The organism is Peribacillus deserti (genome assembly GCF_016909175.1).
Lineage (GTDB): Bacteria > Bacillota > Bacilli > Bacillales > DSM-1321 > Paraperibacillus > Paraperibacillus deserti.
The window spans coordinates 1-41,140 of sequence record NZ_JAFBFI010000024.1 but is presented as its reverse complement, the minus strand read 5'-3'; the positions used below and the strand labels follow the sequence as shown (position 1 = coordinate 41,140).

42 protein-coding genes and 1 riboswitch are annotated in these 41,140 nt (G+C 40.9%); of the genes, 8 read left to right on the top strand and 34 right to left on the bottom strand.

Annotated elements, in window-relative coordinates; all coding sequences use genetic code 11:
• The first annotated feature begins 419 nt into the window (after nucleotides 1-419).
• On the top strand, nucleotides 420-677 hold the full coding sequence (locus JOC77_RS18890) for a sporulation protein (protein ID WP_204546977.1): 258 nt from the start codon (nucleotides 420-422) through the stop codon (nucleotides 675-677).
• Nucleotides 678-744: 67 nt separating this feature from the next.
• On the opposite strand, the gene JOC77_RS18885 is transcribed toward JOC77_RS18890, so the two are convergent.
• Entirely contained in the window at nucleotides 745-909 is a 165-nt protein-coding gene (locus JOC77_RS18885) for a hypothetical protein (RefSeq protein ID WP_204546974.1), read from the bottom strand.
• A gap of 205 nt (nucleotides 910-1,114) precedes the next feature.
• On the opposite strand from JOC77_RS18885, the gene JOC77_RS18880 reads away from it, so the two are divergent.
• On the top strand, nucleotides 1,115-1,891 hold the full coding sequence (locus JOC77_RS18880) for a TraR/DksA C4-type zinc finger protein (RefSeq protein WP_204546971.1): 777 nt from the start codon (nucleotides 1,115-1,117) through the stop codon (nucleotides 1,889-1,891).
• A gap of 66 nt (nucleotides 1,892-1,957) precedes the next feature.
• On the opposite strand, the gene JOC77_RS18875 is transcribed toward JOC77_RS18880, so the two are convergent.
• From JOC77_RS18875 to JOC77_RS18860, 4 genes are all read right to left on the bottom strand, one after another.
• Entirely contained in the window at nucleotides 1,958-2,260 is a 303-nt protein-coding gene (locus JOC77_RS18875) for a YunC family protein (RefSeq protein ID WP_204546968.1), read from the bottom strand.
• Between the two features lie 67 nt (nucleotides 2,261-2,327).
• Nucleotides 2,328-3,701 (bottom strand): bifunctional metallophosphatase/5'-nucleotidase, encoded by a 1,374-nt coding sequence (locus tag JOC77_RS18870; protein ID WP_204546965.1) that lies wholly within the window; start codon nucleotides 3,699-3,701, stop codon nucleotides 2,328-2,330.
• Between the two features lie 90 nt (nucleotides 3,702-3,791).
• Nucleotides 3,792-4,640, bottom strand: coding sequence for a DUF72 domain-containing protein (locus tag JOC77_RS18865; RefSeq protein WP_204546950.1), 849 nt, complete (start codon nucleotides 4,638-4,640; stop codon nucleotides 3,792-3,794).
• A gap of 12 nt (nucleotides 4,641-4,652) precedes the next feature.
• Entirely contained in the window at nucleotides 4,653-4,892 is a 240-nt protein-coding gene (locus JOC77_RS18860; RefSeq protein WP_204546993.1) for a hypothetical protein, read from the bottom strand.
• Nucleotides 4,893-5,111: 219 nt separating this feature from the next.
• On the opposite strand from JOC77_RS18860, the gene JOC77_RS21420 reads away from it, so the two are divergent.
• The gene (locus JOC77_RS21420) at nucleotides 5,112-5,366 is read left to right on the top strand and encodes a hypothetical protein (protein ID WP_239558912.1); all 255 of its coding nucleotides are present in this window, start codon (nucleotides 5,112-5,114) and stop codon (nucleotides 5,364-5,366) included.
• A 44-nt stretch (nucleotides 5,367-5,410) separates the two neighbouring features.
• On the opposite strand, the gene shc is transcribed toward JOC77_RS21420, so the two are convergent.
• The 21 genes from shc to JOC77_RS18750 form a co-directional block, all read right to left on the bottom strand.
• The gene (gene shc / locus JOC77_RS18850) at nucleotides 5,411-7,288 is read right to left on the bottom strand and encodes a squalene--hopene cyclase (protein WP_204546944.1); all 1,878 of its coding nucleotides are present in this window, start codon (nucleotides 7,286-7,288) and stop codon (nucleotides 5,411-5,413) included.
• Between the two features lie 432 nt (nucleotides 7,289-7,720).
• A complete protein-coding gene (locus JOC77_RS18845; RefSeq protein ID WP_239558910.1) occupies nucleotides 7,721-9,136 on the bottom strand; it encodes an amino acid permease in 1,416 nt (471 codons plus the stop codon).
• A 382-nt stretch (nucleotides 9,137-9,518) separates the two neighbouring features.
• Complete coding sequence (gene sufB / locus JOC77_RS18840; protein WP_204546941.1) at nucleotides 9,519-10,916, bottom strand: Fe-S cluster assembly protein SufB; 1,398 nt, start codon at nucleotides 10,914-10,916, stop codon at nucleotides 9,519-9,521.
• A 53-nt stretch (nucleotides 10,917-10,969) separates the two neighbouring features.
• On the bottom strand, nucleotides 10,970-11,404 hold the full coding sequence (gene sufU / locus JOC77_RS18835) for a Fe-S cluster assembly sulfur transfer protein SufU (RefSeq protein WP_204546938.1): 435 nt from the start codon (nucleotides 11,402-11,404) through the stop codon (nucleotides 10,970-10,972).
• Nucleotides 11,394-12,623 carry a cysteine desulfurase gene (locus JOC77_RS18830; protein ID WP_204546935.1) on the bottom strand — a complete coding sequence of 410 codons (1,230 nt, stop codon included), beginning with the start codon at nucleotides 12,621-12,623 and terminating at the stop codon, nucleotides 11,394-11,396. Before JOC77_RS18830 ends, sufU begins: the two co-directional genes overlap by 11 nt.
• Nucleotides 12,623-13,933 (bottom strand): Fe-S cluster assembly protein SufD, encoded by a 1,311-nt coding sequence (gene sufD, locus JOC77_RS18825; RefSeq protein WP_204546932.1) that lies wholly within the window; start codon nucleotides 13,931-13,933, stop codon nucleotides 12,623-12,625. Before sufD ends, JOC77_RS18830 begins: the two co-directional genes overlap by 1 nt.
• A gap of 17 nt (nucleotides 13,934-13,950) precedes the next feature.
• Nucleotides 13,951-14,736 (bottom strand): Fe-S cluster assembly ATPase SufC, encoded by a 786-nt coding sequence (sufC, locus tag JOC77_RS18820; RefSeq protein WP_204546929.1) that lies wholly within the window; start codon nucleotides 14,734-14,736, stop codon nucleotides 13,951-13,953.
• Between the two features lie 698 nt (nucleotides 14,737-15,434).
• Nucleotides 15,435-15,620 (bottom strand): YuzK family famiily protein, encoded by a 186-nt coding sequence (locus JOC77_RS18815; RefSeq protein WP_204546990.1) that lies wholly within the window; start codon nucleotides 15,618-15,620, stop codon nucleotides 15,435-15,437.
• A 179-nt stretch (nucleotides 15,621-15,799) separates the two neighbouring features.
• Nucleotides 15,800-16,180 (bottom strand): carboxymuconolactone decarboxylase family protein, encoded by a 381-nt coding sequence (locus tag JOC77_RS18810; protein ID WP_204546926.1) that lies wholly within the window; start codon nucleotides 16,178-16,180, stop codon nucleotides 15,800-15,802.
• A 546-nt stretch (nucleotides 16,181-16,726) separates the two neighbouring features.
• Nucleotides 16,727-17,557, bottom strand: coding sequence for a MetQ/NlpA family ABC transporter substrate-binding protein (locus JOC77_RS18805; RefSeq protein ID WP_204546923.1), 831 nt, complete (start codon nucleotides 17,555-17,557; stop codon nucleotides 16,727-16,729).
• A gap of 13 nt (nucleotides 17,558-17,570) precedes the next feature.
• Nucleotides 17,571-18,239, bottom strand: coding sequence for a methionine ABC transporter permease (locus JOC77_RS18800; RefSeq protein WP_204546921.1), 669 nt, complete (start codon nucleotides 18,237-18,239; stop codon nucleotides 17,571-17,573).
• On the bottom strand, nucleotides 18,232-19,266 hold the full coding sequence (locus JOC77_RS18795) for a methionine ABC transporter ATP-binding protein (RefSeq protein ID WP_204546918.1): 1,035 nt from the start codon (nucleotides 19,264-19,266) through the stop codon (nucleotides 18,232-18,234). The genes JOC77_RS18800 and JOC77_RS18795 overlap by 8 nt, the downstream gene beginning before the upstream one ends.
• A gap of 104 nt (nucleotides 19,267-19,370) precedes the next feature.
• Nucleotides 19,371-19,485, bottom strand: a riboswitch (SAM riboswitch).
• Nucleotides 19,486-19,654: 169 nt separating this feature from the next.
• On the bottom strand, nucleotides 19,655-20,971 hold the full coding sequence (locus tag JOC77_RS18790; protein ID WP_204546915.1) for an O-acetylhomoserine aminocarboxypropyltransferase/cysteine synthase family protein: 1,317 nt from the start codon (nucleotides 20,969-20,971) through the stop codon (nucleotides 19,655-19,657).
• Between the two features lie 225 nt (nucleotides 20,972-21,196).
• A complete protein-coding gene (locus JOC77_RS18785) occupies nucleotides 21,197-21,343 on the bottom strand; it encodes a hypothetical protein (RefSeq protein ID WP_204546912.1) in 147 nt (48 codons plus the stop codon).
• A 150-nt stretch (nucleotides 21,344-21,493) separates the two neighbouring features.
• Nucleotides 21,494-21,802 carry a thioredoxin family protein gene (locus JOC77_RS18780; protein WP_204546909.1) on the bottom strand — a complete coding sequence of 103 codons (309 nt, stop codon included), beginning with the start codon at nucleotides 21,800-21,802 and terminating at the stop codon, nucleotides 21,494-21,496.
• A 6-nt stretch (nucleotides 21,803-21,808) separates the two neighbouring features.
• Nucleotides 21,809-22,171, bottom strand: a complete 363-nt coding sequence (locus JOC77_RS18775) for a toprim domain-containing protein (protein WP_204546907.1) — start codon at nucleotides 22,169-22,171, stop codon at nucleotides 21,809-21,811.
• Between the two features lie 271 nt (nucleotides 22,172-22,442).
• On the bottom strand, nucleotides 22,443-22,826 hold the full coding sequence (gene gcvH, locus JOC77_RS18770; RefSeq protein WP_204546904.1) for a glycine cleavage system protein GcvH: 384 nt from the start codon (nucleotides 22,824-22,826) through the stop codon (nucleotides 22,443-22,445).
• 109 nt (nucleotides 22,827-22,935) lie between these two features.
• Complete coding sequence (locus tag JOC77_RS18765) at nucleotides 22,936-23,307, bottom strand: arsenate reductase family protein (RefSeq protein ID WP_204546901.1); 372 nt, start codon at nucleotides 23,305-23,307, stop codon at nucleotides 22,936-22,938.
• Between the two features lie 152 nt (nucleotides 23,308-23,459).
• Nucleotides 23,460-25,247, bottom strand: coding sequence for an acyl-CoA dehydrogenase family protein (locus JOC77_RS18760; protein WP_204546898.1), 1,788 nt, complete (start codon nucleotides 25,245-25,247; stop codon nucleotides 23,460-23,462).
• A 42-nt stretch (nucleotides 25,248-25,289) separates the two neighbouring features.
• Nucleotides 25,290-26,468, bottom strand: coding sequence for an acetyl-CoA C-acetyltransferase (locus JOC77_RS18755; protein WP_204546895.1), 1,179 nt, complete (start codon nucleotides 26,466-26,468; stop codon nucleotides 25,290-25,292).
• Between the two features lie 55 nt (nucleotides 26,469-26,523).
• Entirely contained in the window at nucleotides 26,524-28,908 is a 2,385-nt protein-coding gene (locus tag JOC77_RS18750; RefSeq protein WP_275585093.1) for a 3-hydroxyacyl-CoA dehydrogenase/enoyl-CoA hydratase family protein, read from the bottom strand.
• 214 nt (nucleotides 28,909-29,122) lie between these two features.
• Here JOC77_RS18750 and JOC77_RS18745 point away from each other — a divergent pair, with 214 nt between their 5' ends.
• Nucleotides 29,123-29,275, top strand: coding sequence for a YuzL family protein (locus JOC77_RS18745; protein ID WP_204546889.1), 153 nt, complete (start codon nucleotides 29,123-29,125; stop codon nucleotides 29,273-29,275).
• 45 nt (nucleotides 29,276-29,320) lie between these two features.
• On the opposite strand, the gene JOC77_RS18740 is transcribed toward JOC77_RS18745, so the two are convergent.
• From JOC77_RS18740 to JOC77_RS18715, 6 genes are all read right to left on the bottom strand, one after another.
• Nucleotides 29,321-30,238 (bottom strand): proline dehydrogenase family protein, encoded by a 918-nt coding sequence (locus tag JOC77_RS18740; protein ID WP_204546886.1) that lies wholly within the window; start codon nucleotides 30,236-30,238, stop codon nucleotides 29,321-29,323.
• A gap of 157 nt (nucleotides 30,239-30,395) precedes the next feature.
• A complete protein-coding gene (locus tag JOC77_RS18735; protein WP_204546882.1) occupies nucleotides 30,396-30,662 on the bottom strand; it encodes a DUF2573 family protein in 267 nt (88 codons plus the stop codon).
• Between the two features lie 7 nt (nucleotides 30,663-30,669).
• Nucleotides 30,670-31,476: an IucA/IucC family C-terminal-domain containing protein gene (locus JOC77_RS18730; RefSeq protein ID WP_204546879.1), complete on the bottom strand. Its 807-nt coding sequence runs from the start codon at nucleotides 31,474-31,476 to the stop codon at nucleotides 30,670-30,672.
• The gene (locus JOC77_RS18725) at nucleotides 31,466-32,290 is read right to left on the bottom strand and encodes an ABC transporter ATP-binding protein (RefSeq protein WP_204546875.1); all 825 of its coding nucleotides are present in this window, start codon (nucleotides 32,288-32,290) and stop codon (nucleotides 31,466-31,468) included. Before JOC77_RS18725 ends, JOC77_RS18730 begins: the two co-directional genes overlap by 11 nt.
• 76 nt (nucleotides 32,291-32,366) lie before the next feature.
• Nucleotides 32,367-33,431 carry a FecCD family ABC transporter permease gene (locus JOC77_RS18720; protein ID WP_204546872.1) on the bottom strand — a complete coding sequence of 355 codons (1,065 nt, stop codon included), beginning with the start codon at nucleotides 33,429-33,431 and terminating at the stop codon, nucleotides 32,367-32,369.
• Nucleotides 33,428-34,432, bottom strand: a complete 1,005-nt coding sequence (locus JOC77_RS18715) for a FecCD family ABC transporter permease (protein WP_204546869.1) — start codon at nucleotides 34,430-34,432, stop codon at nucleotides 33,428-33,430. Before JOC77_RS18715 ends, JOC77_RS18720 begins: the two co-directional genes overlap by 4 nt.
• A gap of 233 nt (nucleotides 34,433-34,665) precedes the next feature.
• Here JOC77_RS18715 and JOC77_RS18710 point away from each other — a divergent pair, with 233 nt between their 5' ends.
• From JOC77_RS18710 to JOC77_RS18695, 4 genes are all read left to right on the top strand, one after another.
• Nucleotides 34,666-35,595 (top strand): ABC transporter substrate-binding protein, encoded by a 930-nt coding sequence (locus JOC77_RS18710; RefSeq protein WP_239558914.1) that lies wholly within the window; start codon nucleotides 34,666-34,668, stop codon nucleotides 35,593-35,595.
• Between the two features lie 112 nt (nucleotides 35,596-35,707).
• Nucleotides 35,708-36,271, top strand: coding sequence for a thioredoxin family protein (locus JOC77_RS18705; protein WP_204546864.1), 564 nt, complete (start codon nucleotides 35,708-35,710; stop codon nucleotides 36,269-36,271).
• Between the two features lie 511 nt (nucleotides 36,272-36,782).
• Nucleotides 36,783-36,950, top strand: a complete 168-nt coding sequence (locus JOC77_RS18700) for a BA3454 family stress response protein (RefSeq protein WP_377336643.1) — start codon at nucleotides 36,783-36,785, stop codon at nucleotides 36,948-36,950.
• A 168-nt stretch (nucleotides 36,951-37,118) separates the two neighbouring features.
• A complete protein-coding gene (locus JOC77_RS18695; protein WP_204546861.1) occupies nucleotides 37,119-38,135 on the top strand; it encodes a M15 family metallopeptidase in 1,017 nt (338 codons plus the stop codon).
• Nucleotides 38,136-38,180: 45 nt separating this feature from the next.
• Here the strand turns inward: JOC77_RS18695 and JOC77_RS18690 are convergent, their stop codons facing one another.
• Together JOC77_RS18690 and JOC77_RS18685 are read right to left on the bottom strand one after the other, a co-directional pair.
• Nucleotides 38,181-39,326 carry an AI-2E family transporter gene (locus JOC77_RS18690; RefSeq protein ID WP_239558908.1) on the bottom strand — a complete coding sequence of 382 codons (1,146 nt, stop codon included), beginning with the start codon at nucleotides 39,324-39,326 and terminating at the stop codon, nucleotides 38,181-38,183.
• Nucleotides 39,327-39,437: 111 nt separating this feature from the next.
• The gene (locus tag JOC77_RS18685; protein WP_204546858.1) at nucleotides 39,438-40,610 is read right to left on the bottom strand and encodes an FtsW/RodA/SpoVE family cell cycle protein; all 1,173 of its coding nucleotides are present in this window, start codon (nucleotides 40,608-40,610) and stop codon (nucleotides 39,438-39,440) included.
• Between the last annotated feature and the right edge of the window lie 530 nt (nucleotides 40,611-41,140).

Sequence of the window (41,140 nt, the reverse complement as noted above, 5' to 3'; positions counted from 1 at the left end):
TTAACTCGGGCGGAAGGCAGAGACCCGACAAGCATAAGACGAGCAGGCCGTGAGAAGTGCTTTTCTTCTCATGGACTGATTGGCTTATGACTCGAAGGTCTCAGCTTGCAGCTGGACAACCCGAAAAGCGGAGAACGTGCTTTTCAAACAGTTTTTAATTAAGGCACTATGATTGTCTGGACTAATTATAGACGCAATATATTGGATGATAAGCAGACATACGTCAAGCATAAAGACGAGCAGGCCGTGGGAGGTGCCCTTTCCTCTCATGGACTGATTGGCTTATGACTCGAGAAAGGCAGTTCGCACCTAGCTAAAAGTCTTAATCAAACTCCCTATTCATAGGTATGTTACCTGCCTCACTGTTGCAAAATAAAAGCAGGGCATGACACACGCATGATAAAAAGGGAGTTTTGCATATGGATCAATCATTAGGCTATCTAAGAGAAATATTAGCTGGCCACACGGAAAATGATGCAGTCGGAAAGAGATTATATGATGTAGTTTCCTGTAGAGACTTTTCTACCGACGGCGCTTTTGTCGATGAATTGACAGCGGAAGAAAACGATTATCTTAATAATATTCTGAGCGAGGCAATTGATTACTCCAAGCAAGAGGGAGACCTGGAACGCGCTAAGCATTTAAATGAGGTCTACGAATTATTGCTGACCTATTAAGCAGCGGCGCTGGAAAATCAAAAAAAACCTGTGGACTGCAAACAGCCACAGGTTTTCTATTACACATTTATACTTCCCGCCCAGTTACTCCTGGAGCATAGTCTGTTTTCTTATTATTAGAATGAGAATGGGGATCTTCCTTCCCAACATGGTCGTCTTGTCCTGTACCAATATATACGGTTTTATGTTTTTGCTGTATTTTATTAAATTGTTCAAAATCCTGGTTTACCATTGGATTTCCCCCATAATGTTTGAATTTTAACCTAATACTACTTACTAGTATCACAAATCCTCTCTGGAATATCCCCTTTTTACACCTTCTTTTTGTATTTGGTAAAAGTTAATCCTTACATAATAATGTGGCTGCAGACTGAAAATAAAAACAATATAATATGCCATCTTTTAGAACGCATTTAACGAAAGAAAGGAGTAAAAATATGCTCTCTCCTGAACAATTAACAAATTTTAAGTCTCTTTTAACTCAGAATAAAGAACAGCTCGAAACCCGATTTCAAAAAAATGATCAGCTCGGCCTGGATTGGAGATTTCCTCAGGAAAGCTTGGGTGAATTGTCTGGCTATGATAATCACCCCGGCGATCAGGGAACAGAGTTATTTGAACGAGAAAAGGATATTGCTCTTAACGAACATTATAAGCTCGAATATGCCCATATAGAAAACGCACTAAAGGCCATTGAAGATGGCACGTATGGTACATGCAAGGTATGCGGAGAAGAAATCCCTCTCGAAAGGTTAGAGGCAATACCCAATACCACTTATTGTATAAACCATGCCGATCAATACGCAGCAGTAGGCCGCCCTCTTGAAGAAGGAGTGCTGATGCCTCCTTTCGGAAAGTTTGATATGGATGGGAAAGATGAAAACGTAGCTTATGATGCTGAAGATGCATGGCAGGACACCGCTGAGCATGGCACATCCAATTCTCCATCCGATTTCTTCAGGCCGAAAAACTTATATGGAGATATGTATGAAGAAGGGGAAGAACAAGTAGGCTATGTGGAAGCTTACGAAAATTTCATAGGCAATGATATGTACGGAAATAATATTACCGTATATCCAAATGAACGCCATGAAGAGTATGAGGACCTCTTAGACGAAGAAGGGATCATGACCAGTTTTGGAGATTTGCATCCTTATGAGCTGGATCCCTATGTTGAAGAAGATGAAAAGCGGACACAACGCGATTGGCCTTAAGCTGCAATCTGCCTTTTATAATAAATATGCTGCCGGCAGGAACATCCGGCAGCTTTTATTATTGTTCTAACTCATTTTAATAAGAGCTTCTTTCACTGCCATCCCTTTTGTAATCCCCAGGCGTTCAGCTTCAAATGTCACTGATTCGAGCGAAGCTTCAAGAAGCTCTTCCAGCGTTTTTACCCCTACAGCACGTCCAGCAAGGATTTTCCTATCTTTTAACCTGTCATTTAGCAGCCCGATGTCAAGCGCCCCGCACATTACATATCCGCTGTCAGATGTAATGGCTAATAATGACGTTTTTGGCAGTTCCACAACTACACCTAAGAAGGTGATGTTGTTTATGATAATCGGCTTTAATGTAACCATATAACACCCACCTCGCCTTCTCTTCATTCATATGAAAAAAAGAAGGAATAGGTGATAGCTTACAGCTTTAAAATAATCCGTCTGCTGATGAGCCAGCCTTGCAGATCTGCAGCTCCAAAATATCACGCAGAAATTCAGGCATATAATAATGTTTATTTTCGAGCCTCTGTAAATGCGGGAAAAAGTGCCCAAATGTAAACATATCCGGTATAGCCAGCCTGTATGTCTGGTCTTTATGGAGCGGCTCTCCATTTATCTTAATATCCGTTCCGTTAAACTCTATCCGGTCATAAACCATATTTCCCATGATTCTGCCCCTAAAACCAAGACCTTTTATTTGAAGTTCTGGCCACTCTTCACTCTTTGACTGAAGCAAAATCTCCTTTAATTCATTTCCCTGCAATTCTGCCACACAAGGATTAATAGGGTGCGGGCATATTCGATGAATATCAAATTTTGTAACAGCACCCTTTGGCAGCATCTCTAATATTAATCCTGAATTTAAAAAAGAACAGTCTGCCTTGCACCATTCAGTCAGCCCTTCGCATAAAAGCCGCGGCAGATCAGAAGGCTCAAACCATTCAGAAGTTAAATCCACTGGCAGATGAGCCACAATAGTACTCAATTCGTTTTTTCCCGCTTTATACAGATCTTCTGCGAAATGTTCTTCACCCTGTGCGGGTTCTAAATTGCGCGGCTCATATACCCGGGCTTTTTTAACCATATCATGGCCAATGCCATTCAGTTCAACATGGCCGACATAATACCCATACTTTCCAGCACCGCAGACAAGAGTGTTACGAATCTCTTTTCCCTCATGCAGCACATGATGTGTATGTGAGCCAAGAATCACATCCACATCTGGATAATCTTCTGCTATTCTTTCGTCATCATATAATCCTAAATGGGATAAGAGAACTATAATATCCGCTTTGTTCTTTAAATGTTCAATCTCAGTTTCTATAGCCTGAAAAGGATCCGTGATCTTCCACTCTAACAGCTCGTAATATTTCTGATAATAAGCGGTTACTCCTATCAAGCCAACTTTCATTCCTTTTTTTGTTTCATGAATGAAAGAAGGAACGGCCCATGCAGGCCGATCTCCGTTTAAATCGTAAATATTGGCCGCTAATACTTTAAAGTCTGCATTTATATATAATTCATCCAGTTTATTATGAGGAAGTGTTATGCCTTCATTGTTGCCTATAGCGGCATATTGATAGCCGGCTTCATTAAGAAGCTTGATATTTCCTTTTCCATACGTACCTTCTGTAAAAGGATGTGAGCGGTCGATGTGATCTCCCACATCCACAACAATCATTTCATCTCCCGTTTCCTCATGCCACTTCTTTCTTTTGGCAAGGAATTTTTCTATTCTTGGCCAGGACTCAAAATGGCTGTGCAAATCGTTTGTATGATAAATGTGGATTGTGTCATTCATGGGATACCCCTTTTTACTCTCTACCCGGGCTGCTTATATACCCGGTTTATTATTTTTATTAAACGAAGGCAGGTATCTGTTATTTTTTAATCAAAAAAGATCGAGCTGCCTTGAAGTTAACCCTTTGTATTCTATGCCAAGTATGTCTATCATTTCTTTCGCATTTCCGGCAGCATCGCCTCCAGAATTATTATTAAACAAAACAAAGACATCTTTGCTTTGTTTGTGGAGGATTTTTATAGTGTCTGCCATTTCTTCTAATTCTTTGCGATTATATTTGTACAAATACCTAACTTCTCTCCATTTATCGCCAGAAGCCGGCTTTTTCCAGCCATGAACATTTCTGCCGTGCAGCCTGACAAGGGTTTTATCCTTATGAGTGGCCCGAGGAACCAGAGGAATAGAGCCTTCACCCACTTGAGGTTCATCGCAAATACTATGTATCCAGCCTTCCGACTCCATGAATTTCAATGTGCGATCATAGAATTCAGGAGAAAACCAGGATCGATTGCGAAACTCCAAAGCTCCTGGAAGCTCACCCATTTCCTCCTTACACCAGCGCAAATAGTCCACATTTTCTTTTGTGCAATCAAACCATGGAGGAAATTGAAATAATACCATGGCTAGTTTCCCCTCTGTCTCAAAAGGCATAACAGATTTTTTAAAGGCATCAAACATTTCCTTTTCAGTAGCAAAGGGAATTTCTCCCCGCTGATGCCCTGTCATCCCCTGATACGCTTTAATAATGAATTGAAAGGATTGAGGAGTGTCAGCTGTCCATTTTTGCACATTTCTTTCAGGCTGAACCGCATAAAAGGAAGCATCAACCTCGACGGCAGGAAAATGACCGCCATACTCTTTGAGTTTGTCTCTCGCAGCTATTTTATCAGGATAAATGGAGTCGTGATCACCCCAGCCAGTCACGCCGATAAAAATCATATGAGTTACCTCTCACTCTAGTTTTGCTTCATTATAGCACAGCAGGACGAGTTTACCCCATTCACGAGTATTGGCAGGCTGCACAGGCGGAATAATTTTACAGTTATATAGATGATGAACAGGGTAAGAGCCTAGAGTATGTTTATTTCCTATCTCCAATCTATAAGGAGGTATTGTATGTTCGGTTTTAACGACTTTTGGAAGTTCTTTTCTGCTTTTTTTCTTATTTTTCCCATAGTGACTATCATTCATTTATTAGGGCACCTCTTTTTCGTTACTATTTTCGGAGGCAAAGAGAAAAAAATCGTAGTAGGATGCGGTAAGATTTTACTTTCACTATGGAAACTCGAAATTCGCACCTTTTATTTTTGGAGCGGCGGCTGCGAGTTTAAAAAACTCTCTTACAATAACAGATTTTCTACCACTCTCATTTTTCTTGGAGGGTCTATTTTTAACCTAGGAAGTATCTTGTTGATTAATCTGTTAATCGCAGGTAAATATATAGAATCCAATGCATGGAGCTACCAATTTCAGTATTTCAGCTTTAATACTATGTTCTTTGCCCTTTTTCCGATGGATTTTCCGAATGGCACCCCGAGTGACGGACGCGCAGTTTGGCTGCTTTGGAAAAACAGAATAAAAAATAAGCAGAGCGATGACCTTGTTTTCAATGATATCGAAGAGAAAATAGAGGAGATGTATGATGTGGAGGATCATAAAAAGTAAAGCCAGAATTTATGAATCTTCTGGCTCTTCCTATGCACAACAAGTTAGTTTTCAACCTTATATTTTTGTTTGTAATGACTTAAAGTTAAGAGCGGAAATACATAGCGATAGCTGTGATAATGAATATAGAAAAAATTGGCCATTCCCTGTCCTGCTGGATAATGATTAGTCCATCCTTCTCTTTCTCCCTCTCTGAGCAGAAAAGAAATGGCCTTTTCAATGTGTGGACCCGGCTTGTCAAATACCGAAATCAAAGCATCGGCCGCCCATGCTGTATGTGTCAGGGTACTGCTTCCTAAAGGCACATACCTTCGCTGAATATCACTTAAGCAGGATTCCCCCCAGCCTCCATCTTCATTCTGAATCTGAATCAGCCAGTCTGCAGCCTTAATAATAGAAGGATGTCCGGGAGAGACTCCTGCGGCTGATAATCCTGTTAGGGCTGCCCATGTTCCATATATATAGCAGATTCCCCATCTTCCATACCAGGACCCAACAGACTTCTGATTGCGAAGGATCCAATCGACTCCTTTATTTACTCTGTCATCCGGAATTTTCAAATTTACATAGTTGCCTAAGAACTCAAGTGTCCTTCCTGTCAAGTCAGGAGTAGATGGATCCGTCAGGATATATTCCGCTCCCTGAATTGGCAGAAGGTGAAGAAGTTTGTTATTAACATTTTTTTCAAAAGCCGGCCAGCCGCCATCATTATTCTGCATAGATAATGCATATTGGAGCCCGCGGGTCCAGGCCTGCTGATAGTCAGGGTTCACTCCATTTAAAGCCCTTAATGAAGCAGTCGTGTCATCTACATCCGGGTTAATAGAATTCAAATCTGAGAAGCCCCACCCCCCGGGAGAGGCATCGGGATTATGAATGATCCAATCTCCATATTTATACTGCTGGCGGGACAGCAAATATTGATTCGCTCTTTGAACGGAGAGATCCTCCGAGGGAAGACCAGACTCCTGAAGAGCATAGCTGATCAAAGAGGTATTCCATACATTGGCAGTGGTATACTGAAAGTGAACATTCCCGTCGATGATACATATCATTGATTTCAGGCCTTTGACCGATTTTATTATCACAGGGTCGTTTTTTGAATGGCCGAGTGACAAAAGGGCTATAATCATATAAAAAGTAGAACTAAAGTAATTGTATAACGTGCCATCAGCTTCAAGCCGGCCAAACATATATCTTTTTACCGCTTCTATTGCAAGAGAATGCAGATAGCGCGGCAAACCGATTAATGCTTTTGCCCCTTGAGCGATATGGTCAAATAGACTTCTTGCTTCTCCTGTTCTAAACTCTTCCCAATCCTCCTCTTCATTTCTTGTGATAATTAAATCTGAAAGACTCGGTGTATCATGCGTTTTCAGCCGGAATTTTTTATTCCCCAGAAGCAAAATGGGTATGAGATTGGACCGGCCAAATACAGAAATATCATATATGCTGATAAAAAAAGAGGATGGAAGAAGGACAGCTTCTATAGGAACAGGAAATACGATCGGCCATTTATATTGTCCAGTCATAGCCAGCAGAAATTTTGTATACATTCCTGCTTTCCGAAGGCCGCCCTTTGACAATATAAATTTTCTAGCTTTCCTCATATTCCGATCCGCCTTATTCCGATGGCCCGAGTACAGCAAAGCATAATAGCACTCGATTGTTAAAGAAAGATTCCCTTCAGGTTCATCATGAAATAACTTCCATGATCCATTTTCTAGCTGCCTGCTTTCTATTCTTTTTGCAGCAGAGTGGATAAGATGAGCTTCGTTTTGCTCTAGCAGCTTCAACAGGATAATCATGTAAGCATCTGTAATCAAACCTGTCTCAAAAGGATAATTCCAGGAACCGTCTTTTGTTTGGTCTTTTTTTAGTACTCTTACCAGCCGGTCTATTTCAGACTGTACCGAATGCATGTACCGTTCACCGCCTATCCTCATCAGAACTACTTCTTCGTTCTATTCTATTAAGGGCAGCCTGGCCTTTAGGATGATTTTTTTCTGTTGTATTTATAAGGCTCTTTTCTTAAAGATTGTTGTTATTTAATAAGTTTTACAAAGTCATCTCATTGTTAAATTAGGTTGATTGGAGCGTAAGGTGCGAGACTCCTGCGGGAGCAGCGGGACAGGTGAGACCCCGCAGGCAAAGCCGAGGATGCTCACCGCCCGCCCCGCGGAAAGCGAGCATCCTGGAGAGGAAATCAACCTCCTTGTTCGATAGCAACAAAGTTTGCGAAAACAGCCATTTATAAACAAAGCTGTGTTCCGTCTCTCGGAAAAAAGGCACACAGCAACATATCTCCTAAAACTAAAAAGTCCTTCTCAGGTTGAGAAGGACCGATTGTTCCATTATATTTTAGCGTTGTTAAGTGTAGAAGCAGCATTTTGCAATTCGATTTCACTCATTCTCTTCCGTCCTGCAAAAATGTAATAAAGATAACAGGCGATCATAAATGGAATTCCGCAATATAATGATATTCTCTGTTCTGGAATAAACGCAAGGCTGATAATCACCGCAGAGTTAAAGATAATAGCAAGAATCGGAACAAGCGGATACAGTGGTGTCTTATATTTCAAATCTTTTACTTTTCCGCCATGCTTTATATAATGTTTTCTTCCCATTAAATTTGATACAGCAATTGAAAGCCAGATAAACACCGCACCAAAGCCGGCAATCGACAGCAGCCATAAATATACAGTATCTTCGGCAAATATACCGGATAATAACGATAAGCAGCCTACGCCTAAGGATACAACTAGAGCAAGCATTGGTACGCCTCTTTTATTCAGCCTGCCAAAAGCCGGGCTGATCATGCCCTGCTTTGACATAGACCACAGCATTCGGGAGGTAGCATACAACCCAGAATTCGCTACAGAAAGCACAGCTGTAATAATGACAAAATTCATGATATCTGCTGCATAAGGAATGCCAAGGCCCTCAAAGACTACAACAAACGGACTGTCCACAAGGCCTGCCTTTTCCCAGGGAAATAAAGCAGAAAGGATAAAGATAGAAAGAATGAAGAATACAAATATGCGCCATACCGTACTATTTATTGCTTTAGGAATCGTTTTCTCAGGTTCTTCACTTTCACCAGCCGCAATACCCACCAGTTCCGTTCCCTGAAATGAAAAATTAACAGCAATCATCGTAACAACTATAGCTCCAATCCCATTTGGAAAGAGTCCGCCATTGCCAGTAAAGTTAGTTAGATAAGGTGCTGGCTGTCCATCTAAATGAAGGATACCGAATATCGCCGCACCTCCGAGCAGAATAAAAGCAATAATCGTAATGACCTTAATTCCAGCAAACCAAAATTCCACTTCTGCAAAGCTTCTGGTGGATAACGCATTAATGAAAAATAAAAGCAGTGTAAAAACAACACACCAGACCCAGGTCGAAACATCAGGGAACCAGCGTTTCATTAATATACTGACTGTTATAAGCTCAAGTCCTATGGTAACCGCCCAATTCAGCCAGGACATCCAGCCTACAACATATCCCGCCGAAGGAGAAATATATTTAGTCGCGTATGTCTGGTAGGAACCTGCATCAGGAAGCCTTACTGCTAATTCTCCCAAACAGAGCATGGTGAGGTACATGACAAATCCGCCCCATATATAGGCTACCATTGCTCCCCCAGGTCCCGCTTCATGAATAGTGAAGCCGGAACTCATAAATAATCCAGTTCCAATTACTCCGCCTAAAGCAATCATTAAAATATGACGGCTTTTTAACTCCCTTTTTAAAGACTGATCCCCCATAAAAATCCCCCTTAGGTATATCTTTTTTCATGTAAGCGCTTTAATAATCTTCTTTAATAAAAGCCCATTTGACGCCCCTATACAAATGCGCTTTTTGTCAGACTGCCTTTAATAGCTCTTACATTACTATATTCTGATAATTTTTACTTTACAATATAATCAGGATTTACACAAGCATCTTCCATCCTATTGTTATATTTGCATAAATATTAACTTGTTCAAATATTTATGTAGTTATCATTAACGGAAAAAATTATTATTTCAGAGGCAATAACCTATTTTTGTAAGAATCGAGGACAAGGAACATTTAAATTATATTGATATACTGATTTTTATCATACAAAAAGATCCCTTACCTAGGTAAGAGATCTTAAGATTCTTATTATCCGATGGAACCTTCCATTTCAAACTTGATCAGGCGGTTCATCTCTACTGCATATTCCATTGGAAGTTCTTTTGTAAATGGCTCAATGAAGCCCATTACAATCATTTCTGTTGCTTCCTGCTCAGATATTCCACGGCTCATTAAGTAGAACAATTGCTCTTCTGAAACCTTGGATACCTTTGCTTCATGCTCAAGAGAAATGTTGTCGTTTAGAATTTCGTTGTATGGAATCGTATCTGATGTAGATTTATTGTCCATAATCAACGTGTCACATTCGATGTTGGAACGTGCTCCTTCTGCTTTACGGCCAAAGTGTACAATACCGCGGTACGTAACTTTCCCGCCCTGCTTAGAGATTGATTTCGAAACAATAGTCGAAGATGTATTAGGCGCTAAATGGATCATTTTAGCTCCTGCATCCTGGTGCTGGCCTTTACCTGCAATTGCAATGGAAAGGGTCATACCGCGGGCGCCTTCACCTTTTAGAATTACTGCTGGGTATTTCATCGTAAGCTTAGAACCGATGTTGCCATCTATCCATTCCATGGTAGCATTCGCTTCACAGACTGCACGCTTGGTAACAAGGTTAAACACATTGTTAGCCCAGTTTTGGATAGTAGTATAACGGCAGTATGCACCTTTTTTAATCACAATCTCAACTACTGCACTATGCAGTGAGTTTGTTGTATAAACCGGAGCTGTACAGCCTTCTACATAATGCACGCTTGCATCTTCATCCACAATAATCAATGTACGTTCGAATTGGCCCATGTTTTCTGAGTTAATTCGGAAGTATGCCTGCAGGGGAGTATCCACCTTAATTCCTTTTGGAACGTAGATGAACGATCCTCCAGACCATACTGCAGAGTTTAAAGCAGCAAATTTATTATCAGTTGGCGGGATAGTTTTTCCAAAGTGTTCACGGAAAAGGTCTTCATTTTCTCTTAACGCCGAATCTGTGTCCTTAAACACAATACCCATCGCTTCAAGATCTTCTTTCATATTATGATATACAACCTCTGATTCGTATTGAGCAGAAACACCAGCAAGATACTTTTGTTCAGCTTCAGGGATACCCAGTTTATCAAAAGTCTGCTTGATTTCTTCAGGAACTTCATCCCAGGACTTCTCAGATTTCTCAGACGGTTTAACATAATAAGTAATTTCATCAAAGTTTAAGCTTAGTAAATCGCCGCCCCACTGAGGCATTGGCATATTATAAAAATGCTGTAATGATTTCAGGCGGAAATCAAGCATCCACTGCGGTTCATTCTTCATACGGGAGATTTCTTCAACGATTTCTTTTGTTAATCCGCGTTTTGAACGGAAAATGGAAACGTCTCTGTCTGAAAAGCCGTATTTATAATCTCCGATCTCAGGCATCTTCTTAGCCATATTGCTCGTTCCTCCATTCTTGGCAGCAGCAGCCATGCACTTCTGCTATCCGGTTATTCTGTTGCATTCAATCCCTTTTCCATCGCCTTCCAGGCAAGGGTTGCACACTTAATTCGTGCCGGGAATTTGGACACTCCTTGAAGTGCTTCTATATCGCCTAAATCTATATCTTCATCATATTCATTACCCTGCATCATGTCAGAAAAGATCTTTGACAGCTTAAGAGCAGTCTCGATGTTTTTTCCTTTTATAGCCTGTGTCATCATGGATGCTGATGACATCGAAATGGAACATCCTTCTCCTTCAAACTTTGCAGCTTTTACTATTCCCGCTTCTACATTTAACGTTAGACGTATACGGTCACCGCAGGTAGGGTTATTCATATCGACAGTAAGGTTTCCATCATCAAGCACCCCTTTGTTGCGGGGGTTTTTATAATGGTCCATAATCACCTGGCGATACAATGTATCTAAGTTATTAAAAGACATTGCTGAAATACTCCTTCGTTTTGACAAGCCCTTGAACGAGCTTATCAATATCTTCTTCGGTGTTATACAGATAAAAGCTCGCACGGGCAGTTGCTGATACATTTAACCAGCGCATAAGCGGCTGCGCACAATGATGGCCTGCACGGACGGCTATTCCGTCTGCATCCAGAACCGTGGCTACATCATGCGGATGAACATCGTCCAAATTAAACGTTATCACACCAGCACGCTGCTCCGCGCTTTTTGGTCCAAATATCTTGATACCCTCGATGGTAGACATGGAATCAAGTGCATACGCAGCCAGTTTGTGCTCATGTGCTTCAATTTGATCAAGGCCTATGCTTTCTAGGAAATCAATAGCTGCACCTAACCCTATTGCACCAGCTATGATAGGCGTTCCCCCTTCGAATTTCCATGGTAATTCTTTCCATGTTGATTCGTATAAATCAACAATGTCAATCATTTCACCGCCGAATTCGATAGGTTCCATATTTTCAAGAAGATGTTTCTTGCCATATAGAACACCAATACCAGTAGGTCCGCACATTTTGTGTCCAGAGAAAGCGAAGAAATCACAATCAAGGTCCAGTACATCTACTTTTAGATGGGGAGCAGCCTGCGCTCCGTCCACCACCATCACCGCTCCATTTTCATGGGCTATTTTTGTAATTTCTTTAATAGGATTGATAACTCCCAATACGTTTGAAACATACATAATGGAAACAATTTTAGTATTGCCGGTAATCGTTTTATTAACATCTTCTATTGAGATTGTACCGTCTTCCTGCAAGGGAATATACTTCAGCGTGGCACCAGTCTGTCTCGCTACCTGCTGCCATGGAATGACGTTGCTGTGATGCTCCATGTAGGAAATCACAATCTCGTCTCCTTCTTTCAAGCTTGGTCTGCCATAGCTTGAAGCTACCAGGTTCAGCGCTGTTGTAGTTCCTCTTAGAAAAATAACTTCCTCAATGGATGAAGCATTTATAAATTTACGGGCCTTTTCACGGGCTCCTTCATATCGATCAGTTGCTTTAGTTCCTAAAGTGTGTACGCCCCTGTGTACATTAGAGTTATATTCACGATAATAGGTGTTGATCTCTTCAATAACCTGAAGAGGCTTTTGAGAAGTCGCAGCACTGTCTAAGTAAACAAGAGGGCTTCCATTTACATTCTGGTCCAGTATCGGAAATAACTTTTTGATATCATGGGCATTCATTATTTTACTTTCCTTTCGATTACCTCTACCAATCCTTTTTTAACTGCTTCGATTGGCAGCTGGTTTACTACAGGAGCCAGGAAACCATGGATAACTAACCTTTCTGCTTCATGTTTTGGAATACCTCTGCTCATTAGATAGTAAAGCTGAATAGGGTCTACACGACCTACAGATGCAGCATGTCCTGCTGTTACATCATCTTCATCGATAAGAAGAATCGGATTTGCATCTCCGCGGGCTTTTTCACTAAGCATCAATACTCTTGATTCCTGCTCGGCATTTGATTTAGAAGCTCCATGTTCAATCTTGCCGATTCCATTAAATATGGAAGAAGCACTGTCTTTCATAACTCCATGCTTTAATATATAGCCCTCAGAGTGCTTGCCCCAGTGGGTAATTTGTGTTGTGAAGTTTTGAATTTGTTCTCCGCGTCCGACTACGACCGTTTTCGCATCTCCAAACGAACCGTCCCCTACAAGGTTGGTTACATTTTCAGAAATGGTATTTCCGTCGTTCATCAAGCCAAGTGCCCATTCAATTTTAGCATCTCTTCCTGCCGTACCTCTGCGGTTCACATAGGTAGTGATGCCCTTTGATAAATTATCAACTGCACCATATGCTACACGGGCGTTCGTATTGGCAAATACCTCAGTGACAATATTAACAATACCGTTTTCTGCTTCAGCAGTAGAAATGTAGTTTTCAACATAAGTTAATTGGCTGTTATCATCAGCAACAACCAATACGTGGTTAAATAGGGATGCCTCAGGATTATCATGAAGGAATACAGCTTGAAGCGGCTCTTTAATTTCCACGTTTTTTGGAACGTAGATAAAAACTCCGCCGTTCAACAATGCTGCATGCAGAGCAGTTAAACGGTGTTCATCTGCTTTTACTCCATCCTTCATAAAGTATTTCTGTACAAGGTCCGCGTGGTCGCGAGCCGCTGTAAAAATATCTGTAAAAATAACACCCTGATTCTTTAGTTCTTCTGCCACCATAGAAAAAGCAGGTGTATTATTGCGTTGAATGTACAGGTTTTTGCTGCCTTCATTTGCATCAATCAGCGTTCTTACACTTTCAGGTAGTTCTTCAACAGAAGTGAAGATTTCACTTTCTACTACATGCTTTGTAAAGCCAGTGAAATTCCACTTATCTATTTTAGTTTTATCAGGCCGCGGCAATGGAAGAGTATCTAATGCTGCATAAGCAGAATTCCGTACATCCAATAGCCAGCCAGGTTCATTATTTTGTTTAGAGAAGGAGCTTACATACTCCTGGTCAAACGGCAATTTAGTTTCCGTGGTCATTGCAATCCTCCTAAAACTTACGCTTCTTGGCCTACAGTTTCGTCTTCAATACCCAGCTCTTGCTTAATCCAGTCATATCCCTCAGCTTCAAGCCTTTGAGCAAGCTCAGGACCGCCGGATTTAACCACACGTCCCTGCATCATAACATGGACATGATCTGGAGTGATATAGTTCAATAAACGCTGATAGTGGGTAATGATTAAGCAGCCAAACTCCTCACCGCGCATTTCATTAATCCCTTTAGAAACTACCTTAAGAGCATCAATATCAAGTCCGGAGTCAATTTCATCCAATATAGCAATCTTCGGTTGAATCATCATCAGCTGAAGAATTTCATTACGCTTCTTTTCTCCGCCGGAGAAACCCTCGTTTAGATAACGTTGAGCCATATCCTGGTCCATTTCAAGAAGATCCATTTGCTTATCCATAGTTCGGATGAATTTCATTAATGAAATTTCATCTCCTTCTTCTCTGCGTGCATTTACTGCAGAACGAAGGAAGTCAGCATTGGTTACCCCAGTGATTTCACTTGGATACTGCATAGCCAGAAACAGCCCGGCACGAGCTCTCTCATCTACTTCCATTTCTAGTACATCTTCACCATCCAGCATAATAGAGCCGCTGGTTACTTCATATTTTGGGTGGCCCATGATCGCTGAAGAAAGAGTAGACTTACCAGTTCCGTTAGGCCCCATGATAGCGTGTATTTCTCCGCCTTTGATTTCCAGGTTCACACCTTTTAAAATTTCCTTACCATCGATCGCAACATGCAGATCCTTAATTGTTAAAGTTGATCCAGCCATTATATTACCTCCGTGAATATAAGTACTTACCTGAAAAAACCCGGAATCCTCCGAGTATGTAACACTCTAAATATTTTAATTCTGAATGATCAGCCCAAAGGACTGTCTCAAGAGAACAATTAGCTTCATTCTCAATTTATTCTCATTACAATTTTATAACAAATCCAAAAACAAGGCAACCTTTTCGGAAAAGCGGAGGACGGTGCTTTTCAATTCAATCAGTGTAGGTCACCATGTGATGCAGATAAATAGTAAATCTAACCCAAATGAAAAGCAGACACCTTACAGGCATAAGAAAAGCGGAGGACGGTGCCTGCCACACTAATCTTATGATAATCTCAATGTACCTCCTACTTACTATAACGCTCACAAAAAGTAAGGTAGGCAGCCGATAAAGCAGACTTGCTGATTGGCGAGCGACAGTGAAGACAGAAGCTTAGTCGCACTCATGCGTAAGCCTTGCATAAGAAGAGCTGGCTGTGAGAAGCGGTCTTCTTCTTATTAACTGATTGGCTTATTTCTAAAACGGTGCTTTTCTATTAATTATTACCTTAACAATAGGTAAACAGACTTCAAGGAGTAGTTTTAAGTTTCAATAATACCTAATCCCATTTTAACTCAGTGATCGGCTTTTAAATATAGTAAAAACCAGCCAAACAAGTTAGGCTGGTTTTTTGCCAGCTTCTTAAAGAGGCTGGTTACGTATGCATTCTTCTATTTAGCTCTTCAGTGATCTGATGACTTTTCGAATAACTTCTTTCCCGTTTCTTTTCAACCTCAATACGCAGGTCTAAATTCCGGCTATATTCACTGTACCCTATGCCATGACTTTGCTGCATAGCCTTTTCCATGTCATGTGTTACGTGTAAATGCAAGTTATTCATGATGAGTCTCATCCCTCCTGTTTTTTTACGTCCCTATCATAACATTAGGTTTTTTTATCCGCAAAAGAGCTGTAGGGGCATATATTAGGATATTTCCTGACCTCGGCCGGCTAGATAAACTGTACCCGTTTTTCTATACAAATACTCTTGATTTTATTAAATTTCTGTTCGATTTATCCTTAAGATAGTGATTCAGTATCTGTCAGGTCTTCAATGGTATCTTGGATGAGGGTAACAGCCTGGCTCATCGCGGCCCCGCCTCCGAAGGCAGCAGTTACGCCGACAGTTTCTAATATTTCCTGCTCCGATGCTCCATGATCAAGGCAGCCTTTAACATGATAAATAATGCAGTATTCATCCTGAGAATATAAGCTGATGCCAAGCGCTATTAATTGTTTATCCTTCCCAGAAAGAGTACCTTCCTGAAAGCAAGCCTCTGTAAAAGCATTATAATGCTGGGCGAGCTGGGGCATCTTTTTCATGAATATCCCAAGGCCTTCTTTATAATCTCTTATGGCCATTTCAGAGGGATTCGTAGGCATATGTGGTATTTGATCCATTATTAGAGTCACTCCCGTAAAATTAGTCCCTCTTATTATGAACAAATGTATCAGCTCTATCCTTTGATTATATAAAAATTTTAGACTCTGCTGACTATGCCGCTCAGCATTATAGCTTATCGCTAAGCCTTTATGATTCAATGAATACTACCAAGAAATCCACTTAAATTTTTTATTTTGCCTCTTAAAATTGAGATGTCGCTCTTAAATATCTAAAACTCCTCTTAAAGTTTTGTTTTCTCACTTAAATTTCTAAAAGGCCACTTTAAGTTAAGAAAGGATACTCATTGACCTCAGGAAAATGTCTACAAAACATATATAAAATGAATAAAAAACACCTACCCAGCCTTCTAATCAGCAATAACTAGGTATAAATCAGGGTTAGACTGGATAAAAGACCACTATATATCAGCCTGGTTCGGGCGCAGTGAAATCACGCCGCTCCGCGCAAATTCAGCTCTCTTCCACAAAATCACGTAAATCTATTGCTTCCTAGTAAAGTGCAAATTAAAAAGGAGCAGGCAATATCCCGCTCCTTTTGGTGTGTTATTTAGATACAGGTACAACTGCACCTTTGTATTCTTTAGTGATGAAGTCTTGAATTTCTTTAGAGTGAAGAACTTCAATAAGAGTCTTAATTTCTTTTTTGTCTTTATCGCCTTTTTTAACTGCGATCACATTTACATATGGAGAATCTGAATTTTCAAGTGCGATTGAATCTTTGACAGGATTTAGACCTGCATCAATGGCATAGTTTGAGTTGATTAGAACTGCGTCGCCTTCGTTATTTTCATATACCTTTGGCAATAATGATGCTTCGATATCTGCTTTAAATTTAAGTGATTTTTTATTTTCAGTTATGTCTTTAACTTGTGCAGTGGTTTTGTCGATGCCTGCTTTCAGTTTAATTAAACCTTCCGCTTCAAGCATAGAAAGAATACGGCCATGGTCAGCCACAGAGCTGCTCATGATGATTTCTCCGCCTTTTGGAAGTTCATTCAGGCTTTTGTATTTTTTAGAATACACGCCGATTGGCTCAATGTGGATTCCGCCGGCATTTTCAAACTTGTAGCCATTTTCTTTAATTTGTGCAGTTAAATAAGGGATATGCTGGAAGTAGTTTGCATCCAGTTCACCTTCATTAAGAGCTTTGTTCGGCATAATGTAATCCTGATATTTAACAATCTTAAGATTAATGCCTTTATCTTCTAAAAGTGGTTGAGCCTTTTCTAAAATCTTAGCATGAGGAACGTTTGATGCACCTACTGTTAATTCTTTTGAACCGCCTTCACCTTCACCTGATTTATTTCCGCCACCGCATGCAGCTAATACTGCGGAAATAACAAGTACAAGCACTAAGCTTAGATATTTTTTCATGAATCCATTCTCCTTATCTTTTGTCTAATTTTGATGTTATAAAATCACCAATAAATTGGATGATAAAAACAATGATTAATACAATAATGGTAGCAATGAACGTTACATCATTCTGGCTTCGCTGGAACCCTTCTAAGTAAGCAAGGTTTCCTAATCCGCCCGCACCTACAACACCTGCCATCGCTGTATAGCCAACTAGGGCAATTGCTGTGACAGTAATTCCGGAAACTAACGCTGGAAGACTTTCAGGAATGAGTACTTTAAAAATGATGGTGCTCACTTTTGCTCCCATTGACTTCGCAGCTTCTATGACACCTTTATCGATTTCACGAAGTGCAATTTCGACCATTCTGGCATAGAACGGCGCTGCGCCGATTATTAGTGCCGGCAGTGCAGCATTGGCACCAATCATAGTATGAACGATTGCCATTGTGAATGGGATCAGCAATACAATCAATATGATAAACGGTATAGATCGGAAAATGTTAACAAACGCGCTGATAACGGTATTAATCACTTTGTTCTCCCAAAGATTTCCCTTCCCAGTTAAGAACAAAAGCAAACCGAGCAGGATACCTATAAAGAAGGTAGCCACTACAGAAATAGCTGTCATGTACAAGGTTTCCAATGTTGCATCATAAATGGTATCCCACATTACATTAGGTAATAAGTTCTTAAGCATTCTCTATCACCTCTACTCCTACCTGACCTGCTCTGATATAGTCCAGGGCTTTGTTCATCTCAGCTTCCGGCCCATCTAAATGAATAAACAGCGTGCCGTAAGAACCGTCTTGCGTCTGCGATATTTTCCCCTGAAGAATGTTGACATCCAGTTCAAAATTACGGATAAGCTGGGTGATCAAAGGCTGTTCTGCTGAAACTCCCACGAAGCTCAACTGAATAACTTTTCCATTTGGATAATTTTCAAGCAGATGCTCTACCGTTTCTTTTGTTTCCTCCGGTTCTGTTACCTGCTGAACAAAACGCTTTGTGATCTGCGCTTGAGGGCGTTTGAACACATCCAGAACCTTCCCCATCTCTACCACTTTCCCGCCTTCCATTACAGCTACTCTGTGGCAGATTTTACGGATCACATGCATTTCGTGGGTAATCAGGACAATCGTTAACCCCAGTCTTTTATTAATATCCTCTAAAAGGTCCAATATGGAATCAGTTGTCTGCGGATCAAGCGCTGAAGTAGCTTCGTCACATAGCAGAACTTTAGGATTATTAGCAAGAGCCCTTGCAATTCCGACTCTCTGTTTTTGTCCGCCGCTCAGCTGTGAAGGATAAGCATCCTCCCGTCCTTCGAGTCCAACCACCTTAATGAGTTCACCCACTCGCTTTTGCCGCTGGATCTTTGAAACTCCTGCAATTTCCAGCGGGAAAGAAATATTCTCCCTCACCGTTCTTGACCATAAAAGATTGAAATGCTGGAAGATCATACTGATTTCCTGGCGTGCCTTCCTCAAATCCGCACCTTTAATCTTGGAAATCTCACGGTCTGCTACTGAGATTGTTCCAGTTGAAGGAGTTTCTAAGCCATTCAGCATCCGGATTAATGTACTTTTCCCTGCTCCGCTATACCCGATAATTCCGAATATTTCTCCCTGAGCAACCTGTAATTCTATATTGTCAACAGCTTTTATCTGCGCGCTGTTTTTTAACTTAGATTTATATATCTTGCTGACATTGGATAGAGTGATCAATCGTTTCACCTCTTTTTTAAACTTAGGATTATTATTTACCTATAAAAAAACAAAAGCCTTTCTGTTGAAATAACAGAAAGGCATAATTTATTTGCTAGACCTTTCTCTCATTTCCCAAAGCGTAACCGCTTTGTGTGAATTGGCACCTTTTCAAGGCTATAATACCTTGCCGGTTGCCGGGTTTCATCGGGCACATCCCTCCACCTCTCTCAATAAGAGCATATAACATATTAAGTTTATACTATCGTATAATAGTAAATTTGAATCACATAATTGAGATTCTAACATCCTCTTAAACGATTGTCAATATAATGCGTGAACCCTTTTTAAAAAATAAAAGCCAGCTGAAGTTATAATTAACTCAGCTGGCCTTCCTATTAATGATAGATTAGATATTAACCGTTCCCCTGGAAGATATACACGTTGCAGCCTTAATAGCTGCTTCCAGGTCCTGAATCAAATCTTCGGCATTTTCAATTCCCACAGACAGCCTTACTAAATCCTCTGTTACCCCTGAGGCTTTTAGCCCCTCATAATCAAGCTGCTGATGAGTTGTACTTGCTGGATGAATGATCAAGCTTTTCGCATCTCCCACATTAGCCACATGAGACCATAATTTAACAGAATTAATTAATTCAGCCCCAGCTTTTCTGCCGCCCTTAATGCCAAACACGATTACAGCGCCTGCTCCCTTTGGCAGATATTTATCGGCAAGCGCCTTATCCGGATGACGTTGATCTCCTGGATACAGCATCCACTCTACAGCCGGGTGATTTTTAAGATAAGCAGCGACTTTTGATGTATTAGCTAAATGCTCCTTCATACGCACATGAAGGGTTTCTAAGCCTAAGGTAAATTGGAAAGCATTATAAGGGCTCATAGCCGGCCCCATATCTCTTAGCAGCTGGACACGTGCTTTTGCTATATAAGCTGCCGGGCCGAGAGCCTCACTGTAAATTAAATGATGATAACTTGGATCAGGTTCTGTAAATCCAGGGAATTTGCCTGATTTCCAGTTGAATTTTCCGCCATCTACAATAATTCCCCCTAGAGTCGTTCCATTGCCAAGAAGCCATTTTGTAGCGGAATGAACTACGATGTCAGCACCAAATTCTAGAGGCCTGCATAAGTAAGGAGTTGCAAACGTATTGTCTACGATTAAAGGGATTCCTGAAGCATGTGCTATCTGAGCTGCTCTTTCAATATCAAGGACAGCGAGACTTGGATTCCCTATCGTTTCTGCAAAGATTGCTTTGGTTTTAGGTGTAATGGCCTCCTCTAAGTTCTTAGGATCCTTTGGGTCGACAAAGTGAACCTTTATACCGTACTTCGGGAGAGTGTTGGCAAATAGATTATAAGTACCTCCATAAAGAGAGGACGCAGAAACAATTTCATCTCCAGCGCCTGCCAGATTTAAAATGGAAAGCGTAATAGCTGCCATCCCGCTCGAAACAGCAAGTGCCCCTATTCCCCCTTCTAGAAGAGCTACCCTTTCTTCAAATACGGATACCGTTGGATTATGTATGCGGCTGTATATATACCCTTCTTCTTTTAATCCAAAGAGGCTGGCGGCGTGGTCTGTATCTTTAAACAAGTAAGCATTACTTTGGTAAATAGGAACAGCCCTGGCACCTGTCTGGGTTTCTTTAGGCAGACCGCCATGGATTGTTAAAGTTTCAAATTTCAGCTTTTGTTGTTCAGCCATTGTACAATTCTCCTTCACCCATTATTTTTTTCACAACTTTATTTTTCTTTGTAAGGCTGATTTAGTAAAAATACGGCTTCCAGATATAATAAATCCCGATATGATCCCTCTACTTCCAGTTGTCGTTCTTTAACCAATTTTTGAAGTTTTTCTTTCACCTTAACAAAGTTTTGAGGCTGTCTTCCCTGCCTCTAATATAAAAGTGGACATTTTCCTCTGCAGATACTATATATTGTTTGTTTTAGATATATGAAGAAGTTTTTCCTCTCTGCCAGTCTGAAAGCAAATCGTACGGCTGTTATTCGAGAGAATGGGAAGCAAATAGGGTTTTTTCTTTAAATTATTTAAAAATTCATTGAATACAAGGTCCATTTACATTCCCCCTTCACTTACCTAAATTATTCCATGCTCTAGCAGCAGTCTCCTTCAACAAAATGTCGACAAAATATCAGACGCATAGGCTGCCGGGTTGAACGAAAACCGCAATATGTGTCGACAAAAAAACACCCGTATATACGGGTGTCAGGCAAGTTTCTTCAGTATCTCATAGATATAAGGTACTGATTTAAAAGCATAAATTTTCTTTTGTAATTCCCCGTTAGTAAATAATAAAAGACAGGGCACACTTTCTATTTGATATGTCTCAGCGATCTCAGGCATATAATTAAGATCGGCCTTACCCATCATAAATTGTGGCATCAGCTTTTCAGTTACATCCAGTATTTTTGAGGCAACATGACACGTGCCGCATAACGGAGTAAATAAATAAAAGCAAAATGGCTGGCCGCTGTCGATTGCTGCTGCCAATTGTTCCTCTCTCCACACTTCCATGAATGATTAATACATCCTTTGCTCTAAAAATTCCGCATTAACATCAATATTGGCACTTAATAATACAGTTGCGATATGGTAAGCAGGGGCATTTTCCACTTCTCGATAAGATTTATCAATGTAAAGATGCAAAGCTTCCGGGAATTCTCTTTTAAATTGCTTACGGAGTTTTTCCCCGGCTTCATCTGCATCAACCAGGATGTAAACCTCTTTGTTAAAATGCTCGTCCATAATCTCCTCCAGCCGGCTGACTGAAATTGTACCATTTGTGCATATAATTTCAATAGGCTCGTTTAAGACACTGATGACTTTTCTCTTATCTGATGTGCCTTCTACGATAATGACCTTTTCAACATGTTCAATTTCCATATTCATCACCCTAAAGCGGTTTCTCTAATTAATAGATCCTTCAACCTTCATTGCCGGGTCTAAAAACAAAAATCAACTAATTCAATCCTTTACTTCAAAGGCATGATCAATAATTGATGAATCATATGAATATAATTTGTTTTACTTTTCCCTTATTTAAAATATAAAAACTCACTTCTTCTCATAAACAGGATAATTAAGTCTGGATAAATTTCAATTATCTTCTTTTTTTGACCTAAAAAAAGAAGGCTCAGCTGAGCCTTCAGTTCTTTTAGTCTTCACTTACCATAGCTTCATATTGCTCTGAAGTCATTAATCCATCAACATCACTTACGTTAGAAGGTTCAATTACAACCATCCATGCTTTTTCATATGGAGATTCGTTTACAAATTCAGGGCTGTCACTTAGTTCCTCGTTAATCTCAACTATTTTCCCACTGATAGGAGCATAAAGTTCAGAAACTGTTTTTACTGATTCAACACTTCCGAATGGCTCGTCAGCTTTAATTTCAGCTCCAACTTCTGGGAGCTCAACAAATACAATGTCGCCAAGCTCAGATTGAGCAAAATCTGTGATTCCTATACGCACGTTGCCGCCTTCAATTTTTACCCATTCATGTTCTTCTGAATAACGTAAGTCTTTTGGTGTATTCATGGTCCATTTCCCTCCATATGTATGAGAACATGCGTCTCATTTACCGTATTAATTTCTATAATTTCAATATAACATAATAAAAATGGACATGCCTATTTACAAGATAAGATTATAACCACATTTTTTGATATTCATCCTCTTTAAAGCCGACAGTCACTTTATTACCGTCTGTTAATATCGGTCTCTTTAAAAGCATTCCATCAGAAGCTAAAAGGTCGTATAGCTCAGTTTGTGAAGCATTTTTGACTTTATCCTTTAGACCCAGCTCTTTGTACTTAAGACCACTTGTATTAAAAAACTTTTTAAGCTCGAGTCCGCTCTTTTGGTGAAGCACTTCAATCTCACTTCTAGACGGAGGATTCTCGACAATATGTTTTTCCTCATAGCTTAAAGAATGCTCATCCAGCCACTTTTTCGCTTTACGGCATGTTCCACACTTAGGATACCAATAAAACCTAAGATTATTTGAGTCTTCAGCCATATACTCACCCCCTGTTTCTATTCTAGACATGTTCTGAAGGGCTGAAACCAGTTAAAAACTAAAAGACACCGTTGTAAGTTCTCTGAAGGCAGCTCCCCGCAGAAAATAGAGAACCCTGCTAAAATCAGCAAGGTTCAAGTCTTTCTAATTATTTATACTACATAACGCTCAGCATCTACCAGCTTTTCGGCTGCTTCACGCTTCTTAGCAATCACATTAATTGGAGTATGTCTTGTAAACTTACGCAATGCTGATATGAGCATTCGTAATGTATCTCCCTGCTCAGCTGCCACAAGTGTTTCTTTTGCATGCAGTTCAATCAGATTGAATGCTTCCTGGCAGAAAATCTGAGTGTAAAGCAGCTTCTGGCTGTTTTTCTCAGCACCAGATTTCTCGATAGCCTTCTCTGTACGAAGCACAGCTGATTCCATTGAATAAGCAAGTGATACGATGTCAGCGATATTCACTAATATTTCCTGCTCTTTTTCTAAAGCTTTGCCAAATTTCTGGGCCGCTAATCCTGCAGCCAGCAAGCCTATTTTCTTAGCATTTTTTACTAAGTGTTTTTCTTGTGCCAGAGGCTCTTCACCAGGCTCTTCCGGCATAAGCATCATTAATTCTTCCTGCAGTGCCTGAGCCTTTTGGAATAGAGGAAGCTCGCCCTTCATCGCTTTACGGATGTATGTGCCTGGCACGAGAAGCCGGTTAATTTCATTCGTCCCTTCAAAAATACGGTTAATTCTTGAATCACGGTAGGCGCGCTCAATTTCGTATTCGGCCATAAAACCATAGCCTCCATGAATTTGCACGCCTTCATCTGCTACATAATCCAATACCTCGGTAGCAAATACTTTATTTAAGGAGCATTCGATCGCATATTCCGCTATAGAATCTGCAACTGCCTTCCCGTTATTAATTTCCTCATCAGTCAGTCTGCTCATGCGGTCTTCAAAAAGTCCCACTGTCCGCCAAACAGAGCTTTCAGCTGCATATATCTTGGATGCCATAGTCGCAAGCTTTTCTCTTGTCAGATTGAACGAAGAAATAGGTGTTTTAAACTGCTGGCGCTGGTTTGCGTACTGAACAGTTAATTCAAAGGCGCGTTTAGAGCCTCCTACAGCTCCAACTCCCAGCTTATAACGTCCAATATTCAAGATATTAAAGGCAATGATATGGCCCTTTCCAGCTTCGCCCAAAAGGTTTTCTTTAGGAACCATAGCATCTTGGAGGATTAATGTGCGTGTTGAAGAGCTTTTGATTCCCATTTTCTTTTCTTCTGCTCCGGTTGAGACACCAGGGTATTCGCGTTCAACTATGAAAGCTGAAAAGTGTTCGCCGTCAATCTTCGCATATACAACGAAAACATCGGCAAAGCCAGCATTTGTAATCCATTGCTTTTCACCGTTTAACACATAATGAGTGCCTTCTGCATTTAGCTTAGCCGTAGTCTTTGCACCTAAAGCGTCTGACCCAGAACCTGGCTCTGTAAGCGCGTATGCTGCAAGCTTTTCGCCCGTCGCTAGTGCAGGAAGATATTTCTGTTTTTGATTCTCATTTCCGAAGAGAACAATAGGAAGAGATCCTATCCCAACGTGAGCTCCATGGGAGATAGAAAATCCGCCGGCTCTGGACATTTTTTCGGCAATTAAAGCGGAGCTTACCTTATCAAGGCCAAGACCGCCGTATTCCTCCGGCACATCTGCACCTAGAAGGCCTAATTCTCCAGCTTCCTTTAGAAGTCTGACGGAGTGTTCGAATTCATGGTTTTCAAGATTTTCAACGACAGGCATTACCTCATTAGCTACGAATTCATCCGTAGTTTTTGCAATCATAACCTGTTCATCTGTAAAATCCTCTGGTGTAAATACTCTGTCATAAGAAACATCTTCAATCAGGAAGCTTCCGCCTTTAATTACGTCTTGAGTTTGATTAACTGTCATACTGTTATCCCCTCTCATTATATTAAGTCTCTGATTACCTTATTAAGCCAGCAGTTCAAATACGCCGGCAGCACCCATTCCGCCGCCGATACACATCGTGACGACTCCAAACTGCTGATTTCTTCTCTTCATCTCGTGTATTAAAGAAAGTGTAAGCTTTGCACCCGTACATCCAAGCGGATGGCCTAAAGCAATTGCCCCGCCGTTCACATTCACAATTTCTTCGTCCAATCCTAACTCACGGATTATCTGAATAGATTGTGAGGCAAATGCTTCATTCAGCTCAAACAAACCAATATCAGAAAGTTCGAGCCCGGCGATTTTTAGAGCTTTAGGGATTGCTGCAATTGGGCCAATCCCCATTACTTCTGGAGGTACTCCTGCAACAGCAAAAGATCTGAACTTAGCCATAGGCTGCAGGCCAAGTGAGCCCGCTTTTTCCCGGTCCATAACCATGACAGCAGCTGCGCCGTCACTTGTTTGAGATGCATTTCCAGCGGTAACGGAGCCTCTTACATTGAAAGCGGGTCTTAGCTTACCTAATACTTCCAATGAAGTATCTGCACGGACACCTTCATCCTGTGAAAATACCACTTGCTTTTCTTTAAGCTTATGATCTGCCCCGACACTCCGGAGAGTCACATCTACTGAAACAATTTCATCAGCAAATTTTCCTTCTTGAATGGCTTTTGCTGCCCGCTGGTGGCTTCTTACCGCAAAGGCATCCTGGTCTTCCCGGCTGATTCCGTATTTTTTTGCAACCTCCTCTGCAGTATGCCCCATGCCCATATAGTACTCTGGCGCTGTTTCTGCAAGTTTGGCGTTCGGTCTTGTAACATGGCCCATCATTGGAACAAGGCTCATGGATTCAGCCCCGCCGGCAATGATTGTATCTGAATGACCCAGCATAATACGCTCCGCCCCATAGGCAATCGTTTGAAGGCCGCTTGAGCAATAGCGGTTTACAGTGATGGCCGGTACCGTATGAGGAAGTCCTGCTAACGCTCCGATATTTCTTGCCATGTTCAAACCTTGTTCAGCTTCAGGCATTGCGCAGCCAATGATCAAGTCATCAATACTGCCCTCATAATTTCCTGCTCGTTTTAGGGTTTCTTTTACAACGAGAGCCCCTAGATCGTCAGGACGTACATTGGCCAGTGTCCCCTTTTTTGCTTTTCCAACTGGTGTTCTTGCACCGGCGACGATAACTGCTTCTCTCATGTCAATCCTCCTTAATTCTTATATCTATCATTCTATGAATCGGCTCAGGCCCGGTTTAGTTGCGAAGCGGTTTACCTTTAACAAGCATATGCTGCATTCTGGCTTGAGACTTTCCTTCAGCAACAAGGCTTAAGAATGCTTCTCTTTCTAAATCCAGCAAATATTGCTCATCTACTTCTGTTCCATAAGGAACCTTGCCGCCGGCAATGACATATGCCAGTTTTTTCGCTATTGTAAGATCATGTTCAGATATATATCCTGACAGCTGCATCGCATTTGCACCAAGAAGCAGTGCGGCATAGCCAGTTTCCCCGACTACAGGAACCTTTTTGCGGATTGGCGCTTTGTAGCCGCTTTCAGACAAGGAAAGAACAGCCTGTTTTGCATCATATAAGAGATGATCCGGATTTACACTGACTCCATCGCCGTTCCCTAAGAAGTTATTGTCCCTTGCCTCTTCTCCTGAAGTAGAGACTTTTGCCATAGCAATAGATTCGAATACTTTATTAGCTACTTTCTGAAGATCAAATTCCACTCCGTGAGGCATACTATTAAGATGCTTTATATAAAGCTCTTTATTTCCGCCGCCGCCTGGAATAAGACCAACGCCGACTTCGACTAATCCCATATACGTTTCCGCCGAAGCCTGGATACGGGCTGCTGGAAGGCATACTTCAGCTCCGCCTCCAAGGGTCATGCCAAAGGGAGCTGCCACAACTGGTTTACTGCTGTACTTGATTTTCATCATGGCCTGCTGGAAATGCCGGACAACCATATCTAGTTCATATATATTGTCATCCTGGGCTTCCATAAGAATCATGGCCAGATTTGCTCCAACGCAGAAGTTTTTCCCCTGATTTCCAATGACAAGGCCTTTATATTTTTTTTCTACTTCATCGACCGCAAAATTAATCATTTGTGTAATATCAAGGCCGATTGCATTGTTTGGTGAGTGAAATTCTAGAAGCGCAACGCCGTCCCCAAGGTCTATTAAGCTTGCGCCGCTGTTCTTCTTAATAACACCGTGTTTTTTCTTATATTGTTTTAGATTAATGTTCTTTGGATTTAGCTGCAGCTGTTTATAATCTCCTCTTGTATAGAAAAATGTGCTGCCATCCTCTTCTTTATAAAAGTGAGGAAAACTGCTCTCAGCAAGCTCCTTCACCCATGCAGGAACGATAAGCCCTTCTCTTTCCATTTTGGCAATGGACTTTTCAAGGCCTATCGCATCCCATAATTCAAAAGGACCCATTTCCCAGCCAAAGCCCCATTTCATTGCCTGGTCAATGGCCGCCGTATCATCTGCAATCGTCCCAAGCAGGCTGGCCGAATAAACAAGAACCGGACTCATAATATTCCATAAAAGCTGTCCTGCCCGGTCATCAGCATATACAAGCGCTTTCAATTTATTCGGCAGCCCTTTTTCCTGTTTGCTTAGTTCAGTGGCAGCCGTCTTCAATTTTTTCCTTGGCACATACTCCAGTGTTTCGGGATCAAGCTCCAGGATCTCTTTACCTTGCTTTAAGAAAAACCCCTGGCCCGATTTACTTCCCAGCCAGCCATTTTCAAGCATCCTATTAATGAAAGGAGGAGTATCAAAAACCTCTTTTTCCTCGCCTTCTACCTGGTCGAATACATTTTTTGCCACATGTGCAAAAGTGTCTAAACCAACTACATCCAATGTCCTGAAAGTTGCGCTTTTTGGACGGCCGATCATCGGCCCGGTAATGGAGTCCACTTCACCTACACTATATCCGCCTTTCAGCATTTCCCTTACAGTAACTAGAAGACCGTACGTGCCAATTCTATTGGCAATAAAATTTGGTGTATCTTTAGCTTCTACAACACCCTTTCCCAGTACATCCTCACCAAACTGCTTCATAAACTCGAGGACCTCAGGATCTGTTGCACTGGTCGGGATTACTTCTAATAGCTTTAAATAGCGGGGAGGGTTGAAAAAGTGAGTTCCTAGGAAATTCCTTTTAAAATCTTCACTTCGTCCATCGGTCATGGCTTCTACCGAGATTCCCGATGTATTGGAGCTTACTATGCTTCCCTGCTTTCGGAATTGGTCAACCTGCGAGAACACTTTTTTCTTGATATCAAGGTTTTCCACTACTACTTCAATAATCCAGTCTACCTCTCCAAGACGAACCATATCATCTTCGAAATTTCCTGCCTCAATCAGGCTTATATTCTTTTTAGAGCTAAGCGGAGCTGGCTTTTGCTTCAATAACTTCTGAAGTGCGCTGCTGCTTATCCTATTTTTCACTGCTTTATCTTCCAGGGTAAGGCCTTTTTTTGATTCCAGCTCGAGCAGCTCTCTAGGTGCAATATCAAGCAGCAGTGTTGGTATTCCTATATTTGCAAGATGAGCCGCTATTCCTGATCCCATAACACCAGACCCTAGAACTGCAGCTTTGCGTATTTGACGAACCAAAATAATATCCCCCTTTATGCGAAAATGTAATGAAAATTGATTGAATGAATACTCATTCATTTTACTTACAAAAAAATATGAAAAATCGGAATCTTTCGTTGATATATTAAATATAAAATATTTCTGAAAATTTATCAACAAAGAAATCAGATGAATTTATTTTTCCTTAATTTCTCGCATGTAGATTGGGAAGTTTAAATACAGGGGTGATAAAATGGCGAAACTAAAGAAAAATCCTTCCAAAGCTGGAGTCAGTGCTGCCAGCGTTAAAGGAAATGCCGGACCTACAGTGGAGCTTGCCAGCCGCAACCATAAAACAAAAAATAGGTTTTATGTATCGGCCCCAGCGAAGGCTTCGGTAAGCTAGTCATTAATCCCAAAATAAAAAGGAAATGGTTCTCTCATTTCCTTTTTATTTTTTTAGCATTCCTTTTAATACAAACGCCACATTTGCAGGTCTCTCAGCAAGCCGGCGCATAAAATATCCGTACCAGTCATTTCCATATGGTACATAAACTCTCATCTTGTAGCCTTCTTTAGCTAACTCAACTTGTCTTTCATTTCGAATACCGTAAAGCATTTGAAATTCAAATTGGTCTTTTGGTATATTATGTTCCACAGCCAACTTTTTTGTATATTCTACAATTGAATCATCGTGACTGGCAATTGCGGTGTAATTACCATTCAGCAGATGCATCTTAATAATTTTTTGAAAATTTTCATCTACATCTTTTTTCTCTGGAAAGGCAACTTCCGGTGACTCCTTATACGCACCTTTAACCAGGCGCAGGTTAGGATGGAAGTCATTCAGAGCCTCTATATCGGAGACGGTCCTAAACAGATAAGCCTGAATAACCGTACCAATATTAGCATATTCCAGCTTTAACTGTTTAAAAATCTGTATAGTCTTTTCGCAGCGTGAATAATCTTCCATATCAATGGTCACGAAGACATTATTGTCTACAGCCGCTTCCATAATTCGGCGCATGTTGCTCATTACGACTTCATCAGAAATATCCAGCCCCATAGAAGTAAGCTTTAAAGATAACTGCGAATCTAATCCTTCACGCCCTATTGCTTTAATAGCGGCGATCGACCCGTCAGCAATTTGACCTGCTTCCTGTTCGTTATCAACAAATTCGCCTAAATAATCAATCGTAACGCATAAACCCTGCTTATTGAGCTGTTTAATTACATCTACAGCCTCTCCGATTGTTTCTCCCGCTACGAAACGTCTGGCACCAAAGCGAAGGCCATATTTTTTCGCCATTTTTGTCAGCGCTTTATTTTTAGATAAAAAGAGGAAAAAGTCTCTCATCGCCTGTTCCAAAGTGTTCCCCCCAATATACAGCTCTCTATTTAATTACAAATTTCGACATTAATATTTTATCATTATTCAATAATCTTGGATATATAGAAAATAAGGCAGCTATGAACCTCGAGCTCCCCTCGCACAAAGCAGTAAAAGAAACCTGAAGCTTCAGCTTTCAGGTTTCTGGCCGATTAGAATTTTTTTGTTTACGGTAATTTTCATTCAGGCTTTTAATCTCTGAAATGATCGATATCATATGTTCTTTGCCTTCTGGATATAGCTCATTCCAATGCTTTGTCAGTGCAGGCATAGATTTGGAGATATGTGTGTACAAGGCCCACTGTTTAACCTTTTTTTGAAGTTTTGGGTCTTCTTCTCCAAGAAGCAGCTCTGAATACTTTGATAAAAGGGCTTCAAACTGCTTCTCAAAATCGGTATTCAAATGCAAATCATCCTTTAATAGTTGTTTTTGATAAAAGATCCTGGCTTTCCTTCGGGAGAGTACAAACATGAGGACATGTTTTGCACCGTTTACCCGCAGAACCTGTAAGCATGTATGAAAAGCAGCAAGTGGTTCTATAGCGTATGTCAGAATTGCCTTTTTCATGAATGATTTTTGGACTTATATACCTGCTTATCGGATTCATATCATAGGGTCCAAAAATTTCCCCTCTTGCTTTTTCTGTCACATACTCAAAGTCGCCGTTCAATCTTTGCAGGGCTTTGGGACAGGACTCCTCACCCATGAGAGTTTCATACATCCAAACAATATATACCGAAATATTTTCCCACATAATATATTTTGACAGCTTAGTCTCTTCATTGAGAGAATCCATAATGGGATATATTAATTCTGCAAAAACCGCGGTGCAAACTTCTTCCCGCTCGGTATCCCGATTACTTTCTGCAAGCTTGAAGGCAGGATCTTTCAGCCGGAATTCGGGCAGCCACATGGCATTAGAATTCCCGGTTTCTAAATATATATTTTCAAAGGATATTTGCAGTCTTTTATTCCATCGGGAAAAAGCATACAAAGCGATAACAGGCACAAAAGCGAGTCTTTTTGTAAGAATGGAAGCAGCAACCATTTTGTTAGGTGACTGCAGAAGCTCTGCTGCTTCCGCAATAATCTTCTTCCTTTTTTCCTTTATAAGCAAGTCATCTATGGAAAAGCTAAGGTTCGATGTATACGTATTTTCTGTAAGCCTAAAGTTCGCTAACTCATCAAATTCAGCTTTTGTCAGCCTATTGTACAAGCCTCTCCCCTGCCCTTTTTAAAATTCTTCGCCCCTTCCCATGCGGGATGCATAGCGGAGTACCAAAAAGCGGGTCTCTCGTTACTTCGCAATCCATTTGAAAGACATCCTTAACAAGCTGTACATTCACAACATGCTCCGGGGAACCTTGTGCATATATTTTTTTGTTTTTCAGCGCCACGATATGGTGGGCATATCTGCATGCTAAATTTAAATCATGCAGAACCATCACAATGGTTCTGTTTTCTCTCTCATTTAGTTCAAAAAGCAAGTCCAAAATCTCTATTTGATGTGTCATATCTAGGTATGTTGTTGGTTCGTCAAGGAGTATGGTATCTGTGTCCTGCGCAAGGACCATGGCAATCCACGCTCTCTGTCGCTGACCGCCAGATAACGAATCTACAGGACGTTCTTTCAGGTCATAAAGTCCAGTAGCCCTCAGCGCATTAGTAACTGTTTCTTCATCCGCCTTCGTCCACTGACGGTACCAGGTCTGGTATGGGTATCTCCCCTGCTTGACAAGCTGAAGAACAGTCAGCCCTTCAGGGGCCAAAGGGGCCTGAGGAAGAATAGCCATTTTTTTGGCTACCTCTTTAGTTGAAAGCTTCGCTATAGATTCTCCATCCAGGAGAACAGCTCCGGATTTTGGCTTCAGCAATCTGGCAATTGAACGAAGCAGTGTAGATTTTCCGCATCCATTGCTTCCGATAAAAACGGAAATTTCTCCTTTCGGAAGCGTTAAGTTTAATTCATCTATTATTTTGCTGTCCCCATATGACAGGGTCAGCGCTTCAGTCTGAATTACTTCTGTCATTCGTTCATTCTCCTTTGCCAGGCCGCTTTCAGTTTGTTAACGGCGTATTTGAATTTCCGTCCAGCTTAGAGGCCATTCATTGGGAATTCCTCGTTTTATAAAGCAGATAAATAAAATAGGGAGCGCCAATACTTGCCGTAAACACACCCGCTGGTATTTCAAGAGGCGCAAAAAGTGTTCTTCCAATCAAATCTGCAGCTAATACTAGAATGGCCCCAGTGACCGCTGCTACAGGAAGCAATGCCCCGTAAGCCCCTCCAACGAGTCTCCTTGCAATATGCGGAGCCATTAACCCAACAAAGCCAATTCCTCCAGCAAACGCAACTGCAGTGCCAGTTAGTGCTGTACTAACCAGCAGCATGATCATCCTCTGCACTTGTATCCGGCTCCCAGCGCTTGCCGCAGCGTCTTCTCCCAGCTCCTGTACATTTATATTTCGAGCCTGAGTAATCGCTGCAAGAACCAACACAACAACAACCGGAACTAATATTTGTACATCCATCCATTTAGAGCCGTTAACTGAGCCTGTAATCCAAATATTTGCCTGTGAAGCTCTGTAAATAGGGCCAAGGATCATCATTAAGGTAGTTCCAGCCTGAAGCAAGGTTGATATTCCAATTCCTATTAACACCAAACGGACCGGGGACATCCCATTATTCCAGGAAAGCAGATATACGATGAAAGCAGTTGCGGAAGCACCCAAAAAGGCTGCAGCAGGGAGCCAGCCGATGCTGACTGTCAAACTATTGTCGGAATCGCTGAATACAGCAAGAAAACTGACGACCGCAAGTGATGCACCATTCGTTAATCCGATGATATCTGGAGAGGCCAAAGGATTCCTGATCATTCCCTGAAGTATTCCCCCAGCCACTGCAAGTGCGATTCCAACAAATAAAGCTGTAAGTATTCTAGGCAGCCTTAATGAGAATATAACCGTCTCCTCAAAGCTGCTCCCTGCTCCAGTTAGTGCCTTTAGCACATTCCAGGGTGAAATATACATTTGTCCTACTCCGGTGCTAAACAAAAAGAGCAGAACAGCTGTTAGTCCTAAAGTTATCAAGGTCAGCAGTGCTTTTCTATCTATTAAAAAGGAAACCGTTCCTTTTAATACTCGAACGCTTGAATATTTCTTTTCTCTCATTTAGAATTGAACCCCTTTCTTGCAATGAAGATAAAAAACGGGGTTCCGATAAGCGCCGTCATCACCCCTACAGGCACTTCCTGCGGCATGATGATATACCTGGCAGCTATATCAGCGAGCAGCAAAAGAATCGCACCCATCACCGCACTGTAAGGAATAACCCAGCGATGATCGATCCCTGCAATTGCCCTCGTTATGTGAGGAATAATAATGCCTACAAATGCTATTGGGCCAGATACGGCCACCGCACCTCCTGCTAGGAGAATGACTGAAAGAGCTGCTATTCCTTTTACAAGGCCTACCTGTACTCCAAGACCTCTTGCCACATCATCTCCCATAGAAAGAAGATTCAATTTTCCCGCTAGTACGAATGAGAGTATCCAGCCTGCTGCCAAATAAGGAAATACGGACTTCAGCATTTCAAGCTTTCTTCCCTGTACCGATCCGGCCAGCCAAAATAAGACTTGGTCTAATGCAGCCTCATTAAGCACAAGCAATCCTTGAGTAAGAGAAGAAAATAAAGCAGCCACTGCCGCACCGGCTAAGGTAAGCTTCATCGGTGTTAATCCTTCTCTCCCCAGCGAGCCGATTGCATATACACCGAAAGAGGCTGCAGCAGCACCCGTAAACGCCAGCCAGGAATATGCTGTAAGAGAATTCACTGAGAAAAGAGTGACCGCCAGAACAACCGCAAACCCTGCACCGGCATTAATTCCAAAAACACTGGGAGAAGCAAGCGGGTTTTTCGTTAAAGTCTGCATAATCACGCCTGCAACGGCAAGAGAAGCCCCTACTGAAGCAGCAATCAATGCCCGCGGCAGCCTTACTGTCTGTAGAATAATATGTTCATTTGAACCGTTATAAGCTAAGAAGGAATCGACAGCCATTTTCCAGGATGTATTGGTGTATCCGAAAACGATACTGGCACATATAAGGAATAAGAGAATGAGCGTAAAAAATAGCAGTCCCGCTGCTCTCTGTGCTGATTTTTTCAATAGCATGACAACGATTCCCCTCGAATTAACTAATTTAAATACGTAAAAAATTATATTTTTTCTATCTGCTTTAAGGATATTGAAATCAAAGTATGATGTCAATGAGTATGAAAATCATTTTCATTTAGAGATTGACAATCTATGAAAGGGTAATCTAAAATGAATGTATGATTGATAATCATTATCATTTAAGGGGGATTAAGGTGAAACATACATATTATCGTAAATCAATCGCATTGATGCTTAGTACTCTGCTTTTGATTGTATTGGCTGCATGCGGTAACAAACAGGAAACAAATGGGGAAAGCGAAAAAGAAAGCGGTAAGCAGATTACGATTGAGCATGCGATGGGAAAAACAAAGGTGCCAGAGAAAGCAAAAAAGGTTGTTATTCTTACTAATGAAGGAACAGAAGCTTTACTTGCTTTAGGAATTAAGCCAGCAGGAGCCGTAAAATCATTTACCGGAGATCCCTGGTATGATCATATAAAGGATAAAATGGATGGCGTCAAAGTAGTAGGACTTGAAGGTGAAGTTAATATGGAAGCCATCGCTGCCATTAAGCCGGACCTGATTATTGGCAACAAAATGCGCCAGGAAAAGCAATATGATCAGTTAAGTGAAATTGCCCCTACTGTTTTTGCAGAAACGTTAAGAGGCGATTGGCAGGAAAACTTTAAATTATACGCCAAGGCTGTAAACAAAGAGGAAAAGGGCAAGCAGGTTCTTGATGATTATAATAAGCATGTGCAGGAAGTGAAAGATGCTGTCGGTGATAACATCCAGAAAAAAATATCCATGGTCCGCTTTATGCCTGGAGATGTTCGAATTTATCACAAAGATACATTTTCTGGGGTTATCTTGGATCAAGTTGGCTTTGCTAGAGCTCCAGGTCAGGATGTAAATGACTTTGCTGAAAGAAATCTCACAAAAGAGCGCATGTCTGCTATGGATGGTGATGTGATCTTCTACTTCACATATGATGAAGGAGATGGGGAAGGAAACAAGCTTGAGGAAGAATGGATTAACGATCCACTATTCAAAAACCTGAGTGCTGCGAAAAACGGCAATGTCCATAAAGTAAATGATGCTATTTGGAACACTGCCGGCGGAATTTTGGCCGCTAATCTAATGCTTGATGAATTGAAGGAATATTTTACTAAGAAATAATCCCTTTTATAGGAGAAGACAGGTCTCAATCCTGTCTTCTTTTTTTTGCCTTCCAAAATATTAGGAAAACCTCTATTGGATTGGTAAAATATTGGGTAAGGAGGGATTTAGGATGAAAAATTTATCAAGCTGGTTCGATCAAGCTATGTCTCGTGAAGAATACATTAGCAGCATGAAGGTTCACAGAGAAAATCTGCAAAAGGTTTTTGAAAATTTTTCGCTGACTGAAGAGGATATTTCTTATTTAGAAACCTTTAAGGATGATGGGCTGAAAGCTGTTATATTGACAGCCGACTGGTGCGGGGACGCTATGGTTAACCTGCCCATTTTTATGCAGATTGCAGATGCAGCAGGAATCCAAGACAGATATTTGATAAGAGACGAAAATTTAGAATTAATGGATCAGTATCTGACAAATGGAAAATCGCGTTCCATTCCCATTATGGTTTTATTAAACTCTCAAGGTCAAGAAGCCGCAAAATGGGGTCCAAGAGCTCCGGAAGCCGAATTGCAGGTATCAGAACTTAAAAAAGATATTCCCTCAAAAGAGGATCCGGGCTATGAAGCAGCATTCAAGCAGTTTGCTGCCAATTTAAGCCAGCAATTTACAGAAGATAAGGGACTTTGGACTTCCATTAAGAACGATATAATCAAAACTCTCAAAGGTACAAAATAATCTTCAAGGAGCCTTCGTTCAAACTTCAGGGCTCCTGCTGTTTCTTTACCCCTATAAAACTTCTTCTTATGTAATTATTTATATTTTCTTAGCAGTCAGGCCCCCATTGCTCTGTACGATAAGAGAACGAATTTCAATCCAATGGATGGATTCCCGACATAAACAGTACTAAACCCGTAATATTAAATTATTTTCATATTTTCCTCCCGAAATACAAGCTCAAGTCCCCCTGCTTTCTTCTCCCTCAAGTAAATAGAAACCCTATGCCTGCCTATTATGTCTTTACTGAAAGCTTATCTGTTTGGCACTAGTTTAGAAAGCTTTATTCCTCCAATTCCATCCCAGCAATTGCGCTTCCCAATTTCTTCTATATTATTGAGGGATTATTCTTTTATATAAACTAAATGTTTTACAAAAAGTTTAAGACTCTTTCATTCTTGGTATATATTATCTACCGAGGTTCGAAAGCAGCTAGTGTTCACACAAGTATTAAATTCAAGTGAAACAATTGATGAAAGGAATTGAAATCATGGTAGAAGTTACAGTAACTGTTGAATATAAAGGCAGAAATTATCAAACGAATGTATTAGTTAATCGCAGCGCAATGGAAGAGGAAATCTTTACTGCTGCACTTAATCAGGTTAAAGAACAATGGACGCCCGAAATGAATTATCGATAAAAAGAAGCCTTGTCCTAAGTTGGGACAGGGCTTTTGTGTTTTATAGGCGGCGTCATGGATTTCAAATAACAACAATATTTTCCATTTTATCCTGTAGAAAATTGTTATAAAATAGGTTCTACGGAAGAAAATCCCTATTTCAAAAATATTTCAAAAAGGAAGTAGAGCATGCAGAAATCCTTTCCATTAGCAGCAATATTGTTAACCACTTCAATTCTTACCGGCTGCGGGACTCAAGAGCACCAAACAAACCAGGCAAATCTAAGTAAAGCGGAATCCACTGCCAACCAAAAGGAAACTATAGATTCAGTTGATTTAAAGGAAAGCAAAAAATCTGATGCAGAAACGAAAGTAAAGCCGGATGACACTGATGCAGATAAATCCGCAGAACAAGTACCTGCAAGAACTGCTGAAAGTAAGCCCGCAGTCATCAGCAACACTATAAGCAAAAAGGTGGAAGAACCAACGGAAGCTAAACCGCATGCGGCAAACGAAAAGCCGAAAACGGAAAGTCCAGAGGTAAAAAAGCCAGTGAACGTTCCTGTACAAAAAAAGCCGTCTGCGCCAAAAAGTGATAGAGAAAAGGCAATTCCTGTTGTCGCACAGCCGAGTGCCATTACGGTAATGGTCAATAAAGAGAATAAGCTGCCTGACGGCTATGTGCCTCGGGATTTAGTGTATACCAGCATTCCTTTTATTTTTCAAGAAAAGCTGGAAAAAACAAAAATGCGTAAAGAAGCATCGGATGCAATAAGCAGGCTGTTTGCAAGTGCAAAAGCAGAGGGCGTCGAGCTTTTAGGTGTATCTGCTTACCGGTCATTTGTGACACAAACTGCTCTTTATAACTCTTATGTGCAAAAAGACGGGTATGAAAAGGCCCGCACTTATAGCGCCGTCCCGGGAACCAGTGAACATCAAACCGGACTCTCCATAGATGTAACTGGTGGAAACGGGGCCTGCCCTGCTGAATCCTGCTTTGGAAACACAAAAGAAGCGAAATGGTTGGAAGCCCATGCATCCGAATACGGATTTATTATCCGATATCCAAATGGAAAAAGTTCAATTACCGGCTACAAGTACGAACCATGGCACCTTCGCTATATTGGGACCTCTGCAGCAAAAGACATTATGAGCCAAAAGATTACACTTGAAGAGTATATGAATGCTGTACCTGTCAACAATTAATAAAAAGGGCTGTCCGAGGATTTACTCTTCGGACAGCCCCTTTTTTTATAGGTCAATAACTGATTCTTTATCTTTGTGAAGCCTGTACAATCTATAGGTATGGCTCACAATCACCTTCAGTACAGCATAAAACGGCACCGCCAGGATCATTCCAAGCAGACCCGCCATGCTTCCAGCTACAAGCAAAAGTAAAATAATAGTCAGCGGATGCAGATCAAGCTTTCTGCCCATAATGTAAGGCGACGTAAGATTCCCATCTATCTGCTGGACCACAACTGCCACAATAATAACTTTTACTACCATAAATGGAGAAGCAATGAACCCTATGATCAGAGCAGGTATAATGGCAATAAACGGCCCGATGAATGGAATTACATTTGTCAGCATAGCAATGGACGCCAGGATTAACGGATAATCAATACCAATGATTAAATATCCGATGTACATCATCACACCAACTATAACACTAACAATTGCCTGTCCTTGAATATAGGAGCTTAAAGCGGAATCCATATCCTTTAGTATCTTCTTGCCCTCTTTCGCCTGAAGGCGCGGAAGGAAACGCAGAACTCCATTTGGCGCACTCTGCCCATCTTTTAATAAATAAAATACAATAAAAGGAACAGTCACAACAATGGTTGCAACATTTGTTATGATGCCAAGAATGTTTGTAATTTTATTGCCAAGATTTGAAACATTCGTGTTTAAATAGGCATTCCATTTGGATGTGACGGTATCAATGGTTACAAAGTCATTTTCCTGAAATCTGGAAAACCATTTAGTGTCACGGAGTCCGACGACTTTTTGCCTGAGTGTATCAAGCAATCCAGGGAAATTGTCTATAAAGCTTTTAAATTGTTTCTGAAGCTCAGGCCCGACCCATAGAAGCAATATGGTCCCAAGACCAATAAAAAGTAAATATATGACTAAAATAGACAGCGCTTTCGGCACCTTTCTCCTCTGCAAAAAAAGGACAATCGGTCTTAATAGGTAATAAATGACTCCTGAAATAAGGAAAGGGAAAAATAACGTCTGAAACAGGACTTTAACAGGCCTGAATATGAAATCGACTTTGGTGCCTAAATAAATGATGATTAAAAAGATAATAATCCCATAACCTATTCGGAAATATTTTGTGTTCGGCAAACTCTCACCTCTCGTTTTGTTCTCGATATTATGATTATACTTCATAATTTCTCCTAACACATTTATTACCTTAAAAGACGGCTCTGTAAACTGGAGAGGTTATTCCAGTTTAGAGAAAAAATGCCCTGTCATGGAATAAATGACAGGGCATTACTTTTAAGATTCTGTTGAAAACATGTACTTTTTATAATGGTACCGGATACTGAAAATAATCCCGACAGCAAGAAAGTTACCCATAAGAGAGCTTCCTCCGTAACTGATAAAAGGCAAAGGAATTCCTGTAATAGGAAGAACGCCAATGGTCATGCCTATATTCTGGAAAACATGAAACGTAATCATGCTGATAATTCCTACACAAATATAAGTATAATAATTATTTTTCGAATCCATTCCGATTTTAGTTATGTGATAAATCAATAAAAAGAGTAAGCTGATGACTATACTGGAGCCTACAAATCCAAATTCTTCTCCAATAACACTAAAGATAAAATCCGAGTGGCTTTCAGGCAGGTACACTTCCCGATGCCCAAAGCCCTTCCCTCCTGTTTCACCGGAACCGATAGCAAGCAGCGAGCGCGTTAATTGAAAACCCGCTGAACTCTGGTAATTATACGGATCAATCCAGGAATAAATCCGGCCAAACTGATATTGCTTAACTCCAAGATATTTTTCCAAAACCTCAGGATGCCAGATCACGAAATAGAAAATAACCGTAATCAGGGTGATTCCCCCTGAAAAAATAGGAAGTAAGATCTTCCACGATACGCCCGAAATAAAAATCATTCCCAGCAAAATCGCAATAAATACAAGAGAAGTTCCTAAATCAGGCTGCTGCATCACAAGCATAAGCGGCACAAGAGTAACAAGGCATAATTTCGTAAGAAGCCAAATATCAGTTTTAATCGTCTTAATTCTATTTTTAGCATGATGATTAGATATAACAGTAGCCAGCGCCAAAACAATAAAAACCTTAACAACTTCTGAAGGCTGCAGTGATCCAAGTCCCGGCAGGACGAACCAGCTTTTCGCCCCATTCCTTACCGGCGCAATACTAGGAGGAGCCACAATAATTAGAATCAGTAAGAATATTCCAAACCCATAGGTGTACCAAGACAATTTTTTCAACTGATCCGAATCCAGGGTTATCACCCCAAATACAATCCCGCATCCTACGATGTACCAAAATATCTGCTTGATTACAAAGTTTTCAGCGTATTGCCCGGTTGTCTGTGCACTATAAATCGCAATACAGCTCGCTGTAAACAAAAGAAAAATAATAAAAGCTAATCCATAATCTATACGTGAAGAAATATTTTTTTGAGACTGCATCCGGACTCTCCTTTATCTAAAACCCAAGGCATTCCTGCCCCCTATTTCCATAACCCCAAAAACAACTGTCAGAACATATCCCTTTCATTCCTTAACTTACGTAAAACAACACTTTCTCATTATACTTTAACAAAAGAAAATCACAATATCCAAACATGTGCTGGAGATAATTGTTATCAGAAAAGCAGAAAGCGGTGCCTTTCCTAAAGCGATATGTTCTGAACATAATATAAAACCTTACCCCTCACTCATTTAAAAAGCTGAATATAAGGAAAGGCAGCTGCCCGACAAGCATAAGACGAGCAGGCTGTGAGAAGCGCCTTTCTTCTCATAGACTGATTGGCTTATGTCTCGAGGGCGGCAGCTTGGAGCTGGACAACACGAAAAGCGCAGAACGGTGCCTTTCAAAATGTTTATATATTTTGAAATATTTTCAGGTTTCAAAGACTACTTATTTATACACTAAAATGATAAGAAAGGCAGACACCTGACAGGCATAAGAAAAGCGGCAGCGAAAGGCCGCCCTTGCC

Excerpts from the sequence above, each read along its gene's own strand:
- JOC77_RS18890 (WP_204546977.1), top strand. The coding sequence starts at position 420 with ATGGATCAATCATTAGGCTATCTAAGAGAAATATTAGCTGGCCACACG.
- JOC77_RS18885 (WP_204546974.1), bottom strand. The coding sequence starts at position 909 with ATGGTAAACCAGGATTTTGAACAATTTAATAAAATACAGCAAAAACAT.
- JOC77_RS18880 (WP_204546971.1), top strand. The coding sequence starts at position 1,115 with ATGCTCTCTCCTGAACAATTAACAAATTTTAAGTCTCTTTTAACTCAG.
- JOC77_RS18875 (WP_204546968.1), bottom strand. The coding sequence starts at position 2,260 with ATGGTTACATTAAAGCCGATTATCATAAACAACATCACCTTCTTAGGT.
- JOC77_RS18870 (WP_204546965.1), bottom strand. The coding sequence starts at position 3,701 with ATGAATGACACAATCCACATTTATCATACAAACGATTTGCACAGCCAT.
- JOC77_RS18865 (WP_204546950.1), bottom strand. The coding sequence starts at position 4,640 with ATGATTTTTATCGGCGTGACTGGCTGGGGTGATCACGACTCCATTTAT.
- JOC77_RS18860 (WP_204546993.1), bottom strand. The coding sequence starts at position 4,892 with ATGAATGATAGTCACTATGGGAAAAATAAGAAAAAAAGCAGAAAAGAA.
- shc (WP_204546944.1), bottom strand. The coding sequence starts at position 7,288 with ATGCATTCGGTACAGTCTGAAATAGACCGGCTGGTAAGAGTACTAAAA.
- JOC77_RS18845 (WP_239558910.1), bottom strand. The coding sequence starts at position 9,136 with ATGGGGGATCAGTCTTTAAAAAGGGAGTTAAAAAGCCGTCATATTTTA.
- sufB (WP_204546941.1), bottom strand. The coding sequence starts at position 10,916 with ATGGCTAAGAAGATGCCTGAGATCGGAGATTATAAATACGGCTTTTCA.
- sufU (WP_204546938.1), bottom strand. The coding sequence starts at position 11,404 with ATGTCTTTTAATAACTTAGATACATTGTATCGCCAGGTGATTATGGAC.
- JOC77_RS18830 (WP_204546935.1), bottom strand. The coding sequence starts at position 12,623 with ATGAATGCCCATGATATCAAAAAGTTATTTCCGATACTGGACCAGAAT.
- sufD (WP_204546932.1), bottom strand. The coding sequence starts at position 13,933 with ATGACCACGGAAACTAAATTGCCGTTTGACCAGGAGTATGTAAGCTCC.
- sufC (WP_204546929.1), bottom strand. The coding sequence starts at position 14,736 with ATGGCTGGATCAACTTTAACAATTAAGGATCTGCATGTTGCGATCGAT.
- JOC77_RS18815 (WP_204546990.1), bottom strand. The coding sequence starts at position 15,620 with ATGAATAACTTGCATTTACACGTAACACATGACATGGAAAAGGCTATG.
- JOC77_RS18810 (WP_204546926.1), bottom strand. The coding sequence starts at position 16,180 with ATGGATCAAATACCACATATGCCTACGAATCCCTCTGAAATGGCCATA.
- JOC77_RS18805 (WP_204546923.1), bottom strand. The coding sequence starts at position 17,557 with ATGAAAAAATATCTAAGCTTAGTGCTTGTACTTGTTATTTCCGCAGTA.
- JOC77_RS18800 (WP_204546921.1), bottom strand. The coding sequence starts at position 18,239 with ATGCTTAAGAACTTATTACCTAATGTAATGTGGGATACCATTTATGAT.
- JOC77_RS18790 (WP_204546915.1), bottom strand. The coding sequence starts at position 20,971 with ATGGCTGAACAACAAAAGCTGAAATTTGAAACTTTAACAATCCATGGC.
- JOC77_RS18785 (WP_204546912.1), bottom strand. The coding sequence starts at position 21,343 with ATGGACCTTGTATTCAATGAATTTTTAAATAATTTAAAGAAAAAACCC.
- JOC77_RS18780 (WP_204546909.1), bottom strand. The coding sequence starts at position 21,802 with ATGGAAGTGTGGAGAGAGGAACAATTGGCAGCAGCAATCGACAGCGGC.
- JOC77_RS18775 (WP_204546907.1), bottom strand. The coding sequence starts at position 22,171 with ATGGAAATTGAACATGTTGAAAAGGTCATTATCGTAGAAGGCACATCA.
- gcvH (WP_204546904.1), bottom strand. The coding sequence starts at position 22,826 with ATGAATACACCAAAAGACTTACGTTATTCAGAAGAACATGAATGGGTA.
- JOC77_RS18765 (WP_204546901.1), bottom strand. The coding sequence starts at position 23,307 with ATGGCTGAAGACTCAAATAATCTTAGGTTTTATTGGTATCCTAAGTGT.
- JOC77_RS18760 (WP_204546898.1), bottom strand. The coding sequence starts at position 25,247 with ATGACAGTTAATCAAACTCAAGACGTAATTAAAGGCGGAAGCTTCCTG.
- JOC77_RS18755 (WP_204546895.1), bottom strand. The coding sequence starts at position 26,468 with ATGAGAGAAGCAGTTATCGTCGCCGGTGCAAGAACACCAGTTGGAAAA.
- JOC77_RS18745 (WP_204546889.1), top strand. The coding sequence starts at position 29,123 with ATGGCGAAACTAAAGAAAAATCCTTCCAAAGCTGGAGTCAGTGCTGCC.
- JOC77_RS18725 (WP_204546875.1), bottom strand. The coding sequence starts at position 32,290 with ATGACAGAAGTAATTCAGACTGAAGCGCTGACCCTGTCATATGGGGAC.
- JOC77_RS18720 (WP_204546872.1), bottom strand. The coding sequence starts at position 33,431 with ATGAGAGAAAAGAAATATTCAAGCGTTCGAGTATTAAAAGGAACGGTT.
- JOC77_RS18715 (WP_204546869.1), bottom strand. The coding sequence starts at position 34,432 with ATGCTATTGAAAAAATCAGCACAGAGAGCAGCGGGACTGCTATTTTTT.
- JOC77_RS18710 (WP_239558914.1), top strand. The coding sequence starts at position 34,666 with ATGCTTAGTACTCTGCTTTTGATTGTATTGGCTGCATGCGGTAACAAA.
- JOC77_RS18705 (WP_204546864.1), top strand. The coding sequence starts at position 35,708 with ATGAAAAATTTATCAAGCTGGTTCGATCAAGCTATGTCTCGTGAAGAA.
- JOC77_RS18700 (WP_377336643.1), top strand. The coding sequence starts at position 36,783 with ATGAAAGGAATTGAAATCATGGTAGAAGTTACAGTAACTGTTGAATAT.
- JOC77_RS18695 (WP_204546861.1), top strand. The coding sequence starts at position 37,119 with ATGCAGAAATCCTTTCCATTAGCAGCAATATTGTTAACCACTTCAATT.
- JOC77_RS18690 (WP_239558908.1), bottom strand. The coding sequence starts at position 39,326 with ATGAAGTATAATCATAATATCGAGAACAAAACGAGAGGTGAGAGTTTG.
- JOC77_RS18685 (WP_204546858.1), bottom strand. The coding sequence starts at position 40,610 with ATGCAGTCTCAAAAAAATATTTCTTCACGTATAGATTATGGATTAGCT.